Source organism: Streptomyces sp. NPDC000410 (assembly GCF_040300305.1).
Lineage (GTDB): Bacteria > Actinomycetota > Actinomycetes > Streptomycetales > Streptomycetaceae > Streptomyces.
In genome coordinates this window covers 1-57,120 of the sequence record NZ_JBEPDM010000003.1, presented here as the reverse complement: position 1 = coordinate 57,120, position 57,120 = coordinate 1, and the positions used below count along the sequence as shown (strand labels likewise).

Sequence of the window (57,120 nt, the reverse complement as noted above, 5' to 3'; positions counted from 1 at the left end):
GTGCGGAGCGGGTGACAGGAATTGCACACTGCGCCTTCCCTCTGGAAGAGGGCTGTTCTGCTACTGAACTACACCCGCACGCTCCGTGAGGTCCGGCCTCTCGGCCTCGCCCCTCGGCGTGCTCCAGACTCTAGCCCACCTGCGGGGGTGCAGTGCAACTCGGTTCGTCGGGGGTGGCGCTGGGGGGACGTCAGCTCGCCTCGCGGAACGCCTCGTAGACCCGCTTGGGGATCCGGCCACGGGCCGGCACGTCCATCTTGTTGGACTGCGCCCAGGCGCGGACGGCCGCCGGGTCGGGGGCGAGCGCGGTGTGCCGGTACTCGCCGCGCGGCTTGCCCGCCCTCATGTGCTGCTTGCGGCCCGCCGCCATGTAGGGGGCGAGTGCGTTGCGCAGTTTCTTTGCATTGGCGGGATTGAGGTCGATCTCGTACGACTTCCCGTCAAGGCCGAACGTGACCGTTTCCGCCGCTTCTCCGCCGTCGATGTCGTCGAAGAGCGTGACCACTACGCGCTGAGCCACGGATATCGGTCCTTTCCTGCGGTCCGCCGCTCGGTACCTGCACCAGGTCAGTGCCGGACATGCGGCGATACCGGTATTCCGGCTGCTGCGGGGCAATGCTGCCTTTCCGCACTATTCCTTTGTACAGCGGTCGGCGTCGCATTGTGAAGCCCAGCCAATTGCATCAGCGTGTCCTCCGCAATGGGTGAGGGGAGTTTTTCTCTGGATTTTCACATGGGGTTTCACTGCGCCTCTCCGGATATCTATGCGCGTAGATTTTCGGGGCGGGTACGCTGAGGGAACCGCCTTCAGCACCACACCATCGGGAGTGCCAGTGGCACGCGTCGTAGTCGACGTCATGCTCAAGCCGGAGATCCTCGACCCGCAGGGACAGGCGGTGCAGCGTGCACTGCCCCGTCTGGGCTTCGAGGGGATCGCCGACGTCCGTCAGGGAAAGCGCTTCGAACTCGAGGTGGAGGGACCGGTCGACGAGACCGCCCTCGCCCGCATCCACGAGATGGCCGAAACGTTCCTCGCCAACACCGTCATCGAGGACTTCGTCGTAAAGGTGGAGGAGTCCCAGTGACTGCTCGCATCGGAGTCGTCACCTTCCCCGGCACGCTCGACGACCGGGACACACTGCGCGCCGTCCGCATCGCGGGCGCCGAGCCCGTCTCGCTGTGGCACCGCGACAAGGACCTGCACCAGGTCGACGCGGTCGTCCTGCCCGGCGGCTTCTCCTACGGCGATTATCTGCGGGCCGGAGCCATCTCCCGCTTCTCGCCGGTGATGGAGACGATCATCGACCAGGCGAAGGCCGGAATGCCGGTCCTCGGCATCTGCAACGGCTTCCAGGTGCTCACCGAGACGCACCTGCTGCCCGGCGCGATGCTGCGCAACAACCACCTCCACTTCATCTGCCGCAACCAGAAGCTCCGCGTCGAGAACGCGGACACCTCCTGGACGGCCGACTACGCGGCGGGCCAGGAGATCTCCATCCCGCTCAAGAACATCGACGGCCGGTACGTCGCCGACGAGCGCGTCCTCGACGAGCTGGAGGCCGAGGGCCGTATCGCCTTCCGCTACGTCACCGACGGCGGCGCTGCCGACGGGTACGGCAACCCGAACGGCTCGCTGCGCGACATCGCGGGCATCACCAACGCCGCCGGCAATGTCGTCGGTCTGATGCCGCACCCCGAGCACGCCGTGGAGCCGCTGGTCGGTACCGGCGGTACCGACGGCCTCGGATTCTTCACCTCGATCCTGAAGAAGCTGGTCAACGTCTGATGACTCTCGACACCGTCAAGCACGCAACCGAGACGCCCGAGACCGAGCAGCCGTGGAAGGAGCTCGGCCTCAAGGAGGACGAGTACGCGCGCATCCGCGAGATCCTGGGCCGCCGGCCGACCGGTGCCGAGCTCGCCATGTACTCCGTCATGTGGTCCGAGCACTGCTCGTACAAGAGCAGCAAGGTCCACCTGAAGCAGTTCGGCGAGAAGGCCCCGGAGAACGACGCGCTCCTCGTCGGCATCGGCGAGAACGCGGGCGTCGTCGACGTGGGCCAGGGGTACGCGGTCACCTTCAAGGTCGAGTCGCACAACCACCCCAGCTACATCGAGCCCTACCAGGGCGCTGCCACCGGTGTCGGCGGCATCGTCCGCGACATCCTCGCGATGGGCGCCCGCCCGGTCGCCGTCATGGACCCGCTGCGCTTCGGTGCCGCGGACCACCCCGACACCAAGCGGGTGCTCCCCGGCGTCGTCGCGGGCATCGGCGGCTACGGCAACTGCCTGGGCCTGCCGAACATCGGCGGCGAGGTCGTCTTCGACTCCTGCTACCAGGGGAACCCGCTGGTCAACGCCCTGTGCGTGGGCGTGATGAAGCACGAGGACATCCACCTGGCGAAGGCGTCCGGAGCCGGCAACAAGGTGATCCTGTACGGCGCCCGCACGGGCGGCGACGGCATCGGCGGCGTGTCGATCCTCGCCTCGGAGACCTTCGAGTCGACCGGCCCGGCCAAGCGCCCGGCCGTCCAGGTCGGCGACCCCTTCCAGGAGAAGCTCCTCATCGAGTGCACCCTGGAGATCTTCCGCGAGAAGCTCGTCGCGGGCATCCAGGACCTCGGCGGCGCGGGCCTGTCCTGCGCGACGAGCGAGCTGGCGAGCGCCGGCTCCGGCGGTATGCGGGTCGAGCTCGACTCCGTACCGCTGCGCGACGCGAGCCTCTCGCCCGAGGAGATCCTCATGAGCGAGTCGCAGGAGCGCATGTGCGCGATCGTCGAGCCCCAGCACGTCGACCGCTTCATGGAGATCTGTGAGAAGTGGGACGTCATCGCCACCGTCATCGGTGAGGTGACGGAGGGCGAGCGCCTGGAGATCTTCTGGCACGGCGAGCAGATCGTGGACGTGCCTCCGGGCACCGTCGCCCACGAGGGCCCGACGTACCAGCGCCCCTACGCCCGTCCGGACTGGCAGGACGCGCTGCAGGCCGACGACGCGGGCGCGCTGCCCCGCCCGGCGACCTCCGAGGAGCTGCGCGAGCAGGTCATGAAGCTCGTCGCGTCCCCGAACCAGGCCTCCAAGGCGTGGATCACCGACCAGTACGACCGCTTCGTGCAGGGCAACACCGTGCTCGCCCAGCCCGAGGACTCCGGAATGGTCCGGATCGACCCCGACACCAACCTGGGTGTCGCGGTCGCGACGGACGGCAACGGCCGGTACGCGAAGCTCGACCCGTACACGGGCGCGCAGCTCGCGCTGGCCGAGGCGTACCGCAACGTCGCCGCGTCCGGCGCGAAGCCGCTCGCGATCTCGGACTGCCTGAACTTCGGCTCGCCCGAGGACCCGGCCGTCATGTGGCAGTTCGCCGAAGCCACGCGGGGTCTCGCGGACGGCTGTCTCCAGCTCGGCACCCCGGTCACCGGCGGCAACGTCTCGCTCTACAACCAGACGGGCGAGACGGCGATCCACCCGACGCCGGTCGTCGCGGTCCTCGGTGTGATCGACGACGTCACGCGCCGTACGCCGATCGCCTTCAAGGAGGAGGGCCAGCTCCTCTACCTGCTGGGCGACACGCGCGAGGAGTTCGGCGGGTCCGCCTGGTCCCAGGTGATCCACGACCACCTCGGCGGTCTGCCGCCGAAGGTCGACCTGGACCGGGAGAAGCTGCTCGGCGAGATCCTGATCTCCGCCTCCCGCGACGGCATGATCGACGCGGCGCACGACCTGTCGGACGGCGGTCTGATCCAGGCGGTCACCGAGTCCTGCCTGCGCGGCGGGACGGGCGCGCGCCTGGTCGTCCCGGACGGGCTGGACGCCTTCACGTTCCTGTTCAGCGAGTCGGCGGGCCGCGCGGTCGTCGCCGTCCCGCGCAGCGAGGAGCTCCGCTTCACCGACATGTGCGGCGCGCGGGGTCTGCCGGCCACGCGGATCGGCGTGGTCGACGGGGACGCGGTGGAGGTGCAGGGCGAGTTCGGCATCCCGCTGAGCGAGCTGCGTACGGCTCATGAGGAGACCATTCCGGCACTCCTCGCCTGACACACGGCAGGGGGAAAGCCCCCGCACGGACGGTGCGCGTCACCGTCCGGGCGGGGGCTTTTTCGCGTCCTGTGCGGGAGAAGGCTTGATCGGGATTACGTAATTACGTAATCTACGAGTCATGGATCTGGAGCAGCGCGTCGCAGAGCTGGAGCGGCGCATGGCGGCGCTGGAGCAGGCCGGACCCGCCGCGCCCGCCGTGGGTGACGGTGACCTCTGGGCGCTCGAAGGCCTGAAGTCGCAGCTCGCCGAGGCCGGGGCCGAGGGCGGCGGGGTGCTGTTCACCGGTGCCGTACGGCTGCCGACGCGGGAGCGGTACGAGTGGCAGTTCGGCGCCCTGACCGACGGGCTGCTGGAGGACGACTGGTCGCAGGCCGCGGAATCCTTCGCGGCGCTCGGCAATCCGGTGCGGCTGCGGCTGCTGCGGGAGATCGTCGGCGGTCTGCGCACCGCCGCCGAGCTGGCCGAACTCGACGGGCTGGGCACGACCGGCCAGATCTACCACCACCTGCGCCAGCTGACCGCCGCGGGCTGGCTGCACACCGCCGGCCGGGGGCGCTACGAGGTCCCGGCAGGCCGGATGGTGCCACTGCTGGTGGCGCTGACCGCGGCACGACCGTAGGGCCCGCCCACGAGGCGAGGCACAACCACGAGCACAGGGCCCGCCCACAAGGCACGACCAACAGGGCCGAACACAGGGGGAGCACTCATGTCCGTACGCAAGATTGCCGTGATCACCAGCCGGACCTTGTGGCTGGCCTTCACCGTCCAGGTGGTCGCGCAGTTCATCGTCGAGCTGCCGTACGACAAGTGGCTCGGCTGGCTGCCCGCGCTGGGCGCGATCGCCATCGACATCGCGCTGGGCCGCTCGGCCGCGCGCGCCGCCGCCACCGGGGCCGCCCCGGAGCCGGTCGAGACCGACTGCCCGGTGACCGGCCGCTGGTCCGCGCTGAACAGCCCCGCCGACAAGGTGCCGAGCCATGGCACGCACCTGTACGGACAGACGTACGCGATCGACATCACCGCCGAGTCCGACCCCGACTCCGAGGAGTCCCCGCGCCCGGGCTTCGCCTGGATCTGGCCCGTCGCCCGCCGCAGCCAGGACTTCCCGGCGTTCGGCGCCCCGCTGCTCGCCGTCGCCGACGCCACGGTCGTCCGCGCCACCGACCGGCAGCGCGACCACCTCAGCCGCAACTCCCTGCCCGCGCTGATCTACATGCTGCTGGTCGAGGGCTTCGTCCGCCTCCTCGGCGGTGCGCACCGCGTCGTCGGCAACCATCTCGTCCTCGACCTCGGAGACTGTACGTACGCGATGTACGCCCACCTGCGGCGTGGCTCGCTCGTGGTGCGGGAGGGCGACCGGGTCCGGGCGGGGCAGCTGCTCGCCGAGTGCGGGAACTCCGGGAACTCGTCCGAGCCGCACGTCCACTTCCAGCTGATGGACGGCCCGGACCTCAGCGTGGCCCGCGGGATCCCGTTCACCTGGCGCGGCATCGGCGTACCGGGCAACGGCGAGACGTTCTACTCGGCCGTGCCCCAGAACGCGTCCCACTGATCGATGTCCTCGACGCACTCGTCGATGTCGGAGATCTTGCCGCCGACGATGGTGAAGAAGAGCCCGCCCCTCATCTCGATGCCGCGGTCCCCGCGCTCGGCGAAGATCTTGTGCGCGGAGATGGCATGCCCGCGCCCGTCGGCGAAGACGCCGTCGAGCTCGACGCGCATCGAGCCGCCGCTCAGTTCGCCGAGCTGCCGGAACATGGCGAGGACGTTGTCCCGGCCCTTGAAGTGACCGGAGATCTGGCTCTGCCCCGGCGTGTGGTGGACACAGTCCGTGGTCATCAGAGAGGCGAGGGTCTCCATGTCACCTTTGTTGAACGCGTCGTAGCCCCGGCGTACCTGGGCGCTGTCCGGGTGCTCACCCATGGCTGCCCCACCTTTCGTACCCGCGTGTCGTCGCCTTGTGCGCTCCCTCTCATCCTCCGCCGGTTCCCGGGGCCTTGCCATGCGGAACCGATTACCCTCGCCCCATGCCCCCGGCCAAGAAGCGCACCCGCACCCGCAGCTACGACTCCGCCAAGATCCGCGCGGCCGTCCTCGCGCAGTTCGGGCATGTGCGGGAGGCGGTCCGGACGTTGGAACCGGAGCAGCTGGCCCTGCCCACCCGGCTGGGCACCTGGACCGTCCGCGAACTGGCCGCGCACATCACGATGGCCGTGGACGCCGTGAGCCGGAACCTGGACCGGCCGGAGCCGGCGAAGCTGGAAGTCGGGCTGCTGGACTGGCCGTTCGCCACCGCCGAGCGGGCCGGGGGCATCGACGAGGACACCCGCGCGATCGCCGACGCGGCCGAGGACCTCGGAGCCCTGGACGACCTGTACGGCCGGGCGGCGGAGCGGATGGCCGACACGCTGTCCCGGGCCGCCGACGAGCGGCTGGTCGAGACCCGGATGGGGGCGATGAGGCTCGCGGACCATCTCGTCACGCGTACGGTCGAACTCGTCGTTCACACCGACGACTTGAACGCGGCCGTGGCCGGACTGGACATCCCGTACGACCGCCAGGCGCTCGCCGCCTGCGTCCGGCTGCTCGCGGACACGCTCGCGGTGAAGGCGCCCGGCGGCTCGGTCGAGGTGCGGATCCCGCCGTACGCGGTGGTCCAGTGTGTCGAGGGGCCCCGGCACACCCGCGGCACCCCGCCCAACGTCGTGGAGACCGACCCGCTGACCTGGATCCGCCTCGCGACCGGGCGGACCCGGTGGAGCGAGGCGCTCGACGCGGCGACGGTCGCCGCGAGCGGGGAGCGCGCCGACCTCTCCGGCCTGCTGCCCGTCCTGGGCTGAGGGCCCTCGCCGGGCCGAGGGAACCGGAGTCCCACCCGTACCGTCACACCGGCATGCGTATCAAGCTGATCGTTCCCGTCGCGGCGACCCTCGGCGCCGTCCTCACTCTCGCCGGCTGCGGCACGGAGCCCGGCTCGGACGGCGCGGGCGGGGCGGAGGGGCCCGACTCGCCCGTCACCGGCGTGCACTGGACCGTCGACAGCGTGACCGTCGGCGGCAAGAAGACGGCGGCCCCCGGCGGCGCCTACGTCGAGATCGACACCAAGGGCCGGGCCAAGGGCAACTACGGCTGTAACCACTTCCGCGCCGACGCCACCGTCGAGGGCGACACGGTCACGGTCGGCCCGGGAGACGTGACGATGATGAGCTGCGAGAAGCCGGTCCAGGACTTCGAGGACGCGCTGAACAAGGCCTTCTCCGGCGAGCTCAAGGCGAAGGTGTCGGACCAGACCCTCACCCTGACCGCCGCGAGCGGCGACTCCATCGCGCTGACCTCACAGCCCGCGGCCCCGCTCGTCGGCACCCGGTGGTCCGTCACGGCGCTGCTCGCGGGCGAGGTCGCGACGTCCCTGCCGGCCGGTACGGAGAAGAAGGCGCACCTCACCTTCGGCAAGGACGGCTCCGTCCGCGGCAGCCTCGGCTGCAACACCTTCAACGGCACCGCCAAGGTCTCCGAGTCCGGCTCGACGATCACCTTCGGGCGGCTGTCCACCACCCGCAGGATGTGCCCGGGGCCCGAGATGGACCTGGAGCGGGAGCTCGCTCAGGTCCTGAAGGGCGAGGTGACGTACGAGGTGCGGCACCGCGGCCTGTCCCTCACCGCGGCGAACGGCAAGGGACTGTCGGCGACAGCGCAGTAACTACGTGTACGGGAGCAGCCCCGGCGTTCGTACGCTCCCAGGCTGCCCGCAGCTCCGCGAGCCGCGCGGGCTCGACGACGGCCTTGTCCGCCTGCTCCCGTACGTCCCGGCCAAGGTGGAACAGCTGATCGCGGCTGCTCATGCCCCTTGCTGTCGCGCCGCGGAGCGCCGCGGTATCGCTGCTGGTTGCCCGGCCGCGCGGAGGGGCCGGGTGTCGTCTCCGGCGGAGCCGGGGGACGCTGTCGCACGGTGAGGGGTTCACCCGGTCGGGTGATCAGTGGCGAACGTGCGGTGGGGTGTCGTACGTGTGTGTACGTTGGGTGATCGTGAAGCTGACGGTGCAGATCAGGCTGCTGCCGACGCCGCTGCAGGCGGCGGCACTTGAGGCTGACCCTGCGCGCCTGCAACGCAGCAGCCACCTGGGCCAGCGGCGTAGCGTTCGAGAAGGATGTGAAGCGTGCCTTCGCGTTGCGTGAGCACACTTACGGTGAGATTCGGGCCCGGTGGGGGCTGGGGGCGCAGGCCGCCCAGCACGTGATCAAGAAGGCGTGTGACGCGTACGCCACGCTGAAGGCGAACCTGAGGGCGGGGAATCTGGGCAGGCCTGGCTCGAAGCGGTACCGGAAGGCCACCGGAAAGCCGCTGGTCTTCCGGTCGGAGGGGGCGCAGCCGTATGACGACCGGATGCTGTCCTGGCAGATGGCCGAGCGGCGGATCTCGATCTGGACCGTGGCCGGGCGCATCAAGGACGTGGCGTTCACCGCCTCCCCGGAGCAGTTGGCCACGCTGGCCCTGTACCGCAAGGGGGAGTCGGATCTGCTGGTGCGGGACGGCATGTGGTTCCTGCTGGCGACCTGCGAGGTCCCCGAGTCCGCGCCGAACACGGACTTGGTGGACTTCCTCGGTATCGACCTGGGCATCGTGAACATCGCCACCACCTCGGACGGCGAGATCATGGCCGGGCGCGAACTGAACCGCATCCGCACCCGGGAACGGGCCCTGCGCACCAAGCTCCAGAAGAAGAACACTCCGTCCGCCAAGCGCCGCCTGAAGAAACGCAGGCGCAAGGAGGCGCGGCGGGCGCGGGACATCAACCACAAGATCGCGAAACATGTGGTGGCCGAGGCAGAACGCACCAGTCGAGGGATCGCCCTGGAAGACCTGACGGGCATCCGTGAACGGGTACGGCTTCGCAAGCCCCAACGGGCCACCCACTCCAGCTGGTCCTTCCACCAGCTGGGCGGCTTCATCGCATACAAGGCCCGCCGGGCGGGGGTGCCGGTGGTGTACGTCGATCCGGCGTACACCTCGCGTACCTGCGCCGAATGCGGGCACATCGACAAGGCGAACCGGGTCTCGCAGGCCTGGTTCGCATGCCGGTCCTGCGGATTCGTTGATCACGCGGACCGGAACAGCTCCCGCAACATCCGCGCCCGCGCGTGGGAGTTGTGGCGACGCGGGGCCCCGTCAACGGCCCCCGCCCCACCACCGCGCCAGCGGGGCGGGGCTGGACGCGAACGCAGCATCACCGCCAGTGATGCCCGTTACGCAAGCCCGGTGCTTTAGCGCCGGGTAGTCGACAGCAGGCGCAGGCGCAGCCGCAGCCGCACCGCGCCTACACGGCGCAGCGACAGATCGCGCTCGCGACACGGACCAGGTCAACGTGGCGGCGCTCCATAAGCGTGACCGACCGGTTACCGAGAGGCTGCATGGCCCAGGAGCCTCGCCGAGGCCGCGTGACCCTGTCAACGATCGTCCCGGCATGTGGACGGGCATATGGACAGCGAAGTGCAGTGATGTGCGGCACGCCCCCGCGCTCCCCACCCCCACCCGTACAACCGGCCAAAGGCTGAATTACGCGGTTCTTGTGGGAACGTACGACTCCGAAAGCCCGCCCTCGGCCCCTCCCGGGCCCCTCCCCGCCCCTTCCCCAATTCGGACCAGTGGTCGATCTCGCCTACACTCGGAGCCGTGCCACGTGGTGACGGACGACTCAACCACGACCTGCTCCCCGGTGAGAAAGGCCCCCAGGACGCTTGCGGCGTCTTCGGTGTCTGGGCTCCGGGCGAAGAGGTCGCCAAGCTCACGTACTTCGGGCTCTACGCCCTCCAACACCGGGGCCAGGAATCCGCGGGTATCGCGGTCAGCAACGGCTCCCAGATCCTCGTCTTCAAGGACATGGGACTGGTCTCCCAGGTCTTCGACGAGACCTCCCTCGGTTCTCTCCAGGGTCATATCGCGGTCGGTCACGCCCGCTACTCGACCACCGGAGCCTCCGTATGGGAGAACGCGCAGCCGACCTTCCGGGCCACCGCCCACGGCTCGATCGCGCTCGGCCACAACGGCAACCTGGTCAACACTGCCCAGCTCGCCGAGATGGTCGCCGACCTCCCCCGTAAGGACGGCCGCGCCACCCAGGTCGCCGCCACCAACGACACCGATCTCGTCACCGCGCTGCTCGCCGGGCAGACCGACGACGACGGCAAGCCGCTGACCATCGAGGAAGCGGCCACCAAGGTCCTCCCCGAGGTCAAGGGCGCCTTCTCGCTCGTCTTCATGGACGAGCACACGCTCTACGCCGCCCGTGACCCGCAGGGCATCCGCCCGCTGGTGCTCGGCCGGCTCGAGCGCGGCTGGGTGGTCGCCTCGGAGACCGCCGCCCTCGACATCTGCGGTGCGAGCTTCGTCCGCGAGATCGAGCCGGGCGAGCTGATCGCGATCGACGAGAACGGCCTCCGTACCTCTCGATTCGCAGAAGCGAAGCCCAAGGGCTGTGTCTTCGAGTACGTGTACCTGGCCCGCCCCGACACCGACATCGCCGGGCGCAATGTCTACCTCTCCCGGGTGGAGATGGGCCGCCGCCTCGCGAAGGAGGCGCCGGTCGACGCCGATCTCGTCATAGCGACACCGGAGTCCGGCACCCCGGCCGCCATCGGCTACGCGGAGGCCTCCGGCATTCCGTACGGCGCGGGACTGGTCAAGAACGCGTACGTCGGCCGGACCTTCATCCAGCCGTCCCAGACCATCCGCCAGCTGGGCATCCGCCTGAAGCTGAACCCCCTCAAGGAAGTCATCAAGGGCAAGCGCCTGGTGGTCGTCGACGACTCGATCGTCCGCGGCAACACCCAGCGCGCGCTGGTCCGGATGCTCCGTGAGGCCGGGGCCGCCGAGGTCCACATCCGGATCTCGTCCCCGCCGGTGAAGTGGCCCTGCTTCTTCGGCATCGATTTCGCCACCCGTGCCGAGCTCATCGCCAACGGCATGACGATCGACGAGATCGGCACCTCGCTCGGCGCCGATTCCCTCTCGTACATCTCCCTCGACGCCATGATCGAGGCGACCACGATCGCCAAGCCGAACCTGTGCCGCGCCTGTTTCGACGGCGAGTACCCGATGGAGCTGCCTGACCCCGAGCTGCTGGGCAAGCAGCTTCTGGAGACCGAGCTGGCGGGCGGCGCCGACGCCGCCGACGCGCTCCGTCGTCCGTAATCAAGCCCCGTCATTCCAACCGAAAGATCCCAGGCAATGTCTGAGACAAGCCCCGGTGCTTCCTACGCGACGGCCTCCTACAAAACAGCAGGTGTCGACATCGAGGCGGGCGACCGCGCCGTCGAGCTGATGAAGGAGTGGGTGAAGAAGACCCAGCGCCCCGAGGTCCTCGGCGGCCTCGGCGGTTTCGCCGGCCTCTTCGACGCCTCCGCCCTCAAGCGCTACGAGCGTCCGCTGCTCGCCTCCGCCACCGACGGTGTCGGTACGAAGGTCGACGTGGCCCGCCAGATGGGCGTGTACGACACGATCGGCCACGACCTCGTCGCGATGGTCATGGACGACATCGTCGTCTGCGGCGCCGAGCCGCTCTTCATGACCGACTACATCTGCGTCGGCAAGGTCCACCCCGAGCGGGTCGCCGCCATCGTCAAGGGCATCGCCGAGGGGTGTGTCCTGGCCGGTACCGCACTCGTCGGCGGCGAGACCGCCGAGCACCCGGGGCTGCTCGGCCCGGACGACTTCGATGTCGCCGGCGCCGGTACGGGTGTGGTGGAGGCCGACCGGCTGCTCGGCGCGGATCGTATCCGTACGGGGGACGCGGTGATCGCCATGGCGTCGTCCGGCCTTCACTCGAACGGGTACTCGCTGGTCCGCCACGTGGTCTTCGACCGGGCGGGCTGGGCGCTGGACCGGGAGATCCCGGAGTTCGGCCGCACCCTCGGCGAGGAGCTGCTGGAGCCCACCAAGATCTACTCGCTGGACTGCCTGGCCCTGACCAGGACCACCGAGGTGCACGCCTTCAGCCACATCACGGGCGGCGGGCTCGCGGCCAACCTCGCCCGGGTGATCCCGGACCAGCTGCACGCGGTCGTCGACCGGTCCACCTGGGCACCGGGCGCGGTCTTCGATGTCGTCGGCACGGCCGGTGGCGTCGAGCGCCTGGAGCTGGAGAAGACGCTCAACATGGGCGTCGGCATGATCGCCGTGGTCCCGGCGGAGTCCGTCGACGTGGCCCTGACGACCCTCGCGGACCGTGGCGTGGACGCCTGGGTCGCGGGCGAGATCACGGAGCGCGGCGAGCACACCACGGGCGCGGCTCTCGTGAACGACTACGCGACGAGCTGAGCAGCCGCGGCGCAGAATGCGGGAAGCACAGAAACCGGTCCGGGGCGAGGCCCCGGACCGGTTTTGATGTGTGCAGGCGTCAAGCGCCGCGACGCTGCGACGAAGGACCGGACTCCTCGTCCTCGTCTTCCTCGTCGTCGTTGTACAGCTCCGCGTAGCGGGCGTACGGGTCGTCTTCCTCGTCGTCGTCCTCGAACGGCTCGCCGTTCGGCGGCTGACTCGAAATCGGACTCGAAGTCGATGCGCCCAGCTCGTTGGCCAGACGCGACAGGTCAGTCCCGCCGCTGTTGTACTTCAGCTGGCGGGCGACCTTCGTCTGCTTGGCCTTGGCCCGGCCGCGCCCCATGGCTCGACCCCCTCGGTGACGGGGCTCGACGGCCCCAGAGTCTTGACACGCGTTCATGATTCAGAACGGGCTCTCCTCGAAGAGACCGGTCCGTAGGGCTTCAACGGTACCTGCTTCCGCGGCCATACGGTACGCCGCCCGCATGACGCGCCACCTCGCAGAACCTTCGAGGAGCCCATTCCTCGCTGGTCAACCGCGATTTTAACGCTTTCTGGGCGGACGGCTCGCCGACCGGCGTGAGTCTTGTCTCCCCCGGTCGGCGGTGCCACCCCCCTGGGGACCGCTAGCGGCGACGCGCCTCCGCCATCCGCTGCTCGGCGATCCGGTCGGCCGCGGCGGCCGGCGGGATGCCGTCCTCCTTCGCACGAGCGAATATGGCCAGCGTGGTGTCGAAGATCTTCGCGGCCTTCGCCTTGCACCGGTCGAAGTCGAAGCCGTGCAGCTCGTCGGCGACCTGGATCACGCCGCCCGCGTTCACCACGTAGTCGGGCGCGTAGAGGATGTGGCGGTCGGCCAGGTCCTTCTCCACGCCCGGGTGCGCGAGCTGGTTGTTGGCCGCGCCGCACACCACCTTCGCGGTGAGTACGGGAACGCTCTCGTCGTTCAGCGCGCCGCCGAGCGCGCACGGGGCGTAGATGTCGAGACCCCCCATGGACTCTGCGCGGATCAGCGCATCGGTGTCAGCGACGACGGTGACCTGCGGGAAGCGGTCGGTGACGCGGCGCAGCGACTCCTCGCGCACGTCTGTGACGACGACCTCGGCGCCGTCCTTGAGCAGGTGCTCGACCAGGTGGTACCCGACCTTGCCGACGCCCGCGACGCCGACCTTGCGGTCGCGCAGCGTGGGGTCGCCCCACAGGTGCTGGGCGCTGGCGCGCATGCCCTGGAAGACGCCGTAGGCGGTGAGCACGGACGAGTCGCCGGCGCCGCCGTTCTCGGGGGAGCGGCCGGTGGTCCAGCGGCACTCGCGGGCCACCACGTCCATGTCGGCGACGTACGTGCCGACGTCGCAGGCCGTCACGTACCGGCCGCCGAGCGAGGCCACGAAGCGGCCGTACGCCAGCAGCAGCTCTTCGCTCTTGATCTGCTCCGGGTCGCCGATGATCACGGCCTTGCCGCCGCCGTGGTCGAGGCCGGCCATGGCGTTCTTGTACGACATCCCCCGGGACAGGTTCAGCGCGTCCTCGACGGCTGCCGCCTCGGAGGCGTACGGGTAGAAGCGCGTACCGCCTAGGGCCGGGCCCAGAGCGGTCGAGTGGATGGCGATGACGGCCTTCAGCCCGGTGGCGCGGTCCTGGCACAGCACGACTTGTTCGTGGCCCCCCTGCTCCGAGTGGAACAGGGTGTGCAGGACGCCGTCGGTCACATCGGTCACGGTGGTGACTCCCAAGTACGAAGCGGCGATTGGTGGGCCCTCCTGCGGGTGGGGAGGGACCTGATGGGCAAGAGATTAAGTCCTACGCGGTGGTAGATCGGCAGCAGTGCTGAGGATCACCCCCTCCCGGAGTACGGGCATGGAAGGATTTGCGCATGCCGGCGGTCTCTTCCGTTCTCGTCCCGTACGCCTCCTATCTGCGGGTGTACGAGCCCCTGGCGGCCTTCCCCGAGCCCGAGCGCGGCCACTGGGCGCGCTACGCCCGCAGCGGCCGCACCCCGAGCGCCCAGGACGAACTGCGACGGTCGCTGGCGGACTTGCTGCCCACCCCGCCGGTCCCGGTGCCGGTCCACGAGAGCGCGGACGCCTTCGTCACGGAGATCGACGGGGTGGTCTGCGTGTGCCCGTGGCGCACCCGGCTGCGCGGCTGGCTCGCGCTGGAGGAGCTCACGGCGCTGCTGCCGGCGCCGGTGCTGGACGCGGTGCTGCCGCCGGTCGTGCGCGGCCAGGCCGCCGCCGACTACGAGGCGTGGCGGGACCGGAACCCGGACGCCCGGCCGTGGATCAGGACGGCGGTGTGGCAGGTGCCCGTGCGCTGGTTCACGCTCTTCGCGGACGAGGAGCGGGAGTACGAGGCCGGCGAGGTGCCGGGGGGCGCGCCCGTGCTGCGCTACCGGACACCGATGGTGCAGGCCAGACGTCGCCTCGCCCGCGCCCTGAAGACCCTGAGGGACTCGGTCGACGAGGGGCCTCTGACCGAGGGCCTGGTGGACGTGGGGCGCTGGCTGGAGGAGTTCCACCCGCGCTCGCTGGTCGAGCTCGACTACGGCGGTCTCGTGCACGCCCTCTCCCCGGAGCAGCTCGCCGATGATCACTCGGCGGCGGATGTGGCCGAGGGGATCGAGGCGCTGCGGGTCGGCGACGGCGAGCGGGCCGGGGAGGCGTACGGCCGTCTGACGGAGCGTTGGCGGGCGGTTCGGGATCGTCAGTTCGCGAACTGACGTGACTGCCCGATTCGGATGTACGTCCGGGACTTCTTGGATCTGAGGGACGTAGGTCTCTATACGGGCCTTTGAGGCCAAGGTGACGGACCGCACTAAGTCGGCTCTTGCATCCCTTGCCTACCCTCATGCCAAAATAGGACAAGGAGTCCGGGGAGGGTTCCTTCCGTCTGGATAAGTGGCGGAATGCTCAGCATTGCACTCTATGGGGGGTCTGATGACTCCTGATCGCTCTGTGACTGATCGTCACTGTGACGTGACTGTCCGCTATGGCATGGTCCATCGGGCTTCCGCCGCTGATGGACACCTGAGAGGGCAATTCCATCGGTTTGGCCGACGTGGCTGGACAGATGGTGTAGTTGTAGTGCCGAGGACAAGCCGTTCGTCCTATAACCGACTCGGCCCGCGTCCGCCATTTCGGGCAACGCGGGTCAAGGTGCAGAATTTAGAGGAAAGAACCGAGAAGGTTCGGTTCTCCCGAGGAGGCCGCTCATGACCGCTCGCACCCCTGATGCCGAGCCGCTGCTGACCCCGGCTGAGGTCGCCACCATGTTCCGCGTGGACCCGAAGACGGTCACCCGCTGGGCCAAGGCTGGCAAGCTCACGTCCATCCGTACGCTCGGTGGACACCGCCGGTACCGCGAGGCAGAGGTCCGCGCACTGCTTGCGGGTATTCCGCAGCAGCGCAGCGAGGCCTGACACCCCCGATTACGGGGCATCGCCGGGACCCCCAATCCGGCAAGCCCCATACAGAGCTCGACACGGCGGGCGCCTGCCCCAACAGGATTCGTCGTTGATCGCGCTGGACTCCGCCGGGTCCAGCGCGATCTTTTTTGTGCGTGGTGAGGTGGGGTGACCGGCCCGCCCGTGGAGGTCCGTGAACCCCTCCGGAACAGCTCAGCGGGCCGTGCAATTGCACATATTAAATTGGCTTGTTGTAGGGAGGGTGTAAGTTCACCGGTTTCCCAAACTCGTTCGGTGACTCCCGTCACACAGCCGGAGCCTTGTCCTCGCCCTCGTCGCTCCCCTCCTGGTCGGAGCAGAGAACGTCGGCGGAGGGCTCCATGGCGAGGCGCAGCAGTCGATGGCAGATCGGGCAGTGCCGGGTCAGGTGCCGGTAGCCGGAAACGGCCGCCAGATGGGCGCGCAGCAGCGCCCTGGTCTCATGCCTCGCTGTGGATGCCGCCATGCGCCACCTCCGCGGTCGGGGGTCGTACCCCTGTCCTGACTGGGTACCGGTGCCGGACCCCCGCAGTCAATACGACAGAAGGCCCGCACGAGTTGGCCCCGGACGCGATCAAGGCCCCGCACCAAGCGGTGCGGGGCCTTCGATCACTGCGGTCCTGACGGGATGTGCTGTGTCCGATCGCGGCTCCGCCGCGGGCGCGGCCTCCGGGCGGTCGGGGTGTACGACGAGGGCCCCGCACCAAGCGGTGCGGGGCCCTCGATCACTGCGGTCCTGACGGGATGTGCTGTGTCCGATCGCGGCTCCGCCGCGGGCGCGGCCTCCGGGTGGTCGGGGTGTACGACGAGGGCCCCGCACCAAGCGGTGCGGGGCCTTCGATCACTGCGGTCCTGACGGGATGTGCTGTGTCCGATCGCGGCTCCGCCGCGGGCGCGGCCTCCGGGTGGTCGGGGTGTACGACGAGGGCCCCGCACCAAGCGGTGCGGGGCCTTCGATCACTGCGGTCCTGACGGGATGTGCTGTGTCCGATCGCGGCTCCGCCGCGGGCGCGGCCTCCGGGCGGTCGGGGCGTACGACGAGGGCCCCGCACCAAGCGGTGCGGGGCCCTCGATCACTGCGGTCCTGACGGGATTTGAACCCGCGGCCTCCACCTTGACAGGGTGGCGAGCACTCCAAACTGCTCCACAGGACCAGGTTTCGCAGTTTCGGCTTCGTGTTGCTGCCTTGGCTGCGAGAGAGACTGTACAGCAGGTCAGACGCTCCGGTCGAACTCACTCAAGGCGACGGCCGCGTCACGGTGCCAGCGCGTCGATCGCCTTGACGATGCGCTTGTCCGAGACGGGGTGCGCCGTGCCCAGGGCATGGGCGAAATAGCTCACCCGCAGCTCCTCGATCATCCAGCGGACGTCGAGGACCTCCTGCGGCACCGGCCGGCCCTGCGGCATCTGCTCCAGCAGCCAGGCGTACTCGTCCTGCATCTCGTGGACCTTCTCCATGCGCGTCGTGTCGCGCTGCGCGCCCGTCGGCATCTGCTGGAGGCGGCGGTCCACCGCGACCAGGTACCGCATCAGGTCGGGCAGCCGCCGCAGGCCCGTCTTCGTCACGAAGCCGGGCGGCACGAGGGCCGCCAGCTGCTCCCGTACGTCCTGGACGTTGTTGACCAGGGCCAGGCTGTTCGTGGCCTTCAGGCGGCGCTCACAGGCCTGCCAGGCGGCCAGGATCTGGCCGACCTGGTCCACGGTCCGTACGGTCGCGTCCACGAGGTCCGCGCGGACCTTGTCGTACAGCTTGCGGAACGATTCCTCGTCCCAGGCCGGCCCGCCGTGGTCGGCGATCAGCTTGTCCGCGGCGGCGGTCGCGCAGTCCTCGAAGAGGGCCTGGATGGAGCCGTGCGGATTGCGGGACAGGGCGAGCTTCTGCTGGTTCGTCATCCGCTCGGACGCGAACTTCGCGGGGTTCACCGGGATGTTCCGCAGGATCAGCTTCCGCGTGCCCCGCCACATCGCCTGTGCCTGCTCGGCCTCGGTGTCGAAGAGGCGTACGGCCACGGTCTCGCCCTCGTCGACGAGGGCCGGGTACGCCTTGACCGGATGGCCGGCCCGGCGGGTCTCGAAGACCTTCGACAGGGCGCCGATGGTCCAGTCCGTGAGGCCCGTGCGCTCGATCGCGTCGCCGCCCGCCCGCTCGGCGGTGGCCGCGGCGGCCTTGGAGAGGGCCTGTCGGGCCTTCGGCTTCAGCCGGAGCCGCAGCGCCTCCAGGTCCTTGTCCTCGGCGAGCGTCCGACGCCGCTCGTCGACGATACGGAACGTGATCTTCAGGTGGTCCGGGATCCTCGTGAGATCGAAGTCGTCCGCCGTGACGGGCACCCCGACCATGCGCTGCAACTCGCGCGCCAGCGTGACCGGCAGAGCCTCCTGCAGCGGCACGGCCCGGTCCAGGAACGCCTTCGCGTAGTTCGGCGCCGGGACGTAGTGCCGGCGGATCGGCTTCGGGAGCGAGCGGATCAGCTCTGTGACGACCTCTTCGCGCAGCCCCGGGATCTGCCAGTCGAAGCCCTCGTCCGTGACCTGGTTGAGCACCTGGAGCGGAACGTGGACCGTGACGCCGTCCGCGTCCGCGCCCGGCTCGAACTGGTACGTGACACGGAACTTCAGCCGGCCCTGGCGCCAGGAGTCCGGGTAGTCGTCCTTCGTGACCGCCCCGGCCTTCTCGTTGATGAGCATCTCGCGCTCGAAGTCGAGGAGCTCGGGCTCCTCGTGGCGCTTGTGCTTCCACCAGGAGTCGAAATGCGCGCCGGACACGACGTGCTCGGGCACCCGCTGGTCGTAGAAGTCGAACAGCGTCTCGTCGTCCACGAGGATGTCGCGGCGCCGCGCCCGGTGCTCCAGCTCCTCGACCTCGGTGAGGAGGCGGCGGTTGTCGGCGAAGAACTTGTGGTGCGTACGCCAGTCGCCCTCGACCAGCGCGTTGCGGATGAACAGCTCGCGGCTGGTCTCCGGGTCGATGCGCCCGTAGTTCACCTTGCGCTGGGCGATGATCGGGACGCCGTACAGCGTGACCTTCTCGTACGCCATCACCGCCGCCTGGTCCTTCTCCCAGTGCGGCTCGCTGTAGGTGTGCTTGAGCAGGTGCTGGGCGAGCGGCTCGATCCACTCGGGCTCGATCTTCGCGTTGACCCGGGCCCACAGCCGGGAGGTCTCCACCAGCTCGGCGGACATGACGAAGCGAGGGGGCTTCTTGAAGAGCGCCGAGCCGGGGAAGACGGCGAATTTCGCGTTCCGCGCGCCCACGTACTCGTTCTTCGCGCCCTCCTTGATGTCCTTCATCCCGATGTGGGAGAGGAGCCCGGCCAGCAGCGAGACGTGGACGGACTGGTCGGGCGCGTCCTCGTCGTTCAGATGGATGCCCATCTGCTTGGCGACCGAACGCAGCTGCGCGTAGATGTCCTGCCACTCGCGGATCCGCAGGAAGTTCAGATACTCCTGCTTGCACATCCGGCGGAAGCTGGAGGAGCCGCGCTCCTTCTGCTGCTCGCGGACGTACCGCCAGAGGTTGAGATAGGCGAGGAAGTCGCTCGTCTCGTCCTTGAAGCGGGCGTGCTGCTGATCGGCCTGCGCCTGCTTCTCCGCCGGGCGCTCGCGCGGGTCCTGGATGGAGAGCGCGGCGGCGATGACCATGACCTCGCGGACGCAGCCGTTCTTGTCCGCCTCGATGACCATCCGGGCCAGGCGCGGGTCGACGGGCAGCTGCGCGAGCTTGCGGCCCATCGGCGTCAGCCGCTTCTTCGGGTCCTTCTGGGCGGGGTCCAGCGCGTGCAGCTCCTGCAGGAGCTGCACTCCGTCGCGGATGTTGCGGTGGTCCGGCGGGTCGATGAACGGGAACTTCTCGATGTCGCCGAGCCCGGCGGCGGTCATCTGCAGGATGACGGAGGCCAGGTTCGTCCGGAGGATCTCGGCGTCCGTGAACTCGGGCCGGGCCTCGAAGTCGTCCTCGGAGTACAGGCGGATGCAGATGCCGTCGGACGTACGGCCGCAGCGGCCCTTGCGCTGGTTGGCGCTGGCCTGGCTGATCGCCTCGATGGGCAGGCGCTGGACCTTGGTGCGGTGGCTGTAGCGGGAGATCCGGGCGGTGCCCGGATCGATGACGTACTTGATGCCGGGGACGGTCAGCGAGGTCTCGGCGACGTTCGTCGCGAGGACGATGCGGCGGCCGGGGTGCGACTGGAACACGCGGTGCTGCTCGGCGTGCGAGAGGCGGGCGTAGAGGGGGAGGACCTCGGTGCTGCGCAGCTGCTTCTTGTTCAGCGCGTCCGCCGTGTCACGGATCTCGCGCTCACCGGAGAGGAAGACCAGGATGTCGCCGGATCCCTCGGACTGGAGCTCGTCGACGGCGTCGCAGATGGCGGTGATCTGGTCGCGGTCGGACTCGTCACTGTCCTCTTCGAGGAGGGGGCGGTAGCGGACCTCGACGGGGTAGGTCCGGCCGGAGACCTCGACGATCGGTGCGTCGCCGAAATGCCGGGAGAAGCGCTCGGGGTCGATCGTCGCGGAGGTGATGACGATCTTGAGGTCGGGGCGCTTCGGCAGCAGCTGGGCCAGATAGCCCAGCAGGAAGTCGATGTTCAGCGACCGCTCGTGGGCCTCGTCGATGATGATCGTGTCGTACGCGCGCAGCTCGCGGTCCGTCTGGATCTCGGCGAGCAGGATGCCGTCCGTCATCAGCTTGACGAAGGTCGCGTCCTGGTTCACCTGGTCGGTGAACCGGACCTTCCAGCCGACCGCCTCCCCGAGCGGCGTGCGCAGCTCGTCCGCGACGCGCTCGGCGACCGTGCGCGCGGCGATCCGGCGGGGCTGGGTGTGCCCGATCATGCCGCGCACGCCCCGGCCGAGCTCCAGACAGATCTTGGGGATCTGCGTGGTCTTGCCTGAGCCGGTCTCGCCCGCGACGATCACGACCTGGTGGTCGCGTATCGCCTCCAGGATCGTGTCCTTCTTCTGGCTTACCGGGAGCTGTTCGGGGTACGTGACCTCGGGCACCCTGGCGGCGCGCTCGGCCGTGCGGGCAGCGGCCTTCGAGGCCTCGGCCGCGATCTCGTCCAGCACGGCCTGCCGGGCCTCGGGCTTGCGGATGCGGCGGGTGCCTTCGAGCCGCCGCCCGAGCCGGTGCGCGTCGCGCAGCGAGATCTCGGCCAGCAGGGTCTGGAGATCGGCGAAGGAAGTAGACATACGGAACCCAGGATCGCACCCGCGCGAGCGGAGTGGCGAACCCATTTCCGGTGCGGCCCCGTCGGAAGTGCTGCCCGTACGATGACGGTCCCGCCGTCCCGAACCGTCGAACAGGAGACGTGCCGTCCATGTCCCGTACCGGCAGCCGGTTGTGCAGCGCGTTCGTCGTGCTGCTCGTCGGACTGCTGCTGTGCACGGGCGCGACCGGTGCGAGCGCGGCCTCCGAGCCCGCCCCCGAGCCGTCGGCGATCACCGTCTCCGCAGGTCACGAAGCGCCGGGCTGCGACGAGGGCACCGGCGTGGACGGCGGGCTGAGCCCGGCGACCCCGCCGCGCGGCTCGTCGGCCTACGAGCTGCTGCCCGCCCCGCACGCCGTCCCCGCCGGAGCCGGCTGCTGGGCCGTCCACGAGGCCGTCCCGGACATAGCGCCGGAGCGCGGCCCGCCCCCGGTCGCCGCGCCGAGCCCGATGGATCTCTCCGTCCTGCGCGTATAGGCGGGGGCGCACAGCCGTGCCCTGCCCCGCCCACCCCGTTTCGCGTTCAGGAGAGATCGAACAACCATGCCCATTTCCCGTAAGCCTCTCGTGCTCGGCGTCGGAGTCGTCACCGCCGCGGTCCTGCTCGGCGTCGCTTCGTACACCGCCACCAAGCCCGCTCCGGCATCGTCCTCGCCCGTCGCCGACGTGTCCGCCGACCCGCAGGCCGGCGTCTACCCGGAGCTGACGAAACTCGCCCGGCGCGACGCGAAGGACCCCCTCGCCGTCGGGCGGGCGGACGCGCCCGTCGTCATGATCGAGTACGCCGACTTCAAGTGCGGCTACTGCGGGAAGTTCGCGCGGGACACCGAGCCCGCGCTCGTGGAGAAGTACGTCGAGAACGGCACGCTGCGCATCGAATGGCGCAACTTCCCGATCTTCGGCGAGGAGTCCGAGGCCGCGGCGCGCGCCGCGTGGGCCGCCGGACAGCAGGGCCGCTTCTGGCAGTTCCACGCCGCCGCGTACGCCGCGGGCGCGAAGGAGAAGGGCTTCGGCGGGCCGCGGCTCCGGGAGCTCGCCGAGCAGGCCGGTGTGCCCGACCTCGCCCGCTTCACGCGGGACACGGACGGCGAGGCCGCCCGGCGGGCGGTGGCGAAGGACCAGGAGGAGGGGTACGCCCTGGGCGCGACGTCCACCCCGTCGTTCCTGGTCAACGGCCGGCCGATCGCGGGGGCGCAGCCGGCGGACACGTTCACCGAGGCGATCGAGGCGGCGAGCGAGGCGGCGAACGGCAAGGCGAACGGCGCGGTGAACGGCTCGGCGGCCAAGGGATGACCGACATCGGATACTTGGCGGCGTTCCTCGGCGGTCTGCTCGCGCTGCTCAGCCCGTGCAGCGCGTTGCTCCTCCCGGCGTTCTTCGCGTACTCGATCGACTCCACGAGCAAGCTGGTGGCCCGTACCGGCATCTTCTACGCGGGCCTGGCGACCACGCTGGTCCCGCTGGGCGCGGCGGGCTCGTACGCCGGACGGCTCTTCTACGGCCACCGCGATCTGCTGGTCTCCGCCGGTGGCTGGCTGATCATCGCCCTCGGTGTCGCCCAGATCGTGGGCCTCGGCTTCGCGTCGCGCCGCCTCGCCGAGGCGAGCGCCCGGATCCGCCCCACCACCGCACTCTCCGTCTACGCCCTCGGGCTGGTCTACGGCCTCGCCGGCTTCTGCGCGGGCCCGATCCTGGGCAGCGTCCTCACGGTCTCGGCCCTCAGCGCCAGCCCGGTGTACGGCGGCCTGCTCCTGGCCGTCTACGCCCTCGGCATGGCCGTCCCGCTGTTCCTGCTGGCCCTCCTCTGGGAGCGTTACGAACTGGGCGGGCGGGCTTGGCTGCGCGGCCGTACGTTCAGGGTGGCCCGGTTCGAACTCCACACCACAGCTGTGCTGTCCGGCCTCTTCTTCATCACCCTGGGCACGCTCTTCCTCGCCTTCGACGGCACGACCGCGCTGCCCGGTCTGCTCTCCGTGGACGCTTCCTTCGCCGCCGAGGAATGGGCCACCTCCCTGGGCCGCGCGGTCCCGGACTGGGCGCTGCTGATCGTGGCCGTCGCGATCGCCGCGATCGTCACCGGGGTCCGCGGCTGGCGCCGCCGCGGAGGCGGCGAACACGTGTGAGCTTTCTTTTGACAATCACACCAATGGGGGTGAAGTGTAGATATGTCCTGAAAGCCCAATTCGCGATTTGTGTGCGGAGGTGCATGGGGATGCGCCGGAGGATCGTTGCCGCTATAGCGGCCGGATTCGCAGGGCTCGCCCTCGGCGTGCTGCCAGCCACGGGTGCGTCTGCCTCAACCCCCACCGGGGGTGGAGGTGACCACTGCTACGGGGGCTGGGGCTGGGGGCATGGCTACTGCGACGACTACTACTACGACGGGCCTCGTGGCTACGCCGGGTACTACGACAGGCACTACGACGGGCCGCGCGGCTACGGCGGGTACTACGACAGGTACTACGACGGCTATCGCCACGCATACCCCAGCAACGTGGTGGTCATCGTCAGGTAGCCCGGAAAAACCCTAGCCGTTGCGACGAACGCGCCGCGTTCCCTCCCGCACGAGCCGAGTCGCGTACGGACACCTGAACACCCGCCCCGAGCACCCGGGGCGGGTGTTCTCACGCGCTCCTGCGCCGGGACGGTGTCGAGCATGAGGGTTGGCTCTCGCACCCCCTTCGAGGCGCGCCGCTTACTTGCTCATCAAGATCAGACGTTCTTGTTGTCCGGCCCACGCGGCACATGCTGAACTGGCCCACTTACGGGGGGCGAGGAAAGGGCCGGCCATGACCGAGGTGCTCAGCACAGGGTGGGACAGCGTACGGCAGCGGGCCAGGCTCAGCGCCCAGGCTCCCGGGGGCACCGCCCCGGCAGAGCGGCTGACCGCGCTCGGGCGGGCAGAGCTGCTCGGGCGGCTGCGCTGGGAAGTCATCCAGGGCGGCTCTCTGTTCCTGAGCTATCCCCAACTGCTCGATGGGGCCGTCTTCGCCGCGCTCCGGCCTGCCGCACTCCTCGACGAACTGGCGATTCGGGCGATCGGCGGTGGTGCGGTGCTGCCGATCCGGGTGAACTCCCGGAACGCGGACCTGGCCGGGCAGCTGATCGCGATGCTCTCGACCGGTTTCCGCCTCTCCTCCCTCCCGATCTCCGACGAACAGTGCCTGCGACTCCAGCGGGAGCTGGCTGCCCACGCGGACAGCGAGGCTGCGGTCGCAGCCCTCGCCGTGGAGGGCCCGGTCGGTATGGCGGACCGGCTGCTGGCGGCGACCGGTGTCCTCGACACTCCGCTACGGCGGCGCACGGTCGCCCGGTGGGGTGACTGGCTGGAGGCCGCCGGGCGCGGTCTGCTGGAGGTCAGTCCCCTGGTGCCGGCCGACTACGCCACCGCGTACGCGATGCGGCCCCCGCCGCGCCCGGAGGACACGGCCAGCGAGGACGGCCGGGCGGTGCTCACTGCCTGGACCAGCGGGGAGTTCGACGTGAACGGCCTGCCCAGCCGCAGCCGCCTGTACGAGCGCCTTGACTCCCTGCTGCGCTCCGGTGACCCCGAGGCGCAAGCGGACGCACAGATGCTGCGCGAGTCCTTCGACGAGACGTACTACCGAGCCATTGCGGCGAGCGAAGGCTGCCTGCTCGGGATGCCCTCGCCCCGACGCGGTGTCCGACGCCGGGAGGCGGCGACGCTGGGGATCAGACACCGGTCGTGACCTATCCGACCCGGTTCGAGCTGCGGCTCGGCATGATGAGCGGGGAGCAATGGCAGCGTTACACCGATGAGGCGGCCGACGCCCTCACCGGATGGTGGCAGCGGCACGACCTCGTCGCGCTGCAGGAGGTGGGCGACCTGCTCGGGGCGCGTACGAAGGAGCCACCGCCCGGTGGCTCGGACGAGGTGCCGGTGACCCGTCTCCAGCGGTTCGTACAGACCACACGCGGGGTCACGACGCAGATGGTCGCGGGTGGCGGGATGGGCCTGGCGGCCAGCCTGCTCGGGCAGGGGACAGCCGCAGGGGTCGCGAGTGGCGCAGGCGGAGCGCTGGTGCCGGTCGTTGTCGCGGCCGTATCCGCCGGGCTGCCCCGCCTGACCGGCTTCCGAGGGCGGTGCGACGTGATCGAGCTCCCTGGGGTCCGCGAAGGAAGGCCTGATGGAGGGCCTGATGGACACTGAGGCGCCACGCACGCACACCCGCAGGGCCTTCACCGATGCCGACGGCGGGCGGTGGTGCGAGGTGTACCTCGATACCTACCGCTTGCCGTCCGGCGCCGAGACTGTCCGGCACCGCATCCGTGTCGGCGGTGGCCGTACGGGAGTCGTGGTGCTGGCCCGACGAGGTGACGACATTCTGATGGTCCGCCAGTGGCGACCGACCGTTGGCAGGTGGGCCTGGGAACTGCCACGAGGCTTCGGCGAGACCGATCCTGCCTCGGACGCGCTGCGCGAACTGGCTGAGGAGACGGGACTGGTGGGGTCCACAGCGGCTGTGGTGGCGTACCTGGACGTCGACTCCGGCATGCTGGAGAACGAGGTCGCCGTTGTCGAGGTCGCGGTTCAGGGTGACGCCCCACTGCGCCCCGGCTCGGTCGGCGACGGTGAGATCGCTGCCGCGCGCTGGTGGACTCCGCGCGAGATCACGAAGGCGATCCGTACGGGAGAGCTGCGGGACGGCTTCACGCTCGCCGCGTTCGGGGCATCCACCGCGGCCCGCGGCTAGGGCCTGTCGTCCGGGGCAACCGCCGGCCGAAGACGTACCAGGGCTACGAGAGCGTGGCGCGTGTCCACCTCGTACCGGGACTCGGACGTAGGAAGATCCGGACGCTCCATCGATCACCGCGAGCGGGAGGCGCAGGAGCGGGCCGCCGCCGCACATCGTCCGGCAGATCGTCGGCCACAGCGACATCGGGGTGACGATGAAGGTCTACGCCCACGCCTCGCTCGCCGAGCAGCGGAGGGGGCCCAGGAAGCTCGGGGGACAACCTCTCCTGAGAGCCGTTGGGGTAACGGTTGGCGTAGCCGACACGAAAACACCCCCTCCGTGAAGATCCCGGAGAGGGTGTGTGCCCTGGTAGGGCTGCGGTGGCTGGGGCCGGGGTCGAACCGGCGACCTTCCGCTTTTCAGGCGGACGCTCGTACCAACTGAGCTACCCAGCCGCGCGACTCTTGCGAGTCGCAGCGGTCCTGACGGGATTTGAACCCGCGGCCTCCACCTTGACAGGGTGGCGAGCACTCCAAACTGCTCCACAGGACCAGAGGTGATGCATTGTGCGAGAACTAGTCTCGCACACGGTTGTGCGTGCCCCCAACGGGATTCGAACCCGTGCTACCGCCTTGAAAGGGCGGCGTCCTGGGCCACTAGACGATGAGGGCTAAAGGCCCGCCTGGGCGCTTCGCAGCGCGTCGGGGACGTGAGAAGCATATGGGATGCGGGGAGCGATCGCCAAAACGGTTTCCGGCGTCACTCGGACGGGCCAGGGGACGGTGGCCCGTCCCGGGGCTCGGGCGTGGCCAGGTGGCGGGTGACCTCGGCGGTCGTGAGGCCCAGGCCGCCCAGGGTGATCTCGTCCCAGGCCTGGAGGCGGTGGTTGGTCCGGTCGAGGTACAGGACGGACGCGCGGACCTGTTCCGGCTCCTCGTTCTGGACCGCGCGCAGGCCCCCGCCGCCCGTGGAGCCCTCGATCTTGAGGCGGGTGCCGTGCGGGAGGAGCTCGGTCCTGCGGTTGTGGACGTGGCCCGCCAGGACCAGGGGGACCTCGCCGTCGGTCTCGCGCGCGGCGACGGGGTTGTGGGCGACCGCGATGTCGACGGGGGTGCCCGCGCGGCGCTCGTCCCGCAGGGCGGAGGCGAGGCGGAGGCCGGCCATGCGTTCGGCGGGGTCGCCCTGGGGGGCGGTCGAGCGGTCGGGCGTGAACTGGGGGTCGCCGGTGCCCGCGACCCGCAGGCCGGCGACCGTGACGGCGCGGCCCTCGTCGAGGACGTGGACGTTCTTCAGGCGCTGGAGGTACTGCTGGGTGAGCGGCGAGTCATGGTTGCCGCGGACCCAGATGTAGGGCGCGCCGAGGTGGGGGATCCGGTCGAGGAAGGTGTTCTCGGCGGCGGTCCCGTGGTCCATGGTGTCGCCGGAGTCGATGATCACGTCGATCCCGTACTGCTTCACGAGCGAGCCGATGATGTGCCACGAGGCCGGGTTGAGGTGGATGTCGGAGACGTGCAGGACGCGCATGGTGCCGGGGTCCGGCTGGTAGACGGGGAGCGTCGAGGTGGCCTCGTACAGCTTGCTGACGTTGGTGACCAGGCGCGCCAACTCCTTCTGGTAGACGTCGAATTCGGTGACGATCGAGCGTGCGTTGCCGACGACCGAGGGGGCGCTGACGAGCAGGCCGGAGAACTTCGGTTCGAGGACGGACTTCGGATTCCAGGTGGCGTACGCGCTGACGCCCGAAGCGGCCAGGAGCGCGAGCGCGAGCCCGCCCGCGGCCAGGGCCCGGCGCGGGCGGCGGTAGACGGCGAGGCCGAGGGCGGTGGCGCCGGAGACGACGGCGACGCAGGCGCGGACGGCGAGGTCACGCGTGCCGTCCGCGACGTCGGCGGTGATCTCCTCCTGGAGTCCGGAGATGAGCTCCGGATGTTCGACGAGGTCCTGGGAGCGGACCGGGTCGAGCCGGTCGACGTCGACGTCGAGGCGGATGGGCGCGGCGTGGGAGTCGAGCTCCAGGGCGCCGAGCGGGGAGACGTCGATCGTCGTGCCGCCGGTCAGGGACGGGCGCAGCGCCATGGTCGTGTCCATCGGTCCCACCGGCGTACGGACGTCTCCGACGACCAGAAGCCCGAGCCAGGCGCCGAGCAGCACCACGGCGACCAGGCCGGCCGCCTGTTCGAGACGAGTTCTGGTGGGGCTGGTCGGGCTGGTGGGGCCGGTGGAGTGAGGGGAGCGGGGGAAGCGGGGGAAGCGGGCGAGGGTGGCGCGGAGTCGTTTGCGAGCGTCACGGGCCATTGGTCCCGTATGCCCGCATGTGGCGGCGGCTATGCCGCGCGTCGTACGTTCCGGTACTGCGTGACAATGGCCAGGTGCTGGAGATGACGCGCGAGGAGTTCGAGGAACTGGTCGCCGAGGCCCTGGACAGGATCCCGCCGGAGCTGACGCGGCTGATGGACAACGTCGCGGTGTTCGTCGAGGACGAACCGCCCGCCGACGATCCCGAGCTGCTCGGGCTCTACGAGGGGACTCCGCTGACCGACCGCGGTGAGTGGTACGCGGGCGTGCTGCCGGACCGGATCACGATCTACCGGAATCCGACACTGCGGATCTGCGAGACGCGCGAGGACGTGGTCGAGGAAACCGAGATCACCGTGGTGCATGAAATCGCCCATCACTTCGGGATCGATGACGAGCGGCTGCACGCGCTGGGGTACGGGTGAGTCCGCCGAACCCCGATGAGCCCATCGATCCGGACGTCGATCTGCACGCGTCCTCCCAGCGCGCCGAGACGGCCGGGCGCGGGAAGTGGAAGGTGCTCGCGGCGGTTTCGGCCGGCGGGGCGCTGGGTGCGTCCGCGCGGTACGGCGTGTCGCTGTTCTGGCCGTCCGTGTGGGGGACGTTCGCCGTCAACGTGGTGGGGTGCGCGCTCATCGGCGTGCTCATGGTGCTGGTGAGCGAGCGTCATGTCGTGACGCGTCCGCTCGTACGGCCGTTCCTCGGGGTCGGGGTGCTCGGTGGCTTCACCACCTTCTCGACCTACGCCCTCGACATCGCCGGACTTCTGGAGCGTCAGCAGGCGGCCACCGCGCTGGCCTACGCCGCCGCGACGGTGGTGGGGGCGCTGGGCGCGGTGTGGCTGGGCGCGTCGGCCACCCGGCGGATGGCGGGTGCGGGACCGTGAACTGGCTGCTCGTCATCGTGGGCGGGGCGGTAGGGGCTCCGCTGCGGTATCTGACCGACCGTGCGGTGCAGACGCGGCACGACTCGGTGTTCCCGTGGGGCACGTTCGTGGTGAACGCGGCGGGGAGTTTCGTGCTGGGTGTGCTGGCGGGAGCGGTGGCTGCTTCGGGTTCTTCCGGTGCCTCCGGCTCCTCCGCGGTGTACGCGCTGCTCGGCACCGGGCTGTGCGGGGCCCTGACGACGTACTCGACCTTCTCGTACGAGACGCTCCGGCTCGCTGAGCGCGGCCGGAAGTTCCTCGCGGCGGCGAACGTCGCGGCGTCGCTGCTGGTGGGGCTGGGGGCCGTGCTGCTGGGTGCCGAGCTGGCCGGCGGGCTGGGGCGGTAGCGTCAGGAGCGTGGGGCGGCAGCCCCCCGGCGTCGGGCGTGTCCCATGCGGGGCAAAGGGAGTTGGGCAGGAAAATCCGCGTCCCGTGCCCCGGAGGTGCCACTCGTGCGCCAGTTGTCCGCCCCCGGCCGTTGTGCCGTATGGATCGCCACCGTCCTGGCTGCCGCGACCTCCGCAGGCTGCATGAGCGTGAGCGACGACCGCGGGAAGCCGGCGCCATCGAAGTCCCCGCAGCAGCGGGGGGCCGCTGCCGATCCCGGCGGTGAGGGCGGTGGGTCCGGCGGCACGGGTGGCCGCGCCCGTACGGGTATGGGCGGCACCGCGCAGACCGGCGGCGCCGGGGCCGAGGACCGGGGGAAGGGCGGCAAGGGCGCGGCCTCGCCCAGCGCGGGCGGTTCCGTGGCGCCGTCCGCCGCGCCCCCGCAGGGCGGCGGGGGCGCGAAGCCGCCCGAGCCCGGACAGCCCACGCCGCCGCCGGGTGACCCGGAGCCGCCGGTGGAGCCCTCGCCGCCGACCGAGCCGACCCCGCCGGTGGACCCGACCCCGCCGGGACCGGACCCGGACCCCGATCCGCCGACGCAGGAGCCGACCGACCCGCCGTCGGCCTCGCCGGCCGCCGATACGCAGATGGGCGCGATGCGGGCGGCGGCGGGCGACGGAACCTGGGCGGGCGCGGAGCCGGCGGCTTCGCCGCAGATGGGCCCCGTCTGATGGGGTCTGCCCGGAGATGAGAGGCGATGTGTGGTCTGGTGTGACGAGCGTCGCAGGGTGGCGGTTTGCCTTGGGTGGGGGAGGGTGCGTATGGTGGTAGATCGTTTGATCCCATTGCCCGGCGCCGACACAGAAGAGCGCCGTGTGGCGCGTACTCTCCCTAGCCGTGGCTGACCGCATTGAGGCGGTCGATTTGCGAATTCACGGAGTTTGGGCGCGTGCCGAGACTCCGGAAGGTTTCGCATTTCGCATGTCCATTTCCAGTTCTGACCGTGCCGTCCTGCCCGAGAACGACGAGATCGTCGAGGTCTTCGAGGCCGTCGAGACGGCCCTCGAAGCTTCCGAGGTCGAGGTTGAGGCCGAGGCCGTGACCGAGGCCGCCGAGGCCGCTTCCGAAGCTCCCGCGGCTCCCGAGGTGACCTTCGCCGACCTGGGCCTGCCCGAGGGCGTCGTCCGCAAGCTCGCCCAGAACGGTGTCACCGTCCCGTTCCCGATCCAGGCCGCGACCATCCCGGACGCCCTGGCCGGCAAGGACATCCTCGGCCGTGGCCGTACCGGCTCCGGCAAGACCCTCTCCTTCGGTCTGCCGACGCTGGCCCAGCTGGCCGGCGGCCACACCGAGAAGAAGAAGCCCCGCGCGGTCATCCTCACCCCGACCCGTGAGCTCGCGATGCAGGTCGCGGACGCCCTCCAGCCGTACGGCGACGTGCTCGGCCTGAAGATCAAGGTCGTCTGCGGCGGTACGTCCATGGGCAACCAGATCTACGCCCTGGAGCGCGGCGTCGACATCCTCGTCGCCACCCCGGGCCGACTGCGCGACATCATCAACCGTGGCGCCTGCTCCCTGGAGAACGTCCAGGTCGCGGTCCTCGACGAGGCCGACCAGATGTCCGACCTGGGCTTCCTGCCCGAGGTCACCGAGCTGCTCGACCAGGTCCCCGAGGGCGGTCAGCGCATGCTCTTCTCCGCCACCATGGAGAACGAGATCGGCACGCTGGTCAAGCGCTACCTGAACAACCCGGTCAGCCACGAGGTCGACAGCGCCCAGGGCAACGTCACGACCATGACGCACCACGTGCTCGTCGTGAAGCCGAAGGACAAGGCGCCGGTCACGGCCGCCATCGCCGCCCGCAAGGGCCGCACCATCATCTTCGTACGGACCCAGCTGGGCGCCGACCGTATCGCCGAGCAGCTCGTCGAGGCGGGCGTGAAGGCGGACGCGCTGCACGGCGGCATGACGCAGGGTGCCCGTACCCGCGTCCTCGCCGACTTCAAGGACGGTTACGTCAACGCGCTGGTCGCCACCGACGTCGCCGCCCGCGGCATCCACGTCGACGGCATCGACCTGGTCCTGAACGTGGACCCGGCCGGTGACCACAAGGACTACCTGCACCGCTCCGGCCGTACCGCCCGCGCGGGCCGGTCCGGCACGGTCGTCTCGCTGGCGCTTCCGCACCAGCGTCGCCAGATCTTCCGCCTGATGGAGGACGCGGGCGTCGAGGCCTCGCGCCACATCGTCGGTGGTGCCGGCGTCTTCGACCCGGAGGTCGCCGAGATCACCGGCGCCCGCTCGCTGACCGAGGTCCAGGCCGACTCCGCGAACAACGCCGCCAAGCAGGCCGAGCGCGAGGTCTCCCAGCTCACCAAGGAGCTGGAGCGGGTGCAGCGCCGCGCCGCCGAGCTGCGCGAGGAGGCCGACCGCCTGGTCGCCCGCGCCGCGCGCGAGCGGGGCGAGGACCCGGAGGCCGCGATCGCCGAGGCGGCGGAGGCGGCGGAGGCCGAGGTCTCCGTGCCCGAGCAGCCCGTGGTGCGCGAGGAGCGGCCGTCGTACGACCGCCGTGACGAGCGGGGCAACTTCGACCGCCGTGACCGTCGTGACAACGACCGTGGTTTCGAGCGTCGTGACGACCGTGGTGGCGACCGTGGTGGTTTCCGCCGGGACAACGACCGTCGTGATGACCGTGGTGGCCGTTCCTTCGAGCGTCGTGACGGCGACCGTGGCGGTTTCCAGCGTCGTGACAACGACCGTCCGTTCAACCGTGACCGTCGTGACAACGACCGTGGTTTCGAGCGTCGTGACGACCGTGGTGGCGACCGTGGTGGTTTCCGCCGGGACAACGACCGTCGTGATGACCGTGGTGGCCGTTCCTTCGAGCGTCGTGACGGCGACCGTGGCGGTTTCCAGCGTCGTGACAACGACCGTCCGTTCAACCGTGACCGTCGTGACAACGACCGCGGCTTCGAGCGTCGTGACCACCGTGGCGGCAGCGACCGTCCGTTCAACCGCGACCGCCGCGACGACCGCCCGTCGGGCGGCGGCTTCCGCGCCGGCGGCCACGACCGTCCGTACGGCCGCCGTGACGACCACCGCGGCTCGGGCTCCGGCTCCGGCTCGTTCGGTGGCGGCCGCCGCGACGACAAGCCGCGCTGGAAGCGCAACGGCTGACATCCCGTAACCGGGTAGCAGGGCCCGTACGAGCACTTCGGTGCTTGTACGGGCCCTGTGCCGTTGTGTGTCGTCGTGGATACCAGCGGCACGCCGGGCTGTTCTGACCAGTGGTCGACTCCGCTGCCACCGTCTGGCGTCCCCCCGGGGACGGGTTCGGCGCGCGCACCAGGCTCGTCGTCGGCTAGGCAGCTTTTCCGGGGGCCCGGCCGGGCTTTTCCAGGCCGGGCCGCGGTACGGCCCCGGGACCTCACGGGACCGGGGCCCGTGCCTCTGTCCGGTGACGGGGGCCGCCCGGCGACGCTCCACTCCCTAATAGGGTCGGAGCCGACGGGTGGCGGCGGCTATGCTGCGGGTGCGGGCCGTTAGCTCAATTGGCAGAGCAGCGGACTTTTAATCCGTTGGTTGTGGGTTCGAGTCCCACACGGCCTACCGCGAGCAGGCGGGGTGTACCCCTTCTGACCTGCTATTGAGCGCCCCGACCGGTCACGACCGGTCGGGGCGCTCCGTCGTGCGGGGCCTCATGCGCGCCCCAGGCGTGCTCACGGGCGCCGGGGTCCGGGCGCGGGCGAACGAGTGATCGTCGCCGATACGGAATGCTCCAGCCCCCTGTGATCGGCTTCCGGCGTTGGCCGGCACGGCGATGTGCGGCGACAGGCCGATCCCGAACACAGGGACGCTCAGGGAGTCCAGATGCGCCGTCACTGCCGCCTCTGGGGTCGCCCGTCCGTTCGGGTTCGCGTCCGTACGGGCCCCGCCGCTCCCTAGGCTGACGATCATGCACTCGACGATCAAGCGCCACACCGTCCACGCCGCCCTCCTCGCGCTGCTCCTCGTTCCCGCGACGGGGTGTACGGACGGGTCGAGTTCGCCGCCGAGCAGGGCCGAACCCGTACCCGGGACCACGGCCGCGGACGGCGAAGGGCTCGGCGACGTCATCGTCGGCGGGCGGCCCGTCACCGGGTCGAAGCCGTCCGGGAACGCGAAGGTCCCGTACCGGCGTACGTACACGGATGGCCAGTTGTACGCGTCCGTCACCGGGTACCGGTCGATGGCGTACGGCCGCACCGGTCTGGAGGCGCTGTACGACGACGTACTGGCGGCCGGGAACTCCGGCCGCGTGGTGACGACCATCGATCCCGCCGTGCAGAAGGCGGCCGCCGACGCGCTGAAGGGACGGAGGGGCGCCGCGATCGCCCTGGAGGTGGGGAGCGGGCGGGTTCTGGGCCTGGTGAGCGCGCCGTCGTTCGACCCCTCGCTGTTCAGCGGGGCCGGCGCGGTGGACGAGGCGACGTGGCAGAAGCTCCAGGGCGACGCGGACAAGCCGATGCTCAATCGGCCCCTGCGCAAGGCCGTCGAGCCGGGCGGGACGTTCGGCGTCGTCGTAGCCGCCGCGGCCCTGGAGGAAGGGTTGTACGCGTCGGTCGACGAGCACACGCGCAGCCCGAAGCGGGCGGCCGACGCGGCTCGTTGTGAGAACGCGTCCATACGGTCGGCCCTGCGGTACTCGTGCGACAACGTCTTCGCCGGCATGGCCGTCGAGCTGGGGCACTCGCGACTCGCGGCGATGGCCGAGGCCTTCGGGTTCAACGACGCGGAGCTGGCCGTACCCGTGAGGGCCGCGGAGAGCGTCTATCCCACGGGTGACGTGAGCGCGGCGGACCTGGCCCTGACCGGTGCGGGCCAGGGCGGGGTGACGGCCACGCCACTGGAGATGGCCAGGGTCATGGCCGTGGTCGCGGGAGGCGGCAAGCTCGTCGCTCCCCACATGGTCGCGAGCCCAGGGAGGCCGAGGGGCAGCGGCGGCGCGGGCACGGAGCAGACCATCCGGCAGAAGACCGCCGCGGAGTTGCGGTCGGCCCTGGAGAGCGCGGCGGCCGATGCGGCGCCGGGCGGAACCGTGCTCGGCGGCACGACCGGCTCGGCAGTGGCGCCGGCAGCGGCCTGGTTCGTCTCGTACGCCCGGTCGGGGAGCGGTGACGGCGGGAAGCTGATCGCGATGGCCGTCTGTGTCGAGGGCGGCGACGAGGCGGTCGCCGTGCGCGTCGCGGAGGCGATGGGCAAGGCCGCCTCGTGACGTCGGGCGGCGGTCAGGTGGGATCGGGCCTTCCACCTTTGCCTATAAGTTTTAATCCTTTGCCTAGGACTCCTAGGCATTGTTAGCGTCGTCCGCATGATCGCAGTCAGTGAAGCCGACATCCGTGCGTCGTTCGTCAACTGCTCGAAGGGGGAGGCCAAGCGCCTGGCGGTACCCCGCGAGCTCGCCGAGCAGCCGTGGGAGGACCTGGACTTCCTGGGGTGGCGCGACCCCGCCGCGCCGGACCGCAGCTATCTCGTCGTCGAACGGCGCGAGGGCGGCGGGCTGATCGGTGTGTCCATGCGCTTCCCGTCCCGGCAGCGTGGCTACCTCCACCGCAGCATGTGCTCCCTGTGTCTGACGACGCACCCCTCGGACGGCGTCTCCCTGATGACGGCCCGCAGGACCGGCCCGGCGGGCCGCGAGGGCAACTCGGTCGGTGTGTACATGTGCACCGACCTGGACTGTTCCCTCTATGTGCGGGGCGCGAAGGCCGCGGTGCCCGGAGGCCGCTTCCAGGAGTCCCTCACGGTGGAGGAGCAGATCGAGCGGCTGAAGAACAATCTGTACGCGTTCCTCGACCGGCTCTGACCTCCTTCGACCGGGTCCGACCTCCTTCGGCCGAGTCCGACCTGCTCCGGCCGGGGGCCGACCGGCTCTGGCCTGCTCCGACCGGCTCACCGGCCCGGCGGAGGTGCGGTCAGGCCCCGGGGGTGGCAACACTGGATGTATGACAGCCAAGGCGCTCCTCGAGGGCGGGCCGGACGATCTGCAGGAGCGGATCGTGCCGATCACTCCGCCCGGAGTGGAGCTGAAGATTCCGCATCGCGGCGGGTACGAGCACTTCAAGGCCACGTCGCGCCACGAGGACAGTCCGGAGGGTCGGCTGCCCGTTTACGAATGGTGGGAGCGTACGGAGATCGCCGAGTAATCCCTGGTCAGAGGCGTATGAGGGCGTCCGGCGGCGCGCGGGCGCCCGCGTTTCGGGGTGCCCGGAGCGTAAATCGGCGCGGATCTTGCTCCTGATGGCGTAAGGTTGTGTTCACCGACGCGGGGTGGAGCAGCTCGGTAGCTCGCTGGGCTCATAACCCAGAGGTCGCAGGTTCAAATCCTGTCCCCGCTACTGAAACCGAAGGCCCGGATCCTCTTGGATCCGGGCCTTCGGCGTATCTCCGCATCTCCGAATCTGTCTCCGTATCGGCTTGACCTTTACGCAACGTCAAGATTTAGCGTGAAGGGCATGGAGTCGGAGTGGTCCATTCAGGAGATCGCCAAGAAGGCCGGGACGACCAGCCGCACGCTCAGGCACTACGGAGACCTGGGGTTGCTCGCACCGAGCCGGATCGGCGCCAACGGCTACCGCTACTACGACCAGGACGCCCTCGTCCGGCTGCAGCGGATCCTTCTGCTGCGCGAGCTGGGCCTCGGGCTGCCGGCGATCGCGCAGGTCCTGGAAGGCCAGCGGGACACGACCGCCGCCCTGCTGACGCATCTGCGGCTGCTGGAGCAGGAGCGGGAGCGCATCGGGCGGCAGATCGCCTCGGTGCGGACCACTCTCGACCGGACCGAGAGAGGAGAGGAACTCATGGCGGAAGAAGTCTTCGACGGCTTCGACCACACCCAGTACGAGCAGGAGGTCACCGAGCGCTGGGGTCGCGACGCGTACGAGAAGGGCGACCGCTGGTGGCGCTCGCTCAGCGCGGCGGAGAAGCGGGCCTTCCAGGAGCAGCAGGCCGCCATCGCCCGTGACTTCGGGAAGGCGGCGAAGGCCGGGCTCGCGCCGGACGGCGACGAGGCGCAGGAGATCGCGCGGCGGCAGTGCGAGTGGCTGTCGGGGACGAGCGCGCCGACGAAGTCGTACGTCATCGGGCTCGGCGAGATGTACGTCGCCGACCCGCGCTTCACGGCGAACTACGACCGGCACGGGGAGGGGACCGCGGTCTTCGTCCGGGACGCGATGAAGGTCTACGCGGAGCGCCACCTCAGCGCCTGACCGGCGACGGCTGATCAGCGACTGACCAGCCACTGACCAGCGACTGATCGGCGACGGCTGATCAGCGTCTGACCATCGACCGGACAGCCGCTGAACCGCGGCTGAGTCCTCGCGTCAGCGCGGTCACCGGGAGGGCCCCCGGTGATCAGCGAGCACGGCCCCGTAACCCGGTCGGCGGACGGCGAGTCGCCGTGCGGCGCGGCTCCGGCCAGCCTGGGTGGGGCGCGGTACCGTCCGCAGCCGTGGGCGGACCGCGCAGGGAGATCACTCGGGAGATCACTGGTGGGGCAGCGAGAGGGCGACGGCGACGGCGACGGCGACAGTGCCAACGGCAGCGCGGCCCATGGCGACGGCGAGGACGGCGGCACCCGGCGCGACGGTGCCCGCCGGCTCGTCCTGGCGCTGCCGGGGCTGGTCATCCTCATCGGCGTACTCTTCGACCTCGCCACCCCCGAGGCGTACACCGCCTCGCCGCTCTTCGCCGCCGCGCCGCTGATCGCGGCCCCGTTCTTCTCCTATCGCGGCACGCTGGTGACCGCCGTGGCCACCGTGGCCGCCGTGCTCGGACTGCACATCCACAACGGCACGATGACCCAGGTTCCGGCGACGACCGAATTCCTGACCGTCGTCACGGTGTCCGTTCTCGCCCTCTTCATCAACCGTGTCGTGCGCCGCAGCGGCGAGCGCCTGGCGTCCGCGCGCGTCATCGCGGAGGCCGCGCAGCGTGCCGTACTGCCCTCGCCCGCCGACCGGATCGGCGGGCTGCAGATCGCCGCGCGGTACGAGGCGGCGCAGGCGGACGCGTTCATCGGCGGGGACCTGTTCGCCGTGCAGGACACCCCGTTCGGGGTCCGGCTGGTGGTCGGGGACGTACGGGGGAAGGGGCTGGACGCGGTCGAGGCGGTGGCCGTCGTGCTGGGGGCGTTCCGGGAGGCCGCCGAGCAGGAGTCCACGCTGGAGGGGGTGGCCCAGCGGCTGGAGCGCGCGCTCGCGCGGGAGGGGACGCGGCGCTCCGGGCTCGACGCGTTCGAGGGCTTCACCACCGCCGTGCTCGCCGAGATCCCGCGCGGCGACGGCCGGGTCCGGGTGGTCAACCGGGGGCACCCCCCGCCGCTGCTCCTGCACGCGGACGGCGCACTGGAGCTGCTGGAGCCGGTCCGGCCCGCGCTGCCGCTCGGCATGGGCGATCTGGCCTCCTGGCCGGACCGGGCGGACGAGAGCGCGTACCCGCCGGGCGCGACCCTCCTCCTCTACACGGACGGACTCTCCGAGGCGCGGGACGCGCATGGCGTCTTCTACGATCCGCGCGAACGCCTCGGGGGCCGGATCTTCCCCGGCCCGGAGGAACTGCTGGACGCGCTCGTCGACGACGTACGGCGGCACACGGGCGGCGAGTCGACGGACGACATGGCGCTGCTGGCGGTCAGCCGGCCGGGGGAGCGGCAGCCGGAGCGGCGCAAAACGGTACCGGTGGTTCCGTAGACGTGTCCCGTGGGCGTGCTCCGTAGACACGAGTGCGCTACGGAACGTAGCCGAAGGGCGCCCCTCCGCATAACATTTGACGAACTGTCAGAAGATGGTGGTGACGGGATTCCGGTTGAGGGGCGGTCAACTCGCCCGATTCCGCCCGCTTGTGCCCTGGTAAGTCCATGGCGAGGGTGTTAATGATCAGCTGGAACGGCTTGGAATCACGACCGGGTGTCTATTAACGTTCGATAACGCAGCGCGGTCGTCCCAGCCGTCGCAAGAGACGGCACCGTGCGCACGCGCCGAATCCCGCAAGGGAACCGGGGAACCACCAATTGGGGTGAATCGGGCGCCTTCGTGGTGCTCGTAGGAGACCTTCCTGCTCCGAACCCGTCAGCTAACCCGGTAGGCGAGAAGGAAGGAAAGGAGCACGCCCCCGTGGCGTCAAACGAGCCTGCCCTCCAGGATCCCCCCACCACCGAGTGGGTCCCCACCGGCCAGTGGGCCCCCACCGCCGCGGGGGAGGAATGGAACCCGACGGAGGAGTCCGTCCGTCCGGTCCGCGGCAGGCACCGCGTCGTCAAGCAGCGCAATGGACTGGCCCGTAGCTCCACCGTCCTCGGTGTCGGCGTCATCGCGGCCGTCGGCGCGGGCGGTATGGCCACCGCGCAGGACAAGCCGCCGGTCTCCATATCCCTTCCCGACACCATCACGGACAACCTCCCGGACGCCAAGTCGCTGCCGGGTGTGGGCTCCCTTATCTCCGACTCGGACGAGGACGAGGCCGACGCGCAGAGCGGGAACGAGGCTCCCCTCACCACGCTTTCCATCGACTCCTCGGCGGACAGCGGCGCCGACGCCACCGCCGACGCGGGCGAGGCCCTGCGCGCCCGGATCCTCCAGCAGGCCGAGCAGCAGCAGGCCAAGGTCGACGCCGAGGCCAAGGCGGCCGCGGAGCAGGCGGCAGCGGAACAGGCCGCGGCGGAGGCCAAGAAGCAGCAGACCGCGGCCGAGGCCAAGGCCGCCGAGGAGAAGCGGAAGGCGGAGGCGGCGGCGAAGGCGGCTGCCGAGGAGGCGGCGCGCAAGGCGGAGGCCGAGCGGCTCGCCAAGCTCGCCGCGAGCTACTCCCTGCCGACGTCCTCGTACACGATCACTTCCACGTACGGCCAGGCCGGCTCGATGTGGTCCTCCGGCTACCACACCGGCCTCGACCTCGCCGCGCCCACGGGTACGCCGGCGAAGGCCGTGCACGGCGGCACCATCAAGTCGGCCGGTTGGTCGGGGTCGTACGGCTACCGCATCGTGCTGGAGCTCGAGGACGGCACCGAGGTCTGGTACTGCCACCTGTCGTCGATGACCGTCGGCGCCGGGCAGAAGGTCGGCACCGGCGAGACCATCGGCCGCGTCGGCGCCACCGGCAACGTCACGGGCCCGCACCTGCACCTGGAGGTGCACACGGCGGGCGGCGACGGCATCGACCCGATGGCGTGGCTGCGCGGCAAGGGCCTCACGGTCTAGGGCCGGATCTCACGAAGGCCCGTACGGCAGCTCTGGCACCGCCACCCGGCGACCGCCAGAGCTGCCGTTCTGTTGTCTCCCGTACGGTCCCTCACGTGTGTGGCGTGTGTGGCTAGCCGCGGTACGGGTTGTAGCCGTCGTAGTCCCGGTACGGCGGGGGCACCCACACCCGCCCCGTCGCCCGCGCCGCGTACGTCAGTGCCGGGCCCGCTATGTGCTTGCGCTGCCAGAGGTGGTGCAGCAGCTCCTGCTCGCGCGCGACGAAGTCCGGCCCCGCCGCCCCGCGGTGGGCCCGGTGACGCAGGAACGCGAGGGACGTCGCGAACGCCTCGTACTCGGACACGGCGCGGGCCGCCGCCGGACCGTGCCGGTGCCCCGCCATGTCACGGGCGACCGTGCGCGCGCGCATCGAGGAGAGGGCGAGCGGCTCGGCGGCGGAGAGCCAGCCGGCCGCGGCGTACGCGGGCAGCTGGGACGAGATCGTGCGCAGCTCGCGCTGGCGGGACCATATGGCGAGCCACGTCAGCAGGCCGACCGCGGGCAGCATGAACAGCCCGTACACCGCGAGGAAGCCCCAGGGGCTGAACACCGCCGACCCGTTCCACAGGGCGTGCATGCCCATCGCGACCAGGAGGCCGAGCAGCGGCAGCACGGTCCTGCGGAACCTGCGCCGCCGGGCGGTGAACGCCGCGATGCCGAAGCCGATACCGGTCATCACCGTGAAGAGCGGATGCGCGAACGGCGACATCACGATCCGGACGAAGAACGTCCCCGCGGTGATTGAGGCGAAGCCCGCGTGGCCGGACTCCTGGTCCTCGCCGAAGGCGCGGCCGAGATACAGGATGTTCTCGGTGAAGGCGAAGCCGGTCGCCGTGAAGCCGGCGACGACGACTCCGTCGACGAGCCCCGTGAAGTCCCGTCTTCGGAAGAGGAAGATCAGCAGGATCGCGGCGGCCTTGGCGCTCTCCTCGACGACCGGGGCGACCACCGTCGCCCCGATGGTGTTGGCGGAGGCCGGGTCGGCCGTGGCGGTGGCTATCCACTGGGTCGCGAACGAGTTCGCGATGATGGCGACGAGCGCGGCGGCGAAGGCGCCCCAGGCGAAGGCGAAGAACAGGTTCCGCCAGGGGCCCGGCTCGACCCGGTCCAGCCAGCGGAACGCCGCCAGCAGCAGCGGAACGGGCAGCAGGGCCAGGCCGAGGCCGACCATGAAGCCCTGGGTGCCGGTCTGTTCGCGGACCAGCGCGAGGATCACCAGCGCGGAGAGGGCGAGGAGCGTGATCACGGCCCCGGCGCGCACGGCTTTGCTGCGCCAGAAGGCGCGGCGCGGTTTGTAGCGCCACTGCGCGCGCTCCGGGACGGCTTCGAACAGCGGCTGCTCGTCGCACGCCGGAACGGCGGGGTGGGGCTGGGGCCGCGTGGGCTGCGGGGACGTGTCGGACACCTAATGACCCTAACGACCGCCACTGACAGCGCGAAGGTACTTTTGGCGCGACTTCGCCACTGCTTTCGTCGTCGCGGTGGCTGTCGCTGTCGGTATGACGTCAGCCGCTGCTTGGTCGCTGCTTCGCTGCTGCTGCTCCGCTGCTTGGCCGCTGCTTCGCTGCTTGGCCGCTGCTGCTCGGCTGCTTCGCCGCTGATGCTCCGCTACTTCCGGCGGAACAGCAGGTCGTGCACCACATGGCCCTTGTCGAGCCCCTGTCCCTCGAACCGCGTCAGCGGGCGGAAGGCGGGTCGGGGCGCGTAGCCGCCGTCCGGCTGTGTGTTCTCGAAGTCCGGGTGCGCGGAGAGCACCTCGAGCATCTGCTCGGCGTACGGCTCCCAGTCGGTCGCGCAGTGCAGGACGGCCCCCGGCTTCATCCGGGTCGCGGCGAGGGTCAGGAACTCCGGCTGGATCAGCCGGCGCTTGTGGTGCCGCTTCTTCGGCCACGGGTCGGGGAAGTAGACGCGCAGCCCGTCGAGGGCGTCCGGGGTGAGCATCTCGCGGAGCAGGATGATCGCGTCGCCGTTCGCCACGCGGATGTTGGTCAGGCCCATCCGGTCCGCGAGCCCGAGCAGATTGCCCTGGCCGGGCGTGTGCACGTCCACGGCGAGGATGCCGGTGTCCGGGTCGGCCGCGGCCATCCGGGCCGTCGCCTCACCCATCCCGAAGCCGATCTCCAGCACGACGGGCAGCCCGCCGAACATCTCGCCGAGGTCGAGCGTCCGCATCCCGTCGATGTCGAGCCCCCACGTGGGCCACAGCCGCAGCAGCGCCTCGCCCTGCCCGGCGGTCACCCGGCTGCGGCGCGGCTGGAAGCTCCGGATCCGCCGCTCGTGGTGCGACCCTGCCGGATCGGCCGCGGGCCCACCCGGAAACCGCGGCTCACCCTTGGCGCGAGCGGCCGGGGCCACGGGAGCAGCGGGAGCCGCAGGCGCCGCGAGGGCGTCGGCGGGGCGGGGGGCTTCGGTGGTGGTGTTCGCGAGCTCAGACACAATGCCCCGATTGTACGGCGGGTGGGTGCGCGGGCGGCGGGTCTGCGGAGAGGCCGCGGCGGGACTCCTGCGGGCCCCGGTTCAGGCCCGCCCCTGCGCGAGCGACGACAGCACCCGGCGCGCCACCTCACGACCGATGGGCAGGGACGCCGTCGCCGCCGGAGACGGCGCGTTCAGGACATGGACCGTGCGCGGGGCCTCCTGGATGAGGAAGTCGTCCACGAGCGTGCCGTCCCGCAGGACGGCCTGCGCCCGCACCCCCGCCGCCGTGGGCCGCAGGTCGGCCTCCGTGACGGCGGGCAGGAGGCGGCGGACCGCCGCCGTGAAGGCGCGCTTCGACAGTGAGCGGTGCAGCTCGCCTGCGCCGTACCGCCAGTGGCGGCGGGCGATCCGCCAGGAGCCGGGCCAGCTCAGCGTCGCACCCAGCTCGCCCGGGTGGACCGTGGACCAGTCGTACCCCTCGCGGGCCAGCGCCGGCACCGCGTTCGGACCCACGTGGACACCGCCCTCGATGCCGCGGGTGAGGTGGACGCCGAGGAAGGGGAAGGCCGGGTCCGGGACCGGGTAGACCAGTCCGCGGACCAGCTCGGGGCGCGCCAGCTCGTAGTACTCCCCCCGGAAGGGGACGATCCGCATGCCCGGCTCGTCGCCCGCCAGCCGTGCCACCCGGTCGCAGTGCAGGCCCGCGCAGTTCACCAGAGCCCGCGCCCGGACGATACGGCCGGAGGCCGTGCGCACCGCGACACCCCAAGGGCGCCGGTCGACGGCCCGCACCTCCTCGCCGTAGTGGATCCGCGCGCCGGACGCCTCCGCGAGCCGCTCCGCGACCGCCCCGAAGTCGCAGACCCCGGTCGTCCCGACATGGATCGCGGCGAGCCCCCGCACCTGCGGCTCGTACTCCGCGATCTGCGCGGGGCCCAGCTCGCGCACCGGGATCCCGTTCTCCCTGCCGCGCTGGACGAGGGCGTGCAGCCGTGGCAGCTCCTCGCGCTCGGTGGCGACGATCAGCTTGCCGGTGACCTCGTGGGCGATTCCGTACTCCGCGCAGAACTTGACCATCTCCGCGGCGCCGCGCACGGCGAAACGTGCCTTCAGTGATCCCGGCCGGTAGTAGATCCCGCTGTGGATCACTCCGCTGTTCCGCCCGGTCTGGTGGCGGGCGGGGCCTGCTTCCTTCTCCAGGACCACCACGGAGGTGCCCGGCGCCGAGCGCGTCAGGGCGTACGCGGTCGACAGACCGACGATCCCGCCGCCGATCACCACCACGTCACAGTCGTACGCCTTCGCGTATGCAGCTGCCGTCGTCACCACTCACCTCCCACCCCCGATGATGCATTGGCCCACTGACAATGCCGCTAAACCAGGTGGGACACGCCTCACGCCGGAGTCACATCGCACTCGGCCGGAGCCGTGCCGGGCCCGGCCGGAGCCGTACCGGGCCGGCCGACCGGCCTCACGCCGACGTCATCATCAGCAGCGGCCGCGCCCGCTCCCGCAGCTCCGCCACGCGCGGCTCGTCCCCGTACGGTTCCAGCCGGTGCAGCAGATCCCGTACGTACTCCGTCGTACGCGCGGACGAAATCCGGCCGGCGACCTCCACGGCCCGGGTCCCCGCCGCGCACGCCGCGTCCAGGTTCCCCGACTCCAGCTCGGCCACCGCGCTCACGACGAGCCGCAGCCCGTGCGAGCGTACGAACTCCTCCGTCGGCCGGGACAGCGCCTGCTCGGTGAAGCGCCGCACCTGGCGCGGCGCCTTCAGATCCCGGTAGCACTCGGCGGCGTCGGCCGCGAACCGGTCGTACGAGTAGAAGCCCAGCCAGGACGGGTCCGCGTCGCCCGCCCGGGAACGCTCCAGCCAGCTCTCCGCGGCCTTCAGCGCCGCACCGGCCGCCACCGCGTCGTTCGCCTTCGCGTGCGCCCGGGCCTCCACCAGCCGGAAGAAGCTCATGGTGCGGGCGGTGGCCAGGCCGCGGTTGCGCTCCACGGCCGCCTGCGCCAGGTCCACGCCCTCGTCGGCGAAGCCCCGGTACGTCGCCTGGAGCGACATCGACGCCAGCACGTACCCCCCGAGGGGTACGTCGGCGGCGGCGCGGGCGAGCCGCAGCGCCTGGATGTAGTAGCGCTGCGCCGCCTCCTGCTGGCCGGTGTCGAAGGCCATCCAGCCCGCCAGCCTGGTCAGCTCGGCGGTCGCCCCGAACAGCGCCCGGCCGACCTCGTCCGAGTACGAACCGAGCAGCAGCGGGGCCGCGTCGACTCTTAAGCACTCCGGGACCATCGACGAACGCCAGTCACCGCCGCCGTACTTGGAGTCCCAGCGCCGGGCGTCCTCCGCCGCCTCGCGCAGCTTGGCCACATCGCTGTGGCCGACCCGCACATGAGCGTCCTCGGGGCCGTCCGAGCCGTCGACGGACCGTTCCACCGAGGAGTCGGCGGGCGTTATCAGCCAGCGGGACGCGGGCGTCGCGTACGCGCTCACCGCGAACGAACCGGCCAGCGACTGCCAGATCCCCCCGCCGCCCGCCCGCCGCCCGGCCAGATCCAGCCGGTACAGCTCGGTGGCCGACTTCACCGCTTCGCCCACATCGCGCGGGAAGGCGAGCCCGACCTCGGGGGCCGGGTCGGCGTCCGCGAGCCCGATCTCGTGCAGGGGCACCGGGCGGCCGAGCTTCTGGCCGATGGCGGCGGCGATGAGATGGGGCGCGGCGCCCTGCGGCACCATGCCCTTCGACACCCATCGGGCCACCGACGTCTTGTCGTAACGAAGGGTCAGACCGCGCTGCGCGCCGAGGTCGTTGACCCGCCGGGCGAGGCCGGCGTTGCTGATTCCCGCGAGGGCGAGAACGGTGCCGAGCTTTTCGTTCGGCCCGCGTTGCTCTCTGGACATGCGACGCCACCCCTCGACACACAGACGGCCGCCGGGGCATACGCCTCCGGCGCTCGTGTTGCATCCTCCCGGGAGAGCCCCCTTCCCGGACCCCGGCCGTCGGCTGCAAGAGCACCTGGCCGAGCCCTTCGGAATATGCCCACCCCGGAGAACAGCAGTGAACCCAGCGTAGTTCGCCGCATCCCGACCGTTAAGAGGCGGTGGTCCGGATGGCGAGATTGTTGTGTGTTTCGCTCCGGACGGAGCGAGGGCGGCGCGTGGGCGGAGCACGGACGGAGCGCGGATAGGGCATGGCGGAGCGTGGGCGGGGGTCCGGGAGGGGCGACGGCGGTGTGCGGACGGCGGGCCGGGACGGGTCTTTTGCCGTGCTCCCGCCGTGTGGCCGTGCGCCCGGCCGTGCGCTCTCGTCCCGCTCGCGCGGGAGCGATTCCATGAGTGCTGCGTGGGTCGGCCCGCCGGCACAGGGTCCGGTGGGCTGGGGGATCCCGCCGCCTCATTTCCCCGCGGGCGGCGGACCGGTCCGGGAGGTGGACGCCACCTCCCGGACTGTGCGAGGGAGCCCTCCGGGCCGCGTGCGGATGCGGACGTCCCGGGCCTCGTCGGCCCCTCGGTGGCCGCAGAATGGCCGAATGCCACCGCCTGAATGTCCAGTCCGTGGACACTGCGGGCCGCGCGAGGGCGTCGCCAAATGGCCAATGCCAGGGGCGCTTTCACTTTTCGCGCACGCCGCCCGGAGCCCCTCTTATGCGCCGTTGTCGTGGCAGCATGTCCTCATCGGGTGCTCCTTGCGGGGTGCCGTGAGTTGTCCACAGGCTGTGGAGGCGGCGATGCGGTGGCTGGTGGGGTGGAGCAGTATCGCCGCGAGCTTCGGTACGGCGGGGCGGGTCGGCGCGGGGGCCACCAGGTCCTCGGCCGGCTCCCCGGCCGGTTCTCATGCCGGTTCTCATGCCGGTTCTCATGCCGGTTCTTCGGCCACGTCGTCCGCTGACGAGGACGGCACCGTCCACCCCGTGGGCGCGCAACTGCTGTGGGGCGATCCCGATCCGCTCTGGGCCGTCGGCGACTGGCGCCCCGACGAGGTCCGCGTCGTCTCCGTCGACCCCTACACCCGCCTTGCCGTACTGGGCTGTTGCGCCGCCAGCGACGAGGAGCTGAAGGTCGGGCTGTTCGCGGCGCGCGGCGGCGCGCTGCGCCATCTCACCGCCTGGGCCGGCAGCTACACCGCGGTCGTCCAGGTCGGCCGCCGTATCACCGTCGCGAGCGACCTGGCCGGCGCCCGGCCCGTCTTCTACACCCCGTGGGCGAACGGCACGGCGTACGCCACCGCCGCACTGCCGCTGGCCGACCTCATCGAGGCCCAGCTCGACATCGGCTACCTGGCCGCGCTGCTCGCCTGCCCCGAGACCCCGGAGGCGCTGCGCGACTCCACCCCGTACGCGGGCGTCAAGCGCATCCCGCCCGGCCACGCGCTGATCCTGCGCGAGGGCTCGCGCGAGATCACCGGATACGAACCCGTCGCCTCGCTCGCCGTCGCGGCGCCCCAACTCGACCCGGACCGCGCCATGGACGCGATGCGGGACGCGCTGGTCGACGCCGTACGCGCGAGACTCACCGCGCCCCGGCACGCGCCCGTGACGCTGCCGCCCGACCCGGGGCCCGTTCCCGGGATGGGCCCCGCCGAACGGCGCGCCGCACGCGGCGCGCCCGCGCCCGGTATCGGCGCGGACCTGTCCGGAGGCAGCGCCTCCGGCACGCTGGCGCTGCTCGCCGCCGGGCTGCCGGGCGTCCCCGGCACGGTCCTCGGCCACGGCACCGGCGCGGGCGAGCGGCTGCTGGCGGTCACCTTCAACGACCTGGCCGCCGGGGCGGGGCGGGAGGCCGAACTGGAGCGGGCCCGCGTCATCGCCGCCAACCCCCGACTGCACCACGTCGTCGTGGCGGCGGGCGAGGAGGCCCTTCCGTACGCCGACCTCGGATCCGGGCCGCTGACCGATGAGCCAGGCCCCTCGCTCGTCACCGCCGAACGCCACCGGCGACGCCTCGCCGCCGGCAGCGCCGACCACCTCACGGGGCTCGCTGCCCGCCAGGTCCTGGACGCGCATCCGGCCAGGCTGGCCGATCTGCTGATGGACCGCCGGCGCCGCCCGCTGCTGCGGCCCGTCTCGGCGCTCGCCCGCGCGCAGGGGCCATCGGCGGGCTCGCTCCTGGTCCCGCTCACGGTCTACCGGGCGGCGCGGCGCCTCGCCCGTACGCCGTACCGGACGGGGCTGGAGTCGGCGGCGGCGCATCTGCCTTCGGCCAACCGAGCCACGGCGGCGGTGAACGGGCCCCTGGGCGCGTCCCTGGCGGCCCTCACCTGGTCCCGGCCGGGGCCGGCCGCGCGGTGGCTCACCGGGGAGGCGCTCGCTGAAGTATCGGTTCGCCTCCAACAGGCGGCGACCCGGCCGACGTCCGTGCAGCGTCCGGGCGAGGCGCGGGCACGGGCGGCGCTGGCGCGCCACGCGGCCGACCACCGGGTGCTGGAGCAGGCGGCGGAGGTCCGCAGCCAGCGCCTGCACGCGCCCTTCCTCGACAACCAGGTCGTACGGGCGGCACGCGACCTCCCCGAAGCGCTCCGCGTCCAGCCGGGCGCACGGGCGGCGGTCCTGCGGACGGTCCTCGCGGGCGCGGGCATCCACGATCTGCCGACCGGCTGGGGGGCGACGTCCCAGGCGGCGTCGACGGCCGCGACCCGGGCGGGTCTGCGGCTCGCCCTGCCCGATCTGCTGGCGCTGTTCGACACCCCGCTCCTCGCGGACGCGGGCCTGGTGGAGGCCCGGGTCGTGCGCAAGGCGCTGCGGGCGGCGTCGGAGGGCGAGCCCGTTCCCCTGGACGGCCTCGCCGACCTGGTCTCCACGGAACTGTGGCTCCGCCGCCTCCTCGCCCGCCGCGGCACCTGCTGGACGGGCACGGCGGCCCCACGCCAGCGGGCGGTCGCGGCCGGGGTCCCGCCCCGCCCGACACTCCAGGCGTAAGCCCTCCGGGCGGACGACGCTACTTCGAAGACGCTCCCTGGGGGCAGCTGATCCGAGACTGCGCCCAGTCCGCGAGGGCCACCGTGCCGAACGGCTCGTGCGGCTCCACGACCAGCCGGATCGTCCGGCGCCCGGAGATGGCGACATGCGCCGGCACCGCCGCGTCCCCGCCGCGCAGCACGGGCGACCGCCACAGCCGCGCCCCGTCCCCGTAGACGGAGAAGCGCGCCGCGCCCAGCCCCAGCGTCATGTCGTCGACACCGACGAGCGCTTCGTACGTGCTGCACGACCGGTTCAGATCGATGGTGACGGAGGACTTGGCGTGCACCGTGACGCCGTGCCCGTAGCGGGTGCCGGCGATCGACATGCCCCAGCGCTGCCAGAGCCAGCTGCTCGCACCGAGCCGCACTTCAGGTGCGGTGCCGTCGCCGGAGACGCCGTACTCCAGCTGGTTGACCTGGAAGACGACCGGGGTGGACGGCGCGGGCGGCTTCGGCGGAGGAATCGGCGTCGGCTCGGGCTTGGGAGGCCCGGGTTTCGGCGGGGGCTTCGGCTTGGGCGAGGGCTTCTTCGGCGGCGGGGCCGGCTCCGGCGCGGACGGCGCGGGAGGCGCGGGAGGCGCAGGGGGCTCGGGCTTCGGCTTCGGCGGTGGCTTCGGTGCGGGAGCGGGCGGCCGCGGTACGACGGGCTCCACGGCCGGCGGCTTCGCCTCGGGCTTCGGCGGCGCCGGCGTCGGGTCGCCCGAGAGCGCCCACACCAGCCCGGCGGCCGTCGCGACGGCCGCCGCCGCGGCGATCCCCGCCTTCGCCGGGGCGGCCAGGCCCTCCGCGGCCACGGCCCCGCCGGACACTCCACCCCCGCCCCCACCGGCACCCGCACCCGCAGCCGACCCGCTCGCACCCGCACCCGCACCCACCCCGGTCGCGGCAGCGGCGGCACCCGCCCCCGCCGCGCCCACCGCGCCGCCCGCCACCAGCCCGGCGGCCTTGAGCGAGTACCCGGCGGCGAACCAGCCGATGACCGCGACCGGCAGCAGCGCCGGGATCCCCGCGTTCACCTGCTCCAACTCACCCGCCGCCAACCGGCACTTGGCGCACTCCTCCAGGTGCTTGCGCAGCCCCCGCTCGGCCCGCATCCGCAGCCCGCCCCGGGCATACGCCCCGAGCCGGTCGGCGTACCGCGCGCAGTCGCCGGCCGAGGTGAGTGCCGTGCTCACATGCGCCTGCAGATACGCCTGCCTGAGACCCTCACGGGCCCGGCTGGCGAGCACCGCCGTGGCGTTGGCGGTGAGCCCGAACAGCGGCGCCACCTCGCTGGGCGACTCCTCCTCGACAGTGGTGTGCCAGAGCACCGCCTGCCAGCGCTCGGGCAGCGACCGGAAGGCCTGGAGCGCCAGCGACCGCTCGGCCTCGTGCATCGCCCGGACGTCCGCGCCGAGCTCGAGCGTGTCCCGCTCCGGCAGGTCGGAGGCGTGGGCGGCCTGGTCGGCGAAGACCGCGAAGTCCTCGACGAGTTGCTCCCGCTTCGACGACTTCGTCCAAGCGGCGGCGACCCGCCGCACGGTCGTCAGCAGATACGCCCGCACCGCGTGCTCGGGCCCCGCGCCACCGCGCACGGCCTGCAGCGTCCGGGCGAACACCTCGGCCGTGAGGTCGTCCGCGGTATGGGCGTCCCGGCAGCACGTACGGGCGTAACGGCGCACCGCGTCCGAGTGCCTGCGGAACAGCTCCTCGTACGCGCTGTCGTCGCCGGCTCGCATCCGCTGGACCAAGTCGGCGTCGGACGGCGGCAGACGACGGCCGCCCTGACGCGGGACCTGACGTGGAGTCAGCCCGGCCGCATCTGTTCCATCCGCCCCGGCGAGTGGTTCGTCCGGACCGTCACCCGTCATCACCGGCCAAGAGTCCCACAGCGGAGCGAGCCGGTACGGCCCACGCCGTGTCAACCACCCGTCCGGGGAAACCTGATGGACCGGAACACAGCCCTTCACCCGTACGGGTAACCCTTCCCGCCGTGCGCAGGGGCACTCGCGGCCGCCACCGAGGCCGTACCGGGAGAGGAGGGAACCGGGGGCCGGAAACCCCCGGTCGTCCACCCCACCCCGGCACGACCGTCACGATTGTCGGACGACCGTCACGACGGCTACGACGGTCACGACCGGCGCGAGCGCAGTCCCTCCAGCAGGATGTCCAGGAGCCGGGCCGAGGCCGCGGCCTGCTGCGCCGGGTCGGGCAGCGACGGCGCCGCCGTGGCTATCACCAGCAGCACATCGGCCACCGTGACATCGCCCCGCAGCTCACCGGCCTCCCGCGCCCGCTCGACCAGCCGCCCGACGACCTCCAGCAGCTCGCCCGAGCCCGCGTCGTCCTGCTCGGCCACAGCCACCGGACGCGGCGCGACGCCCCGCAGATCCCCCGACGACGCGCCGCCGCCCTGCGCGGGACCGCTCTGCCGCTGCTGCGGCACCCGGGCCCCGTCGCCCGCCGCCGTCGAGTCGTCGACGTCCACACCGACCCGCAGTATCTGCGGCGGCAGCAGCCGTCCCGCACCCGAGGCGACCGACGTCCGCAGGAACCGGGAGAGCGCCGACCACGGCTCCTCCTCCTGCCCCAGGGCCGTACGAGCCTGGTCGGTCAGCCGGGAGGTCTCCTCCTCGGCTATCCGCCGCACGAGCACGTCCTTGCTCGGGAAGCGGCGGTAGACCGTGCCGACCCCGACCCGCGCCCGGCGCGCCACGTCCTCCATCGGCGCCCCGTAGCCCAGCTCGCCGAACACCTCGCGCGCGGCCCGCAGGACGTGCTCCAGATTGCGCTGCGCGTCCACCCGCAGGGGCGTCGAACGGCCGATGTCGGCCATTCCCGTTCCCAGTCCCGCAGCCGACGCACCGCGCCCGTTGCCGTTGCTGCCGCCGTCGGACGCGACAGCGGTCTGCCAATGGGAATCCTGAATGTGCATATGTGTTCCCCCGGTAATGATGTCGTCTCCCCCCGGAGACTCCCCGCCCTGACAGTCGAGGTGAATCAGACGAGTCACCGACCCGACACCCCGACGGAGTACGAACATAGTTGAGTCGGAGTCAATTCAGAAGAGGCTCTTCCGCACGGTCCGCCCCCCGATCGGAGCAAGAGCCGGAACGCTCCCGATTCCGCCCGCTCCCGTTACCCCCCTCTCCCACCCTGACCTGCAGTTTTTCCATCGGGTCCGGACGTGGCCCCGGCGGCACCCGGCGAAAACCTCCGGTCACACAATTTGCCGGGCCTGTGGACAAACTCCTGAGGCCGTTGCGTCATGGGATGGTGAAGGCTGCAAACTCCCGGGACACGACCCCCGGCTCCCCGCCGCGCACGCGCATTCTCGTCGTCGGCGGCGGCTACGTGGGGATGTACACCGCGCTGCGTCTCCAGCGGAAGCTGAAGGCGGAGCTGGCCCGTGGCGAGCTCGAGATCGTCGTGGTGGCGCCCGAGCCGTACATGACCTATCAGCCCTTCCTCCCCGAGGCGGCGGCCGGCTCCATCTCGCCCCGCCATGTGGTGGTCCCGCTCCGCCGTGTCCTGGACAGATGCAGGATCGTCATCGGCGAGGTCGAGTCCGTCGACCACGCCAAGCGCACCGCGACCGTCGCCACCCTCGCCACCAAGGAGGAGGGCACGGGCGGGGTCCCGTTCGGCTACGACGAGCTGGTCATCGCCCCCGGCTCGATCTCCCGCACCCTCCCGATCCCCGGCCTCGCCGAATACGCCATCGGCTTCAAGACCGTCGAAGAGGCCATCGGCCTGCGCAACCACGTCATCGAACAGATGGACATCGCCTCGTCCACCCGCGAGCCCGCCCTGCGCGACGCGGCCCTCACCTTCGTCTTCGTGGGCGGCGGATACGCGGGCGTGGAGGCACTCGGCGAGCTGGAGGACATGGCCCGGTACGCCACGCGCTACTACCACAACGTCAAGCCGGAGGACCTGAAATGGGTCCTGGTCGAGGCGAGCGACCGGATCCTGCCCGAGGTCGGGGCGGAGATGGGCCGGTACGCCATCCGTGAGCTGCGCGGCCGCAACATCGATGTACGGCTCGAAACCCGTCTGGAGTCCTGCGAGAACCGCGTCGCCGTCCTCTCCGACGGCACCCGCCTGCCGACCCGTACGGTCGTATGGACCGCGGGCGTCAAGCCCGCGCCCGTTCTCGCCGCCACGGACCTGCCGCGCAACGAGCGCGGCCGACTCGTCTGCACCGCCCGGCTCAGCGTCGACGGCGTCGAGCACGCGTGGTCGGCCGGTGACGCCGCCGCCGTACCGGACCTGACGGCGGACGAGCCCGGCAAGGACACCGCGCCGAACGCCCAGCACGCCGTCCGCCAGACCAAGGTGCTGGCCGAGAACATCGTGGCCTCACTGCGCGGGCAGCCCCTCCAGGACTACGCCCACGCGTACGCCGGCTCCGTGGCCTCGCTCGGTCTGCACAAGGGCGTGGCCCATGTCTACGGCCGCAAGCTCAAGGGCTACCCGGCCTGGCTGATGCACCGGGCGTACCACCTCAGCAGGATGCCCACTTTCAACCGGAAGGCGCGGGTCCTGGCCGAGTGGACGCTGTCCGGGCTCTTCAAACGTGAGATCGTCTCGCTCGGCTCGCTGGAACACCCGCGCGCCGAATTCGAACTCGCCGCGGGCGCCGTCCCCTCCAAACCCCTCACACGCCGCCACGAGGACCCGCCCAAGGGCGGGAAGGGCCGGAACCCCGGGCAGAACCCCGGAGACTGAGCCCGCTGTCAGTGCGGTCGGCCACACTGGACGTGTGACGATAGGTGGACTGACACCTGCACAGAGTGACCTGTCCACGGGGCGCGGCCACCGAGACGGCCGGCGGCCACCCGACACGACCAGCAACCAACCACACGAGGCTAGAAGATCCGTGAACTTCACGCGTTGGAGCGCCCGGCTCCCCGGTACGCAGCGTCGCGCCGCGGCTCGGATCGACCGCGGTTCCGTGCCCGCGGCCCGCGGCGAGTACGACCAGCGGCCGGGGTCCCGCTCCGATGCCTCGGACGCCTCCGGTGACGACCTCGGCGACACGGCCGCCGCGCCCGGCACCAGACTGGAGCACTTCTCGGCGGGGGAGCTGCTCGGCGGCCTCCCCGCACTGGTCGCGCTCGTCCACGGCCCCGATCACCGCGTCGTGTACGTCAACGACGCGTACGCGGCGGCGTTCGGCCCCCGCCCGGCCGGCGCCCCGGCCGCCGAGGTGTGCCCCGAGCTTGACGAGCTCGGGCTGTTCCCGCTGATGGACCAGGTGGCGCGCAGCGGCAAGCCGCGCACGGTGAAATCGCGCCGCGTCCGCGGCGGCGGTTCGTACACGGTCACCTGCCTGCCCGCGGAAGCCCCCGAATCCGACGACCCCGGCGGAGTCCTCGTCTTCGCCGCCGATGTCACCGACCACGCCGAGGCCGCCGAGCGGCTGCGTGCCAGCGAGCGCCGGCACCGCGAAACCGCCGTCACCCTGCAGCGCTCCCTCCTCCCGCAGGAGCTGGAGCAGCCCGACGACCTGCGGATCGCCGCCACGTACCAGCCGGGCGGCACGGACGCCGCCGTCGGCGGCGACTGGTACGACGTGATCACCCTCGGAGCCGGCCGCACCGCCCTCGTCATCGGGGACGTCATGGGCCGCGGGGTGCGCGCCGCCGCCGTGATGGGCCAGCTGCGTACGGCCGTCCGCGCGTACGCCCGCCTCGACCTGCCCCCACACGAAGTCCTGCAGCTGCTCGACGGACTGGCCGCCGAAATCGACGCCAGCCAGATCGCCACCTGCGTGTACGCGGTCCACGACCCCAACGAGGGACGGCTCGTGTACGCGTCGGCGGGCCACCTGCCGATCCTTGTGCGCGACGCCGACGGCACGGTCCACCGCGCCGAGGACCCGACGGGCCCCCCGCTCGGCACCGGCGGCTGGCTGCACACCTCGGGCACGATCCCGCTTCTGCCCGGCTCCACCGCCGTCCTCTATACCGACGGCCTCGTCGAACGGCGCGGAGAGGACATCGACGAGGGCGTGGCCGCCCTGGAGAGCGCCCTGTCCGGAGCGACCGGGTCCCCCCAGGTCGTCTGCGACCGGCTCATCCGCTCCCTCGGAGTGACCGCCGAGCACGACGACGACGTCGCGGTCCTCGTCCTCCAGCACCCCACCCGTACCGGCACGGACGCGGAGCTGTTCCACAACGCCGCCCTGGAGCTGCTCGGCGGCATCGAAGCGGCCCCCCGCGCGCGTGCCTTCGCCTCGGGGGTCCTGGCCTCCTGGCGCTTCCCGGTCGAGCTGCGCGACCTGGGTGTGCTCGCCGCGAGCGAGCTCGTGGCGAACTCCCTCCAGCACGGCACCCCGCCGATGCGGCTGCGTCTGCGCCGCACCGACCGCCGTCTGATCATCGAGGTGACGGACGGGGACGACCACCTGCCGCGCCGCCGCCGTGCGGAAACGGAGGACGAGGCGGGCCGCGGGATTTCCATCGTCGCGACGATCGCCTCGTCCTGGGGCAGCCGCCGCACGCCGGGCGGCGGCAAAGCGGTGTGGTGCGAGTTCGCGCTGCCCGACTAGGCCGCGGCCTCGACCCGGGCGTCCTGCGCGGGCCGGTGCTGGGCCACGATCCGCGACTTCGTAGCGAGCGCGGGCCGGTCCTGCACCGGCGCGAGGTGCTTACCGAGCCGCAGCGCCAGAGCCGTGATCCCCAGCGAGAAGAGCACGAACGTCACGATGTACGGCCCGTGCAGTGCCGCCCCCATCGGCCCGCCCACGGCCGGACCGACCGCCAGCGCGAGCTGCTTGACCAGGGCGAACGCCGAGTTGTACTGCCCCACCCGGGCCTCCGGCGCCAGATCGGCGACGAGCGGCGCCACGGTCGGCGACAGCATCGCCTCGCCGATCCCGAAGAGCGCGTACGTCGACACGAACGCGGCCGTCGCCATCTCCTGGCTGCCGTGCCCGAGCCCCGCGTACCCCGCCAGAAGCCACGCCACGGCCCAGATGAGACCGACGGCGGCGATCACCCGCGTACGCCGCCGGCGCTCGACGAACTTGAGCACGACGAACTGCGCGACCACGATGGCGCCCGTGTTCGCCGCCAGAGCGATGCCCAGCGTGGACGGGTCGATCCCGGCGGCCTCGGAGCCGTACGCCGCGAGCCCGGACTCGAACTGCCCGTAGCAGGCGAAGAAGAGGACGAACCCGAGCACACACAGCTGCACCATGGCCCGGTGCCCGAGCAGCGCGCGCATGCCGCCCCCGGTCTCCGCCGCCGGCCGCGCCCCCTGGAGGGCGGGCGCACCGGGCATACGCACGGTCGCGGCGATCCCGGCCAGCACGACGAACATCGCCGACTCGATGGCGAAGAGAAGGGTGAAGCTGGAGGGCCGGCTCGCGTCGACGATCTGCCCGCCGATCAGCCCGCCGATGCCGAGCCCGAGGTTCTGCAGAAAGAACTGCATCGCGAACGCCCGGGTCCGCGCGGACGGCCGTGAGCACCACACGATCATCGTCGCGAGCGCGGGCTGCATCACGGCGGTACCCGCGCCCAGCAGCGCGGCGGAGGCGACGACGGTCTGGACACCGGCGGACAGTCCCATACCCAGCGCGCCGACGGACGCCAGCAGCGCGGACACGACCAGCACCGGCAGCGGTCCGCGCCGGTCGATGGCCCGCCCGCTGAACGGCAGGACGACGAGCGCTGCCATGGCGAAGACGCCGAGCACGGCCCCCGCCGTACCGGCACCCAGGTCCCGCACCTGAGCCACATACACATAGAGGTACGGAACGGTGAACCCGAGCCCGAACGCGCTCAGCACGTTCCCTGCCTGGATCCGGCGCATCGCTGCACCCATCGCCTTGGACACACTCACCTGCTTCAATCAGGCTTCGAAGACTTCGAAGCTAAAGTTAGAACATTAACAATACACATGGAAGGACTTAGAAGCCAACCAAGGCATGGGATAGTGGCCGCATGTCCGACACCCCCGAGCAGCCCGGCCCGCAGACCTCCCTGCAGGAGCCGAGCCTCGACGAGCAGATCGCCGCCTATCAGCGCGAGTTCCGCGACCTCGACCCCCAGGTCGAGAAGGTCGTCTCGGCCCTTGGCCGGCTCAACCGCCGGATGAACGTCGCGTATGGCCGCCAGGTCGCCGCCCTCGGCATCAGCAACGCCGAGTGGGAGGTCCTGAAGACCCTGGTCCTCGCCGGCGCCCCCTACCGCCTCGGCCCCGGCGAACTCGCGAAGCGCCTCGGCCTCACCCCGGCCGCCATGACCCACCGCATCGACCGCATGGCGAACGAGGGCCTGGTCACCCGTGACCGGGACGAGAAGAACCGGGTGCGCGTCATCGTCGAGCTGACGGACGAAGGCCGTACGAAGTGGCTGGAGGCGATGCGGGCCGCCACGACGTTCGAAGAGGACCTCCTCCAGGACCTCTCGGCCGAGGAGCGCGGAGCGCTCGGCGACATGCTGATCCGCCTCCTGCGCCGGGTGGAACACGCACAGCCGGACGCCGGCGGCCGGCTCACCGACCTGGACTAGAAGGTGTCGGCCAGATGGACGCAAGGGTGAGTTGACACACCCCTGGTGGATCCGTAAGGTTCTTCGAGTTGTCACGGAGCCGGAACGGTTCTGCGACGACGGATCTCGCCGCTGATGCGGCACCCAAACTCCGTACGATCTCCCTACCGGGACGAATTTCGGCATGCCGAAATTCATTTCGAACGACTCGATTATGAGTCGCCAGGGAAATCCGCTAGAGTTTGAAACGTCGGAACGGCACAACAGCCGCAAAGACGCCCCCCTCTGACTGGGAATCAGGCCCGAAAGGATCTGATAGAGTCGGAACCGCCGGAAAGGGAAACGCGAAAGCGAAGAACAGCCCGGCAGCCCGCTCCAGCGGGTGGCAGAAACGGAAAACGGATCTGCTAAGCTGGAAACACGAAAAACCGAAGGGAAGCGCCCGGAGGAAAGCCCGAGAGGGTGAGTACGAAGGAAGCGTCCGTTCCTTGAGAACTCAACAGCGTGCCAAAAATCAACGCCAGATTAGTTGATACCCCGTCTCCATCACGGAGATGAGGTTCCTTTGTAGAAAACACAGCGAGGACGCTGTGAACGGGCTGGATTATTCCTCCGGCCTGTTCCGCTCAACGCGAGTGTCACACCGGATTACCGGTAAACATTCACGGAGAGTTTGATCCTGGCTCAGGACGAACGCTGGCGGCGTGCTTAACACATGCAAGTCGAACGATGAACCTCCTTCGGGAGGG

Annotated in this window: 47 protein-coding genes, 7 tRNA genes, 1 rRNA gene, 2 pseudogenes and 1 riboswitch; of the genes and pseudogenes, 37 read left to right on the top strand and 20 right to left on the bottom strand. The window is 71.1% G+C overall.

Features of this window, described 5'->3' with window-relative positions; translation table 11 throughout:
- Positions 1-6: 6 nt before the first annotated feature.
- Together ABT342_RS05620 and ABT342_RS05615 are read right to left on the bottom strand one after the other, a co-directional pair.
- Positions 7-78 (bottom strand) — tRNA-Gly (locus ABT342_RS05620).
- 112 nt (positions 79-190) lie between these two features.
- Positions 191-520 carry a histone-like nucleoid-structuring protein Lsr2 gene (locus tag ABT342_RS05615; protein ID WP_351567463.1) on the bottom strand — a complete coding sequence of 110 codons (330 nt, stop codon included), beginning with the start codon at positions 518-520 and terminating at the stop codon, positions 191-193.
- Positions 521-833: 313 nt separating this feature from the next.
- On the opposite strand from ABT342_RS05615, the gene purS reads away from it, so the two are divergent.
- From purS to ABT342_RS05590, 5 genes are all read left to right on the top strand, one after another.
- Positions 834-1,085: a phosphoribosylformylglycinamidine synthase subunit PurS gene (gene purS, locus ABT342_RS05610; RefSeq protein ID WP_351567460.1), complete on the top strand. Its 252-nt coding sequence runs from the start codon at positions 834-836 to the stop codon at positions 1,083-1,085.
- On the top strand, positions 1,082-1,786 hold the full coding sequence (gene purQ / locus ABT342_RS05605) for a phosphoribosylformylglycinamidine synthase subunit PurQ (RefSeq protein ID WP_351567457.1): 705 nt from the start codon (positions 1,082-1,084) through the stop codon (positions 1,784-1,786). The genes purS and purQ overlap by 4 nt, the downstream gene beginning before the upstream one ends.
- Positions 1,786-4,035 carry a phosphoribosylformylglycinamidine synthase subunit PurL gene (gene purL / locus ABT342_RS05600; RefSeq protein WP_351567454.1) on the top strand — a complete coding sequence of 750 codons (2,250 nt, stop codon included), beginning with the start codon at positions 1,786-1,788 and terminating at the stop codon, positions 4,033-4,035. Before purQ ends, purL begins: the two co-directional genes overlap by 1 nt.
- 121 nt (positions 4,036-4,156) lie before the next feature.
- Positions 4,157-4,657, top strand: a complete 501-nt coding sequence (locus ABT342_RS05595; protein ID WP_351567451.1) for an ArsR/SmtB family transcription factor — start codon at positions 4,157-4,159, stop codon at positions 4,655-4,657.
- An 87-nt stretch (positions 4,658-4,744) separates the two neighbouring features.
- A complete protein-coding gene (locus ABT342_RS05590) occupies positions 4,745-5,590 on the top strand; it encodes a M23 family metallopeptidase (protein ID WP_351567448.1) in 846 nt (281 codons plus the stop codon).
- Here ABT342_RS05590 and ABT342_RS05585 read toward each other — a convergent pair.
- Positions 5,557-5,961 (bottom strand): nuclear transport factor 2 family protein, encoded by a 405-nt coding sequence (locus ABT342_RS05585; protein WP_351567446.1) that lies wholly within the window; start codon positions 5,959-5,961, stop codon positions 5,557-5,559. The two genes, ABT342_RS05590 and ABT342_RS05585, sit on opposite strands and share 34 nt — an antisense overlap.
- Before the next feature lie 104 nt (positions 5,962-6,065).
- Between ABT342_RS05585 and ABT342_RS05580 the strand changes: the two genes are divergently transcribed.
- From ABT342_RS05580 to ABT342_RS05570, 3 genes and pseudogenes are all read left to right on the top strand, one after another.
- On the top strand, positions 6,066-6,878 hold the full coding sequence (locus tag ABT342_RS05580; protein WP_351567444.1) for a maleylpyruvate isomerase family mycothiol-dependent enzyme: 813 nt from the start codon (positions 6,066-6,068) through the stop codon (positions 6,876-6,878).
- A gap of 53 nt (positions 6,879-6,931) precedes the next feature.
- Positions 6,932-7,738: an META domain-containing protein gene (locus ABT342_RS05575; RefSeq protein ID WP_351567442.1), complete on the top strand. Its 807-nt coding sequence runs from the start codon at positions 6,932-6,934 to the stop codon at positions 7,736-7,738.
- Positions 7,739-8,064: 326 nt separating this feature from the next.
- A pseudogene (locus ABT342_RS05570) lies at positions 8,065-9,304 on the top strand (RNA-guided endonuclease InsQ/TnpB family protein).
- Between the two features lie 49 nt (positions 9,305-9,353).
- Here ABT342_RS05570 and ABT342_RS05565 read toward each other — a convergent pair.
- Positions 9,354-9,449, bottom strand: a complete 96-nt coding sequence (locus ABT342_RS05565; RefSeq protein WP_351567440.1) for a putative leader peptide — start codon at positions 9,447-9,449, stop codon at positions 9,354-9,356.
- A gap of 260 nt (positions 9,450-9,709) precedes the next feature.
- Between ABT342_RS05565 and purF the strand changes: the two genes are divergently transcribed.
- Positions 9,710-11,227, top strand: coding sequence for an amidophosphoribosyltransferase (gene purF, locus ABT342_RS05560; protein WP_351567438.1), 1,518 nt, complete (start codon positions 9,710-9,712; stop codon positions 11,225-11,227).
- A gap of 36 nt (positions 11,228-11,263) precedes the next feature.
- The gene (gene purM, locus ABT342_RS05555; protein ID WP_351567436.1) at positions 11,264-12,352 is read left to right on the top strand and encodes a phosphoribosylformylglycinamidine cyclo-ligase; all 1,089 of its coding nucleotides are present in this window, start codon (positions 11,264-11,266) and stop codon (positions 12,350-12,352) included.
- A gap of 79 nt (positions 12,353-12,431) precedes the next feature.
- Here purM and ABT342_RS05550 read toward each other — a convergent pair whose 3' ends face one another.
- The gene (locus ABT342_RS05550; RefSeq protein WP_351567433.1) at positions 12,432-12,698 is read right to left on the bottom strand and encodes a DUF3073 domain-containing protein; all 267 of its coding nucleotides are present in this window, start codon (positions 12,696-12,698) and stop codon (positions 12,432-12,434) included.
- A gap of 283 nt (positions 12,699-12,981) precedes the next feature.
- On the bottom strand, positions 12,982-14,073 hold the full coding sequence (locus ABT342_RS05545) for a Leu/Phe/Val dehydrogenase (protein ID WP_351567430.1): 1,092 nt from the start codon (positions 14,071-14,073) through the stop codon (positions 12,982-12,984).
- Between the two features lie 155 nt (positions 14,074-14,228).
- Between ABT342_RS05545 and ABT342_RS05540 the strand changes: the two genes are divergently transcribed.
- The gene (locus tag ABT342_RS05540) at positions 14,229-15,074 is read left to right on the top strand and encodes a DUF8083 family protein (RefSeq protein WP_351567427.1); all 846 of its coding nucleotides are present in this window, start codon (positions 14,229-14,231) and stop codon (positions 15,072-15,074) included.
- Positions 15,075-15,566: 492 nt separating this feature from the next.
- A complete protein-coding gene (bldC, locus tag ABT342_RS05535; RefSeq protein ID WP_003949541.1) occupies positions 15,567-15,773 on the top strand; it encodes a developmental transcriptional regulator BldC in 207 nt (68 codons plus the stop codon).
- A 358-nt stretch (positions 15,774-16,131) separates the two neighbouring features.
- Here the strand turns inward: bldC and ABT342_RS05530 are convergent.
- From ABT342_RS05530 to hrpA, 3 genes and pseudogenes are all read right to left on the bottom strand, one after another.
- Positions 16,132-16,263, bottom strand: a pseudogene (locus ABT342_RS05530) (DUF6274 family protein); the annotation flags it as partial.
- 613 nt (positions 16,264-16,876) lie between these two features.
- Positions 16,877-16,951 (bottom strand) — tRNA-Asp (locus ABT342_RS05525).
- A gap of 100 nt (positions 16,952-17,051) precedes the next feature.
- The gene (gene hrpA, locus ABT342_RS05520) at positions 17,052-20,984 is read right to left on the bottom strand and encodes an ATP-dependent RNA helicase HrpA (RefSeq protein WP_351567421.1); all 3,933 of its coding nucleotides are present in this window, start codon (positions 20,982-20,984) and stop codon (positions 17,052-17,054) included.
- 128 nt (positions 20,985-21,112) lie between these two features.
- Between hrpA and ABT342_RS05515 the strand changes: the two genes are divergently transcribed.
- The 7 genes from ABT342_RS05515 (at position 21,113) to ABT342_RS05485 (ending at position 25,713) form a co-directional block, all read left to right on the top strand.
- Positions 21,113-21,478 (top strand): hypothetical protein, encoded by a 366-nt coding sequence (locus ABT342_RS05515; protein ID WP_351567418.1) that lies wholly within the window; start codon positions 21,113-21,115, stop codon positions 21,476-21,478.
- Positions 21,479-21,544: 66 nt separating this feature from the next.
- Entirely contained in the window at positions 21,545-22,294 is a 750-nt protein-coding gene (locus ABT342_RS05510; protein WP_351567415.1) for a DsbA family protein, read from the top strand.
- Positions 22,291-23,124: a cytochrome c biogenesis CcdA family protein gene (locus tag ABT342_RS05505; protein ID WP_351567412.1), complete on the top strand. Its 834-nt coding sequence runs from the start codon at positions 22,291-22,293 to the stop codon at positions 23,122-23,124. Before ABT342_RS05510 ends, ABT342_RS05505 begins: the two co-directional genes overlap by 4 nt.
- An 89-nt stretch (positions 23,125-23,213) precedes the next feature.
- Positions 23,214-23,513 carry a hypothetical protein gene (locus ABT342_RS05500; RefSeq protein WP_351567409.1) on the top strand — a complete coding sequence of 100 codons (300 nt, stop codon included), beginning with the start codon at positions 23,214-23,216 and terminating at the stop codon, positions 23,511-23,513.
- Between the two features lie 274 nt (positions 23,514-23,787).
- Positions 23,788-24,708 (top strand): hypothetical protein, encoded by a 921-nt coding sequence (locus ABT342_RS05495; protein ID WP_351567406.1) that lies wholly within the window; start codon positions 23,788-23,790, stop codon positions 24,706-24,708.
- A complete protein-coding gene (locus ABT342_RS05490) occupies positions 24,705-25,169 on the top strand; it encodes a hypothetical protein (RefSeq protein ID WP_351567403.1) in 465 nt (154 codons plus the stop codon). Before ABT342_RS05495 ends, ABT342_RS05490 begins: the two co-directional genes overlap by 4 nt.
- On the top strand, positions 25,159-25,713 hold the full coding sequence (locus ABT342_RS05485; protein WP_351567400.1) for an NUDIX hydrolase: 555 nt from the start codon (positions 25,159-25,161) through the stop codon (positions 25,711-25,713). The genes ABT342_RS05490 and ABT342_RS05485 overlap by 11 nt, the downstream gene beginning before the upstream one ends.
- A gap of 363 nt (positions 25,714-26,076) precedes the next feature.
- Here the strand turns inward: ABT342_RS05485 and ABT342_RS05480 are convergent.
- The 4 genes from ABT342_RS05480 to ABT342_RS05465 form a co-directional block, all read right to left on the bottom strand.
- Positions 26,077-26,150, bottom strand: a tRNA-Phe gene (locus ABT342_RS05480).
- A 22-nt stretch (positions 26,151-26,172) separates the two neighbouring features.
- Positions 26,173-26,247 (bottom strand) — tRNA-Asp (locus ABT342_RS05475).
- 46 nt (positions 26,248-26,293) lie between these two features.
- A tRNA-Glu gene (locus ABT342_RS05470) sits at positions 26,294-26,366 on the bottom strand.
- Between the two features lie 88 nt (positions 26,367-26,454).
- Positions 26,455-27,990 (bottom strand): metallophosphoesterase family protein, encoded by a 1,536-nt coding sequence (locus ABT342_RS05465; protein ID WP_351567397.1) that lies wholly within the window; start codon positions 27,988-27,990, stop codon positions 26,455-26,457.
- A 74-nt stretch (positions 27,991-28,064) separates the two neighbouring features.
- On the opposite strand from ABT342_RS05465, the gene ABT342_RS05460 reads away from it, so the two are divergent.
- From ABT342_RS05460 to ABT342_RS05400, 13 genes are all read left to right on the top strand, one after another.
- Positions 28,065-28,415: a metallopeptidase family protein gene (locus ABT342_RS05460; protein WP_190344511.1), complete on the top strand. Its 351-nt coding sequence runs from the start codon at positions 28,065-28,067 to the stop codon at positions 28,413-28,415.
- A complete protein-coding gene (locus ABT342_RS05455) occupies positions 28,412-28,876 on the top strand; it encodes a fluoride efflux transporter FluC (protein WP_502965469.1) in 465 nt (154 codons plus the stop codon). The genes ABT342_RS05460 and ABT342_RS05455 overlap by 4 nt, the downstream gene beginning before the upstream one ends.
- Positions 28,873-29,262, top strand: coding sequence for a fluoride efflux transporter CrcB (gene crcB, locus ABT342_RS05450; RefSeq protein ID WP_351567393.1), 390 nt, complete (start codon positions 28,873-28,875; stop codon positions 29,260-29,262). Before ABT342_RS05455 ends, crcB begins: the two co-directional genes overlap by 4 nt.
- A 105-nt stretch (positions 29,263-29,367) precedes the next feature.
- Positions 29,368-29,973, top strand: a complete 606-nt coding sequence (locus tag ABT342_RS05445; RefSeq protein WP_351567390.1) for a hypothetical protein — start codon at positions 29,368-29,370, stop codon at positions 29,971-29,973.
- 250 nt (positions 29,974-30,223) lie between these two features.
- Positions 30,224-32,419, top strand: a complete 2,196-nt coding sequence (locus ABT342_RS05440) for a DEAD/DEAH box helicase (RefSeq protein WP_351567387.1) — start codon at positions 30,224-30,226, stop codon at positions 32,417-32,419.
- A 359-nt stretch (positions 32,420-32,778) separates the two neighbouring features.
- A tRNA-Lys gene (locus tag ABT342_RS05435) sits at positions 32,779-32,851 on the top strand.
- 346 nt (positions 32,852-33,197) lie between these two features.
- Positions 33,198-34,496, top strand: a complete 1,299-nt coding sequence (locus ABT342_RS05430; RefSeq protein ID WP_351567384.1) for a penicillin-binding transpeptidase domain-containing protein — start codon at positions 33,198-33,200, stop codon at positions 34,494-34,496.
- Between the two features lie 96 nt (positions 34,497-34,592).
- Positions 34,593-35,087 (top strand): FBP domain-containing protein, encoded by a 495-nt coding sequence (locus ABT342_RS05425; protein ID WP_351567382.1) that lies wholly within the window; start codon positions 34,593-34,595, stop codon positions 35,085-35,087.
- A gap of 139 nt (positions 35,088-35,226) precedes the next feature.
- Positions 35,227-35,427, top strand: a complete 201-nt coding sequence (locus ABT342_RS05420; protein ID WP_351567380.1) for a DUF5988 family protein — start codon at positions 35,227-35,229, stop codon at positions 35,425-35,427.
- Positions 35,428-35,545: 118 nt separating this feature from the next.
- A tRNA-Met gene (locus ABT342_RS05415) sits at positions 35,546-35,619 on the top strand.
- 117 nt (positions 35,620-35,736) lie between these two features.
- The gene (locus ABT342_RS05410; protein WP_351567377.1) at positions 35,737-36,489 is read left to right on the top strand and encodes a MerR family transcriptional regulator; all 753 of its coding nucleotides are present in this window, start codon (positions 35,737-35,739) and stop codon (positions 36,487-36,489) included.
- A 282-nt stretch (positions 36,490-36,771) separates the two neighbouring features.
- On the top strand, positions 36,772-37,971 hold the full coding sequence (locus tag ABT342_RS05405; RefSeq protein WP_502965468.1) for a PP2C family protein-serine/threonine phosphatase: 1,200 nt from the start codon (positions 36,772-36,774) through the stop codon (positions 37,969-37,971).
- Between the two features lie 275 nt (positions 37,972-38,246).
- Positions 38,247-38,383: riboswitch (cyclic di-AMP (ydaO/yuaA leader) on the top strand.
- 11 nt (positions 38,384-38,394) lie between these two features.
- The gene (locus tag ABT342_RS05400; RefSeq protein WP_351567374.1) at positions 38,395-39,474 is read left to right on the top strand and encodes a M23 family metallopeptidase; all 1,080 of its coding nucleotides are present in this window, start codon (positions 38,395-38,397) and stop codon (positions 39,472-39,474) included.
- 112 nt (positions 39,475-39,586) lie between these two features.
- Here ABT342_RS05400 and ABT342_RS05395 read toward each other — a convergent pair whose 3' ends face one another.
- The 4 genes from ABT342_RS05395 to ABT342_RS05380 all read right to left on the bottom strand — a co-directional run bounded on the left by ABT342_RS05395 (position 39,587) and on the right by ABT342_RS05380 (position 44,833).
- Positions 39,587-40,918, bottom strand: coding sequence for a PrsW family intramembrane metalloprotease (locus ABT342_RS05395; RefSeq protein ID WP_351567371.1), 1,332 nt, complete (start codon positions 40,916-40,918; stop codon positions 39,587-39,589).
- 203 nt (positions 40,919-41,121) lie between these two features.
- The gene (trmB, locus tag ABT342_RS05390; RefSeq protein WP_502965467.1) at positions 41,122-41,949 is read right to left on the bottom strand and encodes a tRNA (guanosine(46)-N7)-methyltransferase TrmB; all 828 of its coding nucleotides are present in this window, start codon (positions 41,947-41,949) and stop codon (positions 41,122-41,124) included.
- 81 nt (positions 41,950-42,030) lie between these two features.
- The gene (gene lhgD, locus ABT342_RS05385; RefSeq protein ID WP_351567368.1) at positions 42,031-43,257 is read right to left on the bottom strand and encodes an L-2-hydroxyglutarate dehydrogenase; all 1,227 of its coding nucleotides are present in this window, start codon (positions 43,255-43,257) and stop codon (positions 42,031-42,033) included.
- Positions 43,258-43,402: 145 nt separating this feature from the next.
- Entirely contained in the window at positions 43,403-44,833 is a 1,431-nt protein-coding gene (locus ABT342_RS05380; RefSeq protein ID WP_351567366.1) for an NsdA family TPR-like regulatory protein, read from the bottom strand.
- An 827-nt stretch (positions 44,834-45,660) separates the two neighbouring features.
- On the opposite strand from ABT342_RS05380, the gene ABT342_RS05375 reads away from it, so the two are divergent.
- On the top strand, positions 45,661-47,847 hold the full coding sequence (locus ABT342_RS05375) for an asparagine synthase-related protein (protein ID WP_351567363.1): 2,187 nt from the start codon (positions 45,661-45,663) through the stop codon (positions 47,845-47,847).
- A 19-nt stretch (positions 47,848-47,866) separates the two neighbouring features.
- Here ABT342_RS05375 and ABT342_RS05370 read toward each other — a convergent pair whose 3' ends face one another.
- Both ABT342_RS05370 and ABT342_RS05365 read right to left on the bottom strand, forming a co-directional pair.
- Positions 47,867-49,738, bottom strand: a complete 1,872-nt coding sequence (locus tag ABT342_RS05370; RefSeq protein WP_351567360.1) for a sigma-70 family RNA polymerase sigma factor — start codon at positions 49,736-49,738, stop codon at positions 47,867-47,869.
- A gap of 260 nt (positions 49,739-49,998) precedes the next feature.
- On the bottom strand, positions 49,999-50,802 hold the full coding sequence (locus ABT342_RS05365) for a TetR/AcrR family transcriptional regulator (RefSeq protein ID WP_351567357.1): 804 nt from the start codon (positions 50,800-50,802) through the stop codon (positions 49,999-50,001).
- Positions 50,803-51,140: 338 nt separating this feature from the next.
- Between ABT342_RS05365 and ABT342_RS05360 the strand changes: the two genes are divergently transcribed.
- Together ABT342_RS05360 and ABT342_RS05355 are read left to right on the top strand one after the other, a co-directional pair.
- Positions 51,141-52,598, top strand: coding sequence for an NAD(P)/FAD-dependent oxidoreductase (locus ABT342_RS05360; RefSeq protein WP_351567354.1), 1,458 nt, complete (start codon positions 51,141-51,143; stop codon positions 52,596-52,598).
- A 151-nt stretch (positions 52,599-52,749) separates the two neighbouring features.
- A complete protein-coding gene (locus ABT342_RS05355; RefSeq protein ID WP_351567351.1) occupies positions 52,750-54,423 on the top strand; it encodes an ATP-binding SpoIIE family protein phosphatase in 1,674 nt (557 codons plus the stop codon).
- Here ABT342_RS05355 and ABT342_RS05350 read toward each other — a convergent pair.
- On the bottom strand, positions 54,420-55,703 hold the full coding sequence (locus ABT342_RS05350; protein ID WP_351568109.1) for an MFS transporter: 1,284 nt from the start codon (positions 55,701-55,703) through the stop codon (positions 54,420-54,422). The genes ABT342_RS05355 and ABT342_RS05350 overlap by 4 nt on opposite strands.
- A 119-nt stretch (positions 55,704-55,822) precedes the next feature.
- Between ABT342_RS05350 and ABT342_RS05345 the strand changes: the two genes are divergently transcribed.
- Together ABT342_RS05345 and ABT342_RS05340 are read left to right on the top strand one after the other, a co-directional pair.
- On the top strand, positions 55,823-56,392 hold the full coding sequence (locus ABT342_RS05345) for a MarR family winged helix-turn-helix transcriptional regulator (protein ID WP_351567348.1): 570 nt from the start codon (positions 55,823-55,825) through the stop codon (positions 56,390-56,392).
- 640 nt (positions 56,393-57,032) lie between these two features.
- A 16S ribosomal RNA gene (locus ABT342_RS05340) occupies positions 57,033-57,120 on the top strand; the annotation flags it as partial.

Excerpts from the sequence above, each read along its gene's own strand:
- ABT342_RS05495 (WP_351567406.1), top strand. The coding sequence starts at position 23,788 with ATGACCGAGGTGCTCAGCACAGGGTGGGACAGCGTACGGCAGCGGGCC.
- ABT342_RS05595 (WP_351567451.1), top strand. The coding sequence starts at position 4,157 with ATGGATCTGGAGCAGCGCGTCGCAGAGCTGGAGCGGCGCATGGCGGCG.
- ABT342_RS05365 (WP_351567357.1), bottom strand. The coding sequence starts at position 50,802 with ATGCACATTCAGGATTCCCATTGGCAGACCGCTGTCGCGTCCGACGGC.
- ABT342_RS05440 (WP_351567387.1), top strand. The coding sequence starts at position 30,224 with ATGTCCATTTCCAGTTCTGACCGTGCCGTCCTGCCCGAGAACGACGAG.
- ABT342_RS05370 (WP_351567360.1), bottom strand. The coding sequence starts at position 49,738 with ATGACGGGTGACGGTCCGGACGAACCACTCGCCGGGGCGGATGGAACA.
- ABT342_RS05580 (WP_351567444.1), top strand. The coding sequence starts at position 6,066 with ATGCCCCCGGCCAAGAAGCGCACCCGCACCCGCAGCTACGACTCCGCC.
- ABT342_RS05345 (WP_351567348.1), top strand. The coding sequence starts at position 55,823 with ATGTCCGACACCCCCGAGCAGCCCGGCCCGCAGACCTCCCTGCAGGAG.
- ABT342_RS05590 (WP_351567448.1), top strand. The coding sequence starts at position 4,745 with ATGTCCGTACGCAAGATTGCCGTGATCACCAGCCGGACCTTGTGGCTG.
- ABT342_RS05550 (WP_351567433.1), bottom strand. The coding sequence starts at position 12,698 with ATGGGGCGCGGCCGGGCCAAGGCCAAGCAGACGAAGGTCGCCCGCCAG.
- ABT342_RS05465 (WP_351567397.1), bottom strand. The coding sequence starts at position 27,990 with ATGGCCCGTGACGCTCGCAAACGACTCCGCGCCACCCTCGCCCGCTTC.
- bldC (WP_003949541.1), top strand. The coding sequence starts at position 15,567 with ATGACCGCTCGCACCCCTGATGCCGAGCCGCTGCTGACCCCGGCTGAG.
- ABT342_RS05485 (WP_351567400.1), top strand. The coding sequence starts at position 25,159 with ATGGACACTGAGGCGCCACGCACGCACACCCGCAGGGCCTTCACCGAT.
- ABT342_RS05430 (WP_351567384.1), top strand. The coding sequence starts at position 33,198 with ATGCACTCGACGATCAAGCGCCACACCGTCCACGCCGCCCTCCTCGCG.
- purL (WP_351567454.1), top strand. The coding sequence starts at position 1,786 with ATGACTCTCGACACCGTCAAGCACGCAACCGAGACGCCCGAGACCGAG.
- ABT342_RS05585 (WP_351567446.1), bottom strand. The coding sequence starts at position 5,961 with ATGGGTGAGCACCCGGACAGCGCCCAGGTACGCCGGGGCTACGACGCG.
- ABT342_RS05375 (WP_351567363.1), top strand. The coding sequence starts at position 45,661 with ATGCGGTGGCTGGTGGGGTGGAGCAGTATCGCCGCGAGCTTCGGTACG.
- ABT342_RS05515 (WP_351567418.1), top strand. The coding sequence starts at position 21,113 with ATGTCCCGTACCGGCAGCCGGTTGTGCAGCGCGTTCGTCGTGCTGCTC.
- ABT342_RS05505 (WP_351567412.1), top strand. The coding sequence starts at position 22,291 with ATGACCGACATCGGATACTTGGCGGCGTTCCTCGGCGGTCTGCTCGCG.
- ABT342_RS05540 (WP_351567427.1), top strand. The coding sequence starts at position 14,229 with ATGCCGGCGGTCTCTTCCGTTCTCGTCCCGTACGCCTCCTATCTGCGG.
- ABT342_RS05510 (WP_351567415.1), top strand. The coding sequence starts at position 21,545 with ATGCCCATTTCCCGTAAGCCTCTCGTGCTCGGCGTCGGAGTCGTCACC.
- ABT342_RS05410 (WP_351567377.1), top strand. The coding sequence starts at position 35,737 with ATGGAGTCGGAGTGGTCCATTCAGGAGATCGCCAAGAAGGCCGGGACG.
- ABT342_RS05420 (WP_351567380.1), top strand. The coding sequence starts at position 35,227 with ATGACAGCCAAGGCGCTCCTCGAGGGCGGGCCGGACGATCTGCAGGAG.
- ABT342_RS05500 (WP_351567409.1), top strand. The coding sequence starts at position 23,214 with ATGCGCCGGAGGATCGTTGCCGCTATAGCGGCCGGATTCGCAGGGCTC.
- ABT342_RS05565 (WP_351567440.1), bottom strand. The coding sequence starts at position 9,449 with ATGCAGCCTCTCGGTAACCGGTCGGTCACGCTTATGGAGCGCCGCCAC.
- hrpA (WP_351567421.1), bottom strand. The coding sequence starts at position 20,984 with ATGTCTACTTCCTTCGCCGATCTCCAGACCCTGCTGGCCGAGATCTCG.
- ABT342_RS05425 (WP_351567382.1), top strand. The coding sequence starts at position 34,593 with ATGATCGCAGTCAGTGAAGCCGACATCCGTGCGTCGTTCGTCAACTGC.
- ABT342_RS05360 (WP_351567354.1), top strand. The coding sequence starts at position 51,141 with ATGGTGAAGGCTGCAAACTCCCGGGACACGACCCCCGGCTCCCCGCCG.
- ABT342_RS05380 (WP_351567366.1), bottom strand. The coding sequence starts at position 44,833 with ATGTCCAGAGAGCAACGCGGGCCGAACGAAAAGCTCGGCACCGTTCTC.
- purM (WP_351567436.1), top strand. The coding sequence starts at position 11,264 with ATGTCTGAGACAAGCCCCGGTGCTTCCTACGCGACGGCCTCCTACAAA.
- ABT342_RS05350 (WP_351568109.1), bottom strand. The coding sequence starts at position 55,703 with ATGGGTGCAGCGATGCGCCGGATCCAGGCAGGGAACGTGCTGAGCGCG.
- ABT342_RS05575 (WP_351567442.1), top strand. The coding sequence starts at position 6,932 with ATGCGTATCAAGCTGATCGTTCCCGTCGCGGCGACCCTCGGCGCCGTC.